The organism is Pseudomonas sp. fls2-241-TYG-175, from assembly GCF_030209155.1.
Taxonomy (GTDB): domain Bacteria; phylum Pseudomonadota; class Gammaproteobacteria; order Pseudomonadales; family Pseudomonadaceae; genus Aquipseudomonas; species Aquipseudomonas viridiflava.
Genome location: NZ_JARVSO010000007.1, coordinates 55200 through 112870 on the forward strand (window position 1 = coordinate 55200; position 57671 = coordinate 112870).

Sequence of the window (57671 nt, forward strand, 5' to 3'; positions counted from 1 at the left end):
CTCGGCTTGTTCCACACGGACATGCGCATGGCCTGAGCCTTGTAGAACTCAGGATTTTGAAAGGCAGCGAGCCGGACAAGCTGGTTTGCCAATGGCTGTGGCAATTCCGACTTTTCAAAATAAATTAGGTTAGCCAGCGTGATGTTGACAGCATCAGGCAACGGGCATGTCAATTTACGTGATCTCGATTCACGATCTTTCCAAGGTTCTTCATCACCTTCGTCATCGACATAGGCGACCCCTAGCGGGTCCTGATTACCCATCGCCTGAATAATAACGGGCTGGATATCTTCTGGACTCATGCGCTGAATCGATGCCAGGAAGGCCCATTGATCACGATGAGGCTCAAGCGAGTCGTCTACAAAAACGCTATTGTTTTGGGCTCTGGCCCGCTTTTGTAAAGGGAGCGCGATGAGATTTCCAAAGCCGCCTTTGGGCATATAGTCCTGGTTTGGAAACAGTCGATCATAGGAGCTGAGCGCCAACTGCCGGGTGCGTTCACAGGCATGACTGATGATTGCGGCACCGAGGCGACGCGCATCGCAGGCAGGAACATTACGCTCAAAGAAAATCCAGCCATGAGCTCCTCGGCCTGAGCGCGATACTTCCAGTGCCACCGGGATGTTTAGTTCATGGCATGACTGCACAAAGCTTTTGAATCATCACGCCATTCGGCCTCATCAAAGTCGACCGCCAAAAAATAACACGTGTCATCAGAGAGTAGGGGGTAGATACCAACGACCACTTCGCCCGCCAGATGGCGATAGACCACTTCATCGGTCAGGGGAAGCAGTTGACGGTTACCGCAGTCGCCACATTTAATTCGGGGCTTCTCACAAACGCCAGGCCTCCATTCGTTTGCGCAAGCGGGTGCGTATCCTGATTTGCCGGCCTTGCTTTCCCAACGTATGGGATAAACGTCCGTCCTGCCGCGAAACAAGCCTCGGAATAGGGCAAGCTTTCCATCAGTATCGAGTTGTTGCGAGCGCCCAGCTGGAGCCGCTGGTAGCTTGACCAGCTCATTATGCAGCCGCCATTCAATGCCATGAGCATCCAACAAGGCAATCAGCCGAGCATTTTCAGCCTGTAGCTTCGCTACCAGATTTGGGTCCGTCACCCGCGTTCAGCCTCTAAATCTCAGAGAAAGACTATAGCCTAACGCTACAATCCTCTGCCCATCAGAAAAATCCAGGCAATCAAACGCCTGAGCTCGCCGTTTATTCGCTATTTCAGAAGGGGGAAGTTTGGCAAGCTTTATCGAGGGATATTCAGCGCACACAATACATCTTGCTACGTCCATAACAATAACTTCAGCTAAAGCCTAATATGCAGACGCATCAGGACAATAATGTGTCCTCAGATTGCAAAAACCCCAGCCTTTAAGGCTGGGGTTTTTTCTGAACAGGCGACAATAATCTGCCACTTGCGACACTTAAAGCGCCCATCGATAACTGGATCAGAAATCCAGATTCGAAACCGCCAACGCATTGCTCTCGATGAAGTCACGGCGTGGCTCGACCGCATCACCCATCAGGGTGTTGAAGATCTGATCAGCGCCGATGGCGTCTTCGATGGTGACCTTGAGCATGCGGCGCACGCTTGGGTCCATGGTGGTTTCCCACAGCTGATCCGGGTTCATCTCGCCCAGACCTTTGTATCGCTGGATGGTGTGGCGCTTGGTGCTTTCGGCCATGAGCCAGGCGAGGGCGTCCTTGAACTCCGTAACCTGTTTCTTGCGCTCGCCGCGTTGCACGTAGGCGCCTTCTTCCAGTAAGGAGCTGATCTGCAGGCCCAGGGCAGTGACGGTCTTGTAGTCGTTGCTGCCGAAGAAGTCGCGGTTGAAGGTGACGTAGTTCGACAGACCGTGGGAGATCAGTTCGACCTCTGGCAGCCAGACGTTACGTTCACGGTCTTCGCGCAGGCTTGCCTTGTAGACCAGACCTGACTTCTCACCGGTGCGCAGACGCGCATCGAACAGGTCCAGCCAGGACTGCATGGCAGCGTGGTCGGAAAGCTGTTCCAGCGTGACAGGAGGCAGATAGACGAAGTGCTCGGTCAGTTCCTGAGGGTACAGGCGCGACAGACGCTTGAGCGTCTTCATGACCATGCGGAAGTCATTCACCAGACGCTGCAGCGCCTCACCGGAGATACCCGGAGCAGACTCGCTGAGGTGCAGGCTGGCGTCTTCCAGAGCCGACTGGGTCATGTACTCTTCCATGGCCTCGTCGTCTTTGATGTACTGCTCCTGCTTGCCTTTCTTGACCTTGTACAGCGGCGGCTGAGCGATGTAGATGTAGCCACGCTCGATCAACTCCGGCAACTGACGGAAGAAGAAGGTCAGCAGCAGGGTACGGATGTGAGAACCGTCGACGTCAGCATCGGTCATGATGATGATGTTGTGATAACGCAACTTGTCGATGTTGTACTCTTCGCGGCCGATGCCACAGCCCAGCGCAGTGATCAAGGTGCCCACTTCCTGCGAAGAGATCATCTTGTCGAAACGCGCTTTTTCAACGTTCAGGATCTTGCCCTTGAGCGGCAGGATGGCCTGGGTTTTACGGTTACGCCCCTGCTTGGCTGATCCGCCAGCAGAGTCCCCTTCCACCAGATACAGTTCGGAGAGGGCAGGGTCTTTTTCCTGGCAGTCAGCGAGCTTGCCTGGAAGACCGGCGATGTCCAATGCACCTTTACGGCGGGTCATCTCACGGGCCTTGCGAGCAGCTTCACGCGCGCGCGCAGCGTCGATCATCTTGCCGACGACAGCCTTGGCTTCGTTCGGGTTTTCCAACAGGAAGTCGGAGAAGTACTTGCCCATTTCCTGCTCGACAGCAGTTTTGACTTCGGACGAAACCAGCTTGTCCTTGGTCTGCGAGCTGAACTTGGGATCAGGCACTTTCACCGAGATGATCGCTGTCAGACCTTCACGCGCATCATCACCGGTGGTGGCGACTTTGTGCTTCTTGGCCAGGCCTTCCTGCTCGATGTAGTTGTTCAGGTTACGGGTCAGTGCAGAGCGGAAGCCCACGAGGTGAGTACCACCGTCGCGTTGCGGGATGTTGTTGGTGAAGCACAACAGATTTTCGTTAAAGCTGTCGTTCCACTGCAACGCGATCTCGACACCCACACCGTCATCACGCTGGACGTTGAAGTGGAACACTTCGTTAACCGGCGTCTTGTTGGTGTTCAGGTATTCGACGAACGCACGCAGACCACCCTCGTACTTGAACAGCTCTTCTTTGCCGCTGCGCTCGTCCTTCAGCATGATGCCGACACCGGAGTTCAGGAAGGACAGTTCACGAATCCGCTTGGCCAGGATGTCCCAGCTGAAGTGGATGTTCTTGAACGTGTCTGCAGAAGGCTTGAAGTGGATCTGAGTACCCGTGGTATCGCTCTCGCCTACGATCTTCATCGGTTCCTGTGGAACACCATGGACGTAAGTCTGCTCCCAGATCTTGCCGCTGCGACGCACAGTCAGCAGCAGAATTTCCGAGAGGGCGTTTACTACAGAGACACCCACGCCGTGCAGGCCGCCGGACACCTTGTACGAGTTGTCGTCGAACTTACCGCCAGCGTGGAGCACGGTCATGATGACCTCGGCTGCCGACACGCCTTCTTCTTTGTGCACGTCTACCGGAATACCGCGACCGTTGTCGCGGACGGTGATCGATTCATCAGGATGGATGATGATACTGATGTCGTCGCAATGGCCTGCCAATGCTTCGTCGATCGAGTTATCAACCACCTCGAATACCATGTGATGCAGACCGCTACCGTCGTCTGTATCGCCGATATACATTCCGGGACGCTTGCGTACGGCATCAAGTCCTTTCAGCACTTTAATGCTGGACGAGTCGTACGTTTGATTTTCGCTCATGCAATCACTCCCGATGGTCGTGGGTCTGGGTGATACGGCCTTGTTCCACGTGGAACAAAGCGACTGGCGTTTCCGTCTGCCAGCCTTCCCTCAAAAATTCTTGGTCTACACAGGTAATAAATACCTGGCAGCGTAATTCTTCCAGCAAACGGCAAAGCGCCCGGCGATGGTTGTCATCCAGTTCGGAAGGCAAGTCATCGACGAGATAGATACACTGACCGCGCCGGACCTGACTAACCAGGTGCCCTTGCGCGATGCGTAATGCACAAACCACCAACTTCTGCTGACCCCGGGACAAAATATCCGCGGCGTTGTGTGCGCCCAATCTAAGACGCAAGTCAGCGCGTTGTGGTCCGGCCTGTGTATGGCCCATCTGCTGATCGCGATTCAGGGAAGAAGCGAGCACTGTGCTCAGCTCTTTTTCCTTGTCCCATCCTCGGTAGTAGCTCAGGGTCAAACCTTCAAGCTCAACAAGTTCGCTCAAAGTTTGTTCAAAGACTGGCTTCAATGCCTTGATGTATGCCCGACGAAACTCGTCGATCTCATCACTCGCCAAGCACAGTTCACGGTCCCATGCCGCCTGTGAAGCGGCGTCAAGTGTACCATGCCGAAGCCATGAGTTTCGCTGCCTCAAGGCCTTCTGGAGCCTCTGCCAAGTGGCCATAAAACGAGGTTCCACGTGGAACACTCCCCAGTCCAGAAACTGTCTGCGAATCTTCGGTGCGCCTTCAAGCAATCTGAAACTGTCAGGATTGATAAGCTGCAAAGGCAGAATTTCAGCGAGCTGTGCAGCACTGCGCGCATTCTGCCCGTCGATGCGGATCTGGAATTCACCTTGTCTGTCACGCGCTACACCCAGACTGCTATGACCGCCTTGGGCAAGCTCGACTTGACCGAAGACCGTGCAAGACGGTTGCTCGTACTGGATGACTGGAAGCAGGCGGCTGCTGCGGAACGAACGAGCGATGCCCAGCAGATGGATGGCTTCCAGTACGCTGGTTTTGCCGCTGCCGTTGGCGCCGTAAAGGATATTGATACGCGGAGAGGGAGAGAGGGTCACCGGGTGCAGATTGCGCACCCCGGTGACCGAGATGCGGCTGAGAGACATCTAGGTTGCGCTGTACATGGTTACAGACGCATCGGCATGACGACATATGCCGAGTCATCATTGTCTGACTCTTGCACCAGCGCACTGCTGTTGGAGTCAGACAGAATCAGACGCACTTGCTCGGTGGTCATCACGCCGAGAACGTCGAGCAGGTAGCTGACGTTGAAACCGATTTCCAGCGAGTCACCGTTGTACTCGACGCCGATTTCTTCTTCCGCTTCTTCCTGCTCAGGGTTGTTCGCCTGAATCTTGAGCTGACCGCTGGCCAGCTGCAGACGAATACCACGGTACTTTTCGTTGGACAGAATCGCGGTACGGCTGAAGGCTTCGCGTAGCGCCTGACGATCGCCCAGCACTAACTTGTCACCACCTTTTGGCAGCACGCGTTCGTAGTCAGGGAATTTACCGTCGACCAGTTTCGAGGTGAAGGTGAACTCGCCTGTGGTCGCGCGGATGTGATGCTGACCCAGTACGATGCTGACCATGCCGTCCTGCTCGGTGAGCAGACGAGCCATTTCCAGAATACCTTTGCGCGGCACGATAACCTGATGGCGATCAGCATGTTCGATATCGGCAGTCATCGAACACATTGCCAGACGGTGGCCATCAGTCGCGACAGCACGCAGTACGCCTGCGCTGACTTCAAGCAACATGCCATTGAGGTAGTAACGCACGTCCTGCTGAGCCATGGCGAAGCTGGTGCGCTCAATCAAACGGCGCAGCTTGCTCTGACCCAACTGGAACGTCAGCGAACCCGGACCTTCTTCCACGGTAGGGAAGTCGTTGGCAGGCAGCGTGGACAAGGTGAAACGGCTACGGCCGGCCTTGACCACCAGCTTGGCGTCGTCGACCTTGATATCGATCAACGCGTCATTGGGCAGGCTTTTGCAGATGTCCATCAGCTTACGCGCAGGGACAGTGATTTCCCCAGGCTCGGCCGGCTCTTCCAGCTGCACGCGTCCAACCAGTTCGACTTCAAGATCGGTACCGGTCAGCGACAGCTGCTGGCCTTCGACGACCATCAATACGTTGGATAGCACCGGCAAGGTCTGACGGCGTTCAACCACGCCGGCCACCAATTGCAGGGGTTTCAACAGGGCTTCGCGTTGAATGGTGAAATGCATGGTCTAGTCCCTTGCCTTAATAAGCTGCACTGGCGTCATCACGTAGTCAGAGTGCGCAGCAGGTTCTTGTAGTCCTCGCGGATATCCGCGTCGGATTCCTTGAGCTCGTTGATCTTTCGGCACGCGTGCAGAACGGTTGTATGGTCGCGGCCGCCAAACACATCACCGATTTCCGGCAGACTGTGGTTGGTCAGCTCTTTGGACAACGCCATCGCAACCTGTCTTGGACGGGCTACAGAGCGGGAACGACGCTTGGACAACAGGTCGGAGATCTTGATCTTGTAGTACTCGGCAACGGTGCGCTGAATGTTATCCACACTCACCAGCTTGTCTTGCAGAGCCAACAGGTCTTTCAGCGACTCACGAATCAGTTCGATCGTGATGTCACGTCCCATGAAGTGCGAGTGCGCGATGACTCGCTTGAGCGCACCCTCGAGTTCACGGACGTTGGAGCGAATGCGTTGCGCGATGAAAAATGCAGCGTCATGGGGCAGATCGACCTTCGCCTGGTCTGCCTTCTTCATGAGAATCGCCACACGGGTTTCCAGTTCGGGTGGCTCGACCGCTACGGTCAGACCCCAGCCGAAACGCGATTTGAGACGCTCTTCGAGACCTTCGATCTCTTTCGGATAACGGTCGCTGGTGAGGATGACCTGCTGTCCGCCTTCAAGGAGCGCGTTGAACGTGTGGAAAAACTCTTCCTGCGAACGTTCCTTGCGGGCGAAGAATTGAATGTCATCGATCAGCAGCGCATCGACCGAGCGATAGAAACGCTTGAACTCGTTGATCGCGTTGAGCTGCAGCGCCTTGACCATGTCGGCCACGAAACGCTCCGAATGCAGGTAGACGACCTTGGCGTTCGGGTTTTTCTTGAGCAGATGGTTACCCACAGCATGCATCAAGTGCGTTTTACCCAGACCGACACCGCCATAAAGGAACAGCGGGTTGTAGCCGTGCTTCGGATTATCTGCGACCTGCCAGGCAGCAGCACGCGCCAGCTGGTTGGATTTACCCTCTACAAAATTCTCGAACGTGAACGTACGGTTCAGGTAGCTGGTGTGCTTGAGCGCACCTTCGACCTGCACGGTACGTTGTTCAGCGCGCGCTGGTGCCTGTTGAGAACTCGCACCGGCCATGGGATCGAAACTGTCACGCGATGGCTCGTTGTGAGCTGGCAGTTCCTGAGCAGGAGAGGGCGACGCTGCCTGGGCAACGGGCGCGGCAACCGGGGCGGGAGCCTGAACGCTGCTGGCCGAATTCGCAGACAAGGCTTGCGAAGCAGCTGCGGCGAGCGGTGCGTTAGGTGCGGCACGCGGCGCAGAGCTGCGTTTGCTTCCTATTAATAAGGAAAGCGCAGGCGCCATCCCTTGACCGTGTTCGCCAAGGAGCTCGAGCAATCGGCCCAGGTATTTTTCATTCACCCAATCAAGCACGAAGCGGTTCGGTGCATAGACACGCAACTCGTCGCCTTCGGCTTCGACCTGTAGCGGACGGATCCAAGTGTTGAATTGCTGGGCAGGCAGCTCATCGCGCAAAAGCTCCACGCACTGCTGCCAAAGTTCCACTGACACGGATATCCCCTAAGTCAAAAGCCGGTGTGGCAAAAACAACCGCCATTGTAACGGTCCGTTGAAGACTTATCCACATGTAGGTTGCTAACAGACGGCTATAAATCATTGATTTGAAGGAATGAAAGACGACGAACGGTATGTGCATAAGCTCTGTGGATAAGCTCACTTCAGCCCGTTGCATAAGTCGGGGTTGAAGTCTGTGGATAACATGCCTGTGGATAAAACAGCCTTTCATGCACAGCTTTTCCGAGGGTGCAGCACAGGCAGAGCACGGTTTTTCGACAACCTTTTGAAACGCTGTACACCTTGTATATCATAGCTCTCAGCGTTTTATCCACAGATATGCCCGACGTAAGAATTATAAGCTCTATAGAAAAGCTTTAAATACTCTCTCTCTTTTATTTCTATAACAGTGCAGCGTGCATGACGATTCGTTCCCTTCAAGACCGGCAAATTGGCCATATAGAACGTTATTGAAGAAAAGCTGGTTGGAAATTGACCTGCGGGCCTGCTTTCTCTAGAATCCCCGGTCTCTTAAAACGGGGGCCATTCCGGCCCGTAGTGGACGAACCAGGTAACACGCCATGAAACGTACTTTCCAACCCAGCACTATCAAGCGCGCCCGCACCCACGGTTTCCGTGCACGTATGGCCACCAAAAACGGCCGTGCCGTTCTGTCGCGTCGTCGCGCCAAAGGCCGTAAGCGTCTGGCAGTTTGATAAATCGGCACAGGAGGTGAGTCGAGACTTCAGTCGGGAAAAGCGTTTGCTGACTCCCCGGCATTTCAAGGCAGTCTTTGACTCCCCTACCGGCAAGGTTCCGGGGAAAAATCTCCTGCTCCTTGCGCGCAACAACGACCTTGATCATCCCCGCCTGGGGCTTGTGATAGGTAAAAAGAGCGTCAAGCTCTCCGTTCAGCGCAATCGTTTGAAACGCCTGATGCGCGAATCATTTCGCCAACACCAAGACAGTTTGGTCGGTTGGGATATCGTTATCGTCGCGCGTAAAGGTTTGGGTGATGTAGAAAACCCTGAACTGATTCAGCATTTCGGCAAGCTGTGGAAACGTCTGGCACGCAGCCAACCTGCTCCACAGACAAAAACCGAACCTGCAGGGGTGGACAGTCCCGATGCGTAAACTGGCACTCGTTCCGATCCAGTTTTATCGCTATGCCATTAGCCCGCTGATGGCCAGTCACTGTCGTTTCTACCCCAGTTGCTCCTGCTACGCGTATGAAGCCATCGATAATCATGGCCTTTTGCGCGGCGGCTGGCTGGCAATGCGCCGCCTGGGTCGCTGTCATCCGTGGAATCCCGGTGGTTATGACCCGGTTCCACCTGTCCCCACCTCCCGTTCTTCTTCGATGGCCGAGTAATCATGGATATTAAACGCACGATCCTGATCGTCGCCCTGGCAATCGTGACCTACGTCGGGGTTCTGAAATGGAACCAGGACTACGGTCAGGCAGCCATGCCGACCCAGAATGTTGCAGCCAGCAACACCGCACCGGGTATTCCGGATACGGCTGCTGGTAATAATGGTTCTGCCAGCGCTGATGTTCCAAGCGCGAATGCAACCACTGCCGCGGCTCCTCTTGAAACTCCGGCCGTAGCCAGCAAAGACCTGATTCAGGTCAAGACCGACGTGCTCGATCTGGCGATCGATCCAGTGGGTGGTGACGTGGTTCAGCTTCGTCTGCCTCTTTATCCACGTCGTCAGGACCGTCCTGAAGTGCCGTTTCAGTTGTTCGACAACGGTGGCGAGCGTACTTTTCTGGCACAAAGTGGCCTGACAGGTACCAATGGTCCCGATGCTCGTGCTGCCGGTCGTCCGGTTTACACGTCCACACAGAAGACTTATCAACTGGCTGATGGCCAGAACGATATGGTCGTGGACCTGAAATTCTCGGAAAACGGCATCAATTACATCAAGCGCTTCACATTCAAACGTGGCCTTTACGACCTGGTCGTGACCTACGTTGTGGATAACCAGAGCGCTCAGCCGTGGGCCGGTAACCTGTTCGCGCAATTGAAGCGCGATTCCAGCTCCGATCCATCGTCGACCACAGCTACCGGTACCGCCACTTATCTTGGTGCGGCGCTGTGGACAGCTGCCGAGCCCTACAAGAAAGTGTCGATGAAAGATATCGACAAGGGTCAGGTCAAGGAAACGGTTCAAGGTGGCTGGGTTGCCTGGCTGCAACACTACTTCGTGACTGCGTGGATTCCTGATCACAACGTAACCAACGTTGTTCAGACCCGTAAAGACAGCCAGGGCAATTACATCATCGGCTTCACCAGCCCGACATTGACCGTTGCTCCGGGTGCCAAAGGCGAGACCACTGCGACCTTGTACGCAGGTCCGAAAAGCCAGGCGGTACTCAAAGAGTTATCCCCAGGTCTGGAACTGACAGTCGATTACGGCTTCCTGTGGTTCATTGCCCAGCCTATCTTCTGGCTGCTGCAACATATCCACGCGATTCTTGGCAACTGGGGCTGGTCGATCATCGTCCTGACCATGCTGATCAAGGGGCTGTTCTTCCCGCTCTCCGCAGCCAGCTACAAATCCATGGCCCGCATGCGCGCCGTGGCTCCGAAACTGGCCTTGCTGAAGGAACAACATGGCGACGATCGCCAGAAAATGTCCCAGGCAATGATGGAGTTGTACAAGAAAGAGAAGATCAACCCGCTGGGTGGTTGCTTGCCGATTCTTGTGCAGATGCCGGTTTTCCTGTCGCTGTACTGGGTACTGCTGGAAAGCGTGGAAATGCGTCAGGCTCCATGGATCCTGTGGATAACCGACCTGTCGATCAAGGACCCATTCTTCATTCTGCCGATCATCATGGGCGCGACCATGTTCATTCAGCAGCGTCTGAACCCGACTCCTCCGGATCCGATGCAGGCCAAGGTCATGAAAATGATGCCAATCATCTTCACGTTCTTCTTCCTGTGGTTCCCTGCCGGTCTGGTTCTGTACTGGGTTGTGAACAACACCCTGTCGATCGCACAGCAGGCGTACATCACTCGCAAGATCGAAACGGCTACCAAGAAAGCAGCTGCCTGATCTAACCTGTGAATAAGTTCTACAAGGCGCCCCCTCTGTGGGGCGTTTTGCTATCTGTCAGTTGTACAGGAGGCGGACCATGAACGTCCCTCGTGAAACAATCGCCGCCATCGCGACTGCTCAAGGTCGTGGTGGCGTCGGCATCGTCCGTATTTCAGGTCCGCTGGCCAGCAAGGCAGCGCAGGCGATAATCGGGCGTGCGCCCAAACCCCGTTATGCCCATTACGGACCTTTCGCCGATGCGTCGGGCCAGACACTGGACGAGGGCATCGCACTGTACTTTCCCGGCCCAAACTCCTTTACCGGCGAAGATGTTCTGGAGCTGCAGGGACACGGTGGTCCGATCGTGCTCGACATGTTGCTGCAACGTTGCCTGGAATTGGGTTGCCGTCTGGCCCGTCCCGGTGAATTCAGCGAGCGCGCGTTTCTCAACGACAAGCTGGACCTGGCACAGGCCGAAGCGATTGCCGACCTGATCGAGGCAAGTTCTGCACAGGCTGCCCGCAATGCGTTGCGCTCGTTGCAGGGTGCGTTTTCCCAACGTGTGGATAAGTTGACCGAGAAATTGATCGGTCTTCGGATCTACGTCGAGGCGGCAATCGACTTCCCGGAAGAGGAAATCGACTTCCTTGCCGATGGCCACGTGTTAAGCATGCTTGATAACGTGCGCGATGAGTTATCCACAGTCCTGCGCGAAGCAGGGCAGGGTGCGTTGTTGCGTGATGGTATGACTGTGGTGATTGCTGGACGGCCCAACGCCGGCAAGTCGAGCCTGCTCAATGCGCTGGCCGGGCGTGAAGCTGCCATTGTGACCGAGATCGCTGGTACCACGCGCGATGTACTGCGTGAACATATCCACATCGACGGCATGCCGCTGCACGTGGTGGACACTGCAGGTCTGCGTGACACTCAGGACCAGGTTGAAATGATCGGCGTGCAGCGTGCACTCAAGGCGATTGGCGAAGCGGACAGGATCCTGCTGGTGGTAGACGCAACGGCACCGGAAGCGAGTGATCCCTTCGCGCTGTGGCCCGAGTTTCTGGAACAGAGGCCTGATCCGGCCAAGGTCACGCTGATTCGAAACAAGTCTGACCTGAGCGGCGACACTACAGGCCTGGAAACCAGTCCCGACGGTCATGTCACCATCAGCCTGAGCGCCAAGGCTGGCGGCGAAGGGCTTGAACTGCTGCGTGAACATCTCAAGGCGTGCATGGGCTATGAACAGACCTCCGAGAGCAGCTTCAGCGCTCGTCGTCGCCACCTTGAAGCGCTGCGCCACGCCAGTGACTCTCTGGAGCACGGCAGGGCACAGTTGACGCTTGCCGGCGCTGGAGAGCTGTTGGCCGAGGATTTGCGCCAGGCCCAACAGTCACTGGGGGAAATCACCGGTGCTTTCAGCTCCGATGACCTGCTTGGCAGGATCTTTTCCAGCTTCTGCATCGGTAAATAGTCACGAAACAGATGCTGTCACGCCTCTGACAGCATCAGGCATCAGATTCGAATCAGTCTGAAAGGGACGGCAATCGTCCCGCTGTCTGTTGATACCCCTTCCGCAAAGCCAAAACCTTCCCTCGCATACGGTCTGATCGCGGTTTCAGCTGTGGACGATTGATCGCTTTCAATCCTTCAGATGCCTCGAGACGCTCTCCCCACGTCGATCCAACAGTCCTTTTTTCACTGACCAGCAGTCGAGCAACCGCCGATTTCATCATTTTCTGTGAAATAAGCCCTGTGCATAACCGCGCCTCAGCTCGGTTGATAACCGGGCCTGAAACCTGAAGATAAACCGGCCTGTGGACAAAGTGCACTTTAATCCACAGGCTCAGGACGGTTATCCCAAACCCTCACAGGCACATGACCACAGGCTTTTGAATCTCTGTACACATTGAAAATAAAGGCCTGTAGGAATCTATCCACAGAAACATGGCTCAGTAAGAATAAACATAAAAACAAGGCTTTATAAACTTTCTTTCCTTTTTATTTTCTTTATCCGCGAGTTTTCCACAGCTGGTTAAATTTTGTGCAACGGGTTTCATTCAGGAGGGGTAAGTCCCTATACTTGTCAGCTATCCCAATTTCCCATCGACAACAGGCACGAGGTGCGTGGTGGATTTCCCTTCCCGTTTTGAAGTGATCGTCATCGGTGGCGGTCATGCCGGTACCGAGGCCGCACTTGCGTCGGCACGCATGGGTGTCAAAACCCTGCTGTTGACGCATAACGTGGAAACACTCGGCCAGATGAGCTGCAACCCTGCGATCGGTGGCATCGGCAAAAGTCATCTGGTCAAGGAAATCGACGCCCTTGGCGGCGCGATGGCCATGGCCACTGACAAAGGCGGCATACAGTTCCGCGTGTTGAACAGCCGCAAAGGCCCGGCCGTACGTGCGACCCGTGCCCAGGCAGACCGCGTTCTGTACAAGGCCGCGATTCGCGAAACGCTTGAAAACCAGCCGAACCTGTGGATATTTCAGCAATCCTGCGATGACCTGATTGTCGAGCAGGACCAGGTCCGTGGTGTTGTCACGCAAATGGGCCTACGTTTCCTGGCTGATTCCGTTGTATTGACCACCGGTACATTCCTGGGCGGTCTTATCCACATCGGTATGCAGAATTATTCGGGTGGCCGAGCGGGTGATCCGCCGTCGATCGCGCTTGCACGCCGTCTTCGGGAGCTGCCATTACGGGTGGGGCGCTTGAAGACCGGTACGCCGCCACGCATCGATGGCCGCTCTGTCGATTTCTCGGTGATGACCGAGCAACCGGGCGATACGCCGATTCCCGTTATGTCGTTCATGGGTTCGAAGGAACAACATCCGTCGCAAGTGAGTTGCTGGATTACCCACACCAATGCGCGGACACACGAAATCATTGCGTCCAATCTTGATCGTTCGCCTATGTATTCCGGTGTGATCGAGGGCATCGGTCCGCGTTACTGTCCATCGATCGAAGACAAGATTCATCGCTTTGCCGACAAGGAAAGCCACCAGGTCTTCATCGAGCCGGAAGGTCTGACCACCCACGAGCTGTATCCGAACGGTATCTCCACGTCTCTGCCCTTCGATGTGCAGCTGCAGATCGTTCGTTCGATTCGCGGCATGGAAAATGCGCACATCGTTCGCCCGGGCTATGCCATCGAGTACGACTACTTCGATCCACGCGATCTGAAGTACAGCCTCGAAACCAAGGTGATCGGCGGTCTGTTCTTCGCAGGCCAGATCAACGGCACAACCGGCTACGAAGAAGCGGGTGCTCAAGGTTTGCTGGCCGGAACCAACGCGGCATTGCGTGCGCAAGGTCGCGACAGCTGGTGCCCGCGTCGTGACGAGGCGTACATCGGGGTGTTGGTTGATGACCTGATCACGCTGGGTACGCAAGAGCCTTACCGGATGTTCACATCCCGCGCCGAATATCGTTTGATCCTGCGCGAAGACAACGCTGACCTGCGTCTGACCGAAAAAGGCCGTGAGCTGGGTCTGGTCGATGACGCGCGTTGGGCCGCGTTCTGTACCAAGCGTGAAAACATCGCGCTGGAAGAACAGCGTCTGAAAAGCACCTGGGTTCGTCCGGGTACCGAACAGGGCGATGCCATTGCCGCGCATTTCGGCACGCCGCTGACCCACGAATACAACCTGCTCAATCTGCTGACGCGTCCAGAAATCGATTATGCCAGCCTGATTTCCCTCACCGGTGAGGGCTGCATTGATCCACAGGTCGCCGAGCAGGTGGAGATCAAGACCAAGTACGCCGGTTACATTGATCGGCAGCAGGACGAAATCGCCCGTTTGCGTGCCAGCGAAGACACGAAGCTGCCTGAAGACATCGATTACGCGGGGATTTCCGGTCTGTCGAAAGAAATTCAAAGCAAGCTGGGGATAACTCGCCCCGAAACTCTCGGACAGGCCTCGCGCATTCCGGGTGTCACGCCTGCAGCGATTTCCCTGTTGATGATTCACTTGAAAAAACGCGGCGCGGGCCGTCAGTTGGAGCAAAGCGCTTGAGTTCTATGGTTACCCCGCAACACGCCGAAGAGTTATCCACAGGCGCCCGCGCTCTGGGTATCGAGCTCACTCTGGTCCAGCACGAACAACTGCTTGCCTATCTGGCGCTGTTGATCAAGTGGAACAAGGCGTACAACCTCACGGCTGTGCGCAACCCGGACGAGATGGTGTCCCGGCATTTGCTCGACAGCCTGAGTGTGATTTCTTTCATCGAAGGTGGCGCCGAAGGCGAACGCTGGCTCGATGTCGGCAGCGGGGGCGGCATGCCCGGTATTCCCATGGCGATCATGTTTCCGCAGATGAAGGTTTCGCTGCTGGACAGCAATGGCAAGAAGACCCGCTTTCAGACCCAGGTCAAACTGGAGCTGAAGCTGGATAACCTCGAAGTTATCCACAGCCGCGCCGAAACCTACCAGCCGGACGTACCGTTCAACGGAATCATTTCCCGTGCGTTCAGCAGTCTGGAAGACTTTGCCGGATGGACTCGCCACATGGGCGACACACAGACACGCTGGCTGGCGATGAAAGGGCTGCATCCTGCCGATGAACTGGTAGCATTGCCCACGGATTTTCACCTTGATAGCGCACAAGCCTTGACCGTTCCGGGTTGCCAAGGCCAACGCCATCTGCTGATACTGCGCCGCACGGCATGATTGGGAACACAAGCGATAATGGCTAAGGTATTCGCGATAGCGAACCAGAAAGGTGGGGTAGGCAAGACCACCACATGCATCAACCTCGCCGCGTCACTGGTTGCTACCAAACGACGCGTGCTGCTGATCGATCTCGATCCCCAGGGCAATGCGACCATGGGGAGTGGTGTGGATAAACACAACCTCGAAAACTCCGTTTACGACCTGCTGATTGGCGAATGCGATCTGGCTGAGGCCATGCAGTTCTCCGAGCACGGCGGTTATCAACTGCTTCCGGCCAACCGCGACCTGACGGCAGGCGAGGTGGTGCTGCTGGAAATGCAGATGAAGGAGAGCCGTCTGCGCAACGCGCTGGCGCCAATCCGCGAAAACTACGATTACATTCTCATCGACTGCCCTCCGTCGCTGTCGATGCTCACGCTCAACGCCCTGGTGGCGTCTGATGGCGTGATTATCCCCATGCAGTGTGAGTATTTCGCACTGGAAGGTCTGAGCGACCTTGTGGATAACATCAAGCGGATCGGCCAACTGCTAAACCCGCAGCTCAAGATCGAAGGCCTGCTGCGCACGATGTACGACCCGCGTCTGAGCCTGATCAACGATGTTTCGGCGCAGCTCAAGGAACACTTTGGCGAGCAGCTGTACGATACCGTTATCCCGAGAAACATCAGACTGGCCGAGGCGCCGAGCTTCGGTATGCCGGTGCTGGCCTACGACAAGTCTTCCCGCGGGGCGCTGGCTTATCTGGCGCTCGCCAGTGAACTGGTTCGTCGTCAACGTCGCGGCGCGAAAACCGCTCAGCCTACCTAAGGAATTTCCATGGCCGTCAAGAAACGAGGTCTCGGACGTGGGTTGGACGCACTTCTGAGCAGTCCAACCGTCAGTTCGCTGGAAGAACAGGCCATCAAGGCCCCCGAACGTGAGCTGCAGCATGTGCCGCTGGACATGATCCAGCGCGGCAAGTACCAGCCGCGCCGTGACATGGATCCCCAGGCGCTTGAAGAACTTGCGCAGTCGATCAAGTCTCAGGGCGTGATGCAGCCGATCGTGATTCGCCCGATCGGCAACAACCGTTTTGAAATCATTGCCGGTGAACGTCGCTGGCGTGCCAGTCAGCAGGCAGGTGTCGAGACGATCCCGGCCATGGTTCGCGATGTGCCGGATGAAACCGCCATCGCCATGGCGCTGATCGAAAACATCCAGCGTGAAGATCTCAACCCCATCGAAGAAGCGATGGCGTTGCAGCGTCTGCAGCAGGAATTCCAGCTGACCCAGCAGCAGGTGGCCGATGCCGTCGGCAAGTCCCGTGTCAGCGTGGCCAACCTGCTGCGACTGATTGCGCTGCCGGAAGTGATCAAGACCATGCTGTCCCACGGCGACCTGGAGATGGGCCATGCACGTGCCCTGCTCGGTCTGCCGGAGGAAAGGCAGGTCGAAGGAGCGCGACACGTTGTCGCACGCGGGCTGACCGTACGCCAGACGGAAGCACTGGTCAGGCAGTGGCTCAGCGGTAAGGAAACCCCTGCGGAACCTGCCAAGGCCGACCCCGACATCAGCCGGCTCGAGCAGCGTCTGGCCGAGCGTTTGGGGTCTGCGGTCCAGATCCGCCACGGGCAGAAGGGAAAAGGGCAATTGGTGATCCGCTACAACTCGCTGGATGAGTTGCAAGGTGTGCTTGCTCACATCCGCTGAAACAATTGGTCTGTAGCGTATAGTCGGAAATCACTACCTGACTGTTGAATAGGGACTTAACCGCCCCTATACTCTGCGCGCATTTTGTCGGCACAAATTATGCCAAGTTACAGATGATGGCGACCGACAGCGAAGGAGCAAATGCGATGGAATCACGCATGCCAGACCGCTTGCCGTTTCATCGCCTGGCGGTTTTTCCGGTTTTGCTGGCTCAATTGATCGTCCTGCTGATAGCCGCGTTGGCGCTGTGGCAGTGGCGTGGAGTCGTAGCGGGATATTCGGGGCTCTGCGGAGGCCTGATAGCCTGGCTGCCCAATTTATACTTCGCTCACAAGGCTTTCCGGTTTTCCGGAGCCCGAGCCGCTCAAGCCATCGTCCGGTCGTTCTACGCCGGCGAGGCGGGCAAACTTATTTTGACGGCAGTGCTTTTTGCACTGACGTTTGCAGGCGTAAAGCCGCTGGCACCGCTGGCGGTTTTCGGAGTGTTCATGTTGATCCAGGTGGTCAACTGGTTCGCTCCACTGCTTACGAGAACAAGACTTTCGAGACCTTAGGGCGTTTGAGGCAACCATGGCAGAGCAAACAGCTTCGGGCTATATCCAGCACCACTTGCAGAACCTGACATTCGGGCACCTGCCCAATGGCGAATGGGGCTTTGCCCACACCGCAGCAGAAGCCAAGGAAATGGGTTTCTGGGCTTTCCACGTCGATACCCTCGGCTGGTCGGTTGCGCTGGGTCTGATTTTCGTTCTGATTTTCCGCATGGCGGCCAAGAAGGCGACTTCCGGCCAGCCGGGCGCCCTGCAGAACTTCGTTGAAGTACTGGTCGAGTTCGTCGATGGCAGCGTGAAAGACAGCTTCCACGGCCGCAGCGCGGTCATCGCGCCACTGGCCCTGACCATTTTCGTCTGGGTATTCCTGATGAACGCCGTCGACCTGGTACCGGTCGACTGGATTCCTCAGCTGGCGATGCTGATCTCCGGTGACGAGCACATTCCATTCCGTGCCGTTCCGACGACTGACCCTAACGCGACACTGGGCATGGCCCTGTCGGTTTTCGCGCTGATCATTTTCTACAGCATCAAGGTCAAGGGCATCGGCGGCTTCATCGGCGAACTGACCCTGCACCCGTTCGGCAGCAAGAACATCTTCGTTCAGGCACTGTTGATCCCGGTCAACTTCCTGCTGGAATTCGTGACGCTGGTAGCCAAGCCGATTTCTCTGGCACTGCGTCTGTTCGGCAACATGTATGCTGGTGAGCTGGTATTCATCCTGATCGCCGTCATGTTCGGCAGCGGTCTGCTCTGGTTGAGCGGGCTGGGTATCGTTCTGCAATGGGCATGGGCTGTGTTCCACATCCTGATCATCACCCTGCAAGCGTTCATCTTCATGATGCTGACCATCGTCTACCTGTCGATGGCTCACGAAGATAACCATTGAGATTCGCCTCCGGGCGTATCTGATGACCGTCCCGCAAACTGCGGGACGGTGCCCGCAAGGGCTGATGTAACAAACGATTTTGCTTTACCGCTTTAATTAAAAAAACCTAACCAATACGACGTAAAAGTCGGGAGGAAAGATGGAAACTGTAGTTGGTCTAACCGCTATCGCTGTTGCACTGTTGATCGGCCTGGGCGCACTGGGTACTGCAATCGGTTTCGGCCTGTTGGGCGGCAAGTTCCTGGAAGGCGCAGCGCGTCAGCCGGAAATGGTTCCAATGCTGCAAGTTAAAATGTTCATCGTAGCGGGCCTGCTCGACGCCGTGACCATGATCGGTGTTGGTATCGCTCTGTTCTTCACCTTTGCGAACCCCTTCGTTGGTCAACTCGCTGGCTGATCACTCGAATTTTCGAGTTGATTGGTGTGATGGACAACGAACGAGCGAGGTGTTGGCGTGAACATTAATGCAACCCTGATTGGCCAGTCCGTTGCGTTCTTCATTTTTGTGCTGTTCTGCATGAAGTTCGTGTGGCCTCCGGTCATCGCGGCTTTGCACGAACGTCAGAAGAAGATCGCGGATGGACTGGACGCTGCTTCCCGAGCAGCTCGCGACCTGGAGCTGGCCCAAGACAAAGTGGGTCAACAACTGCGCGAAGCTAAGGCTCAAGCAGCTGAAATCATTGAGCAAGCCAAGAAACGCGGTACTCAGATTGTCGACGAAGCCCGTGAACAGGCTCGCGTTGAAGCTGACCGTGTGAAGGCTCAGGCTCAGGCCGAGATCGAGCAGGAACTGAACGGTGTCAAAGACGCCTTGCGCGCCCAGTTGGGTAGCTTGGCAGTCAATGGTGCAGAGAAGATCCTGGGTGCCACAATCGATCAAAACGCGCACGCGGAGCTGGTTAACAAACTGGCTGCTGAAATTTAAGCGAGGGCGATCATGGCAGAACTGACCACGTTGGCCCGACCTTACGCTAAGGCGGCCTTCGAGCACGCGCAGGCCCACCAGCAACTGGCCAATTGGTCAGCCATGCTCGGCCTGGCTGCTGCGGTGTCGCAAGACGACACCATGCAGCGCATGCTCAAGGCCCCGCGACTGACGAGCGCACAAAAGGCCACCACTTTTATTGAAGTGTGTGGCGACAAGTTCGATGCCAAGGCACAGAATTTCATCCACGTCGTTGCTGAAAACGACCGTCTCCCGCTTCTGCCGGAGATCGCCGAACTGTTCGACCTGTACAAGGCCGAGCAGGAAAAATCGGTCGATGTGGATGTCACCAGTGCTTTTGCATTGAACCAAGAACAGCAAGACAAACTCGCCAAGGTTCTCAGTGCACGGCTCGGCCGGGAAGTGCGCCTGCATGCTGCGGAGGATGCCACCCTTATCGGTGGTGTCGTAATCCGCGCCGGCGACCTGGTTATCGATGGCTCAGTTCGCGGCAAAATCGCGCAACTAGCCGAAGCATTGAAATCTTGAGTTTGAAGGGGCAGCAGAGCAATGCAGCAACTCAATCCTTCCGAAATAAGTGAAATCATCAAGGGTCGCATCGAGAAGCTCGATGTAACCTCCCAAGCCCGTAACGAAGGCACAGTCGTCAGCGTGTCTGACGGTATCGTGCGGATTCACGGTCTGGCCGACGTAATGTACGGCGAGATGATCGAGTTTCCGGGCGGCGTCTACGGTATGGCGCTGAACCTTGAGCAGGATTCCGTGGGTGCCGTTGTACTGGGCGCTTACACGACTCTGGCTGAAGGCATGAGCGCCAAGTGCACTGGCCGCATCCTGGAGGTTCCGGTTGGTAAGGAACTGCTGGGTCGCGTAGTCGATGCACTGGGTAACCCAGTTGACGGCAAAGGTCCGCTGAACAACACCGAGACCGATGCGGTCGAGAAAGTTGCTCCAGGCGTGATCTGGCGTAAGTCGGTAGACCAGCCTGTACAGACTGGCTACAAGGCTGTCGATGCAATGATTCCAGTCGGCCGTGGCCAGCGTGAGCTGATCATCGGTGACCGTCAGATCGGTAAGACCGCTCTGGCCATCGACGCAATCATCAACCAGAAAGACAGCGGCATCTTCTGCGTCTACGTGGCAATCGGTCAGAAACAATCGACCATCGCCAACGTGGTTCGCAAGCTCGAAGAAAACGGCGCACTGGCTAACACCATCGTCGTGGCTGCAAGTGCTTCCGAATCCGCTGCGCTGCAGTTCCTTGCACCGTACTCGGGTTGCACCATGGGTGAGTTCTTCCGCGACCGCGGTGAAGACGCGCTGATCGTTTATGACGATCTGTCCAAGCAAGCAGTGGCTTACCGCCAGATTTCCCTGCTGCTGCGCCGTCCACCAGGCCGTGAAGCCTACCCGGGTGACGTGTTCTATCTCCACTCCCGTCTGCTGGAGCGCGCATCGCGTGTTTCCGAAGAGTACGTAGAGAAGTTCACCAACGGCGCAGTGACCGGCAAAACCGGTTCCCTGACTGCACTGCCGATCATCGAAACCCAGGCTGGCGACGTTTCCGCGTTCGTTCCGACCAACGTGATTTCCATCACCGACGGTCAGATATTCCTGGAATCGGCCATGTTCAACTCTGGCATCCGTCCAGCTGTGAACGCCGGTGTTTCGGTATCGCGTGTAGGTGGTGCCGCTCAGACCAAGATCATCAAGAAGCTCTCCGGTGGTATCCGTACCGCTCTGGCTCAGTACCGTGAACTGGCGGCATTCGCCCAGTTCGCTTCTGACCTGGACGAAGCGACCCGTAAGCAACTTGAGCATGGTCAGCGCGTTACCGAGCTGATGAAGCAGAAGCAATACGCACCAATGTCGATCGCTGACATGGCGCTGTCGCTGTATGCCGCTGAGCGTGGGTTCCTGACCGACATCGAAATCGCCAAGATTGGCAGCTTTGAACAAGCGCTGATTGCTTACTTCAACCGCGATCACGCCGATTTGATGGCGAAGATCAACGTGAAGGGTGACTTCAATGACGAAATCGATTCTGGCATGAAAGCCGGCATCGAGAAGTTCAAGGCCACCCAAACCTGGTAAGCCGCAGCGGGGGCCGGAAGGCTCCCGCTTGCTAACCTGATAGGTGTTACATGGCAGGCGCAAAAGAGATTCGCAGCAAGATTGCGAGCATCAAAAGCACGCAAAAGATCACCAGCGCCATGGAAAAAGTGGCGGTCAGCAAAATGCGCAAGGCTCAAATGCGCATGGCTGCTAGCCGTCCTTACGCGGATCGTATCCGCCAGGTGATTGGTCATCTTGCCAACGCTAACCCGGAATATCGCCACCCTTTCATGATCGAGCGCGAAGTAAAGCGTGTCGGTTATGTCGTGGTGAGCAGTGACCGTGGTCTGTGCGGCGGCTTGAATACCAACCTGTTCAAGGCTTTGGTCAAGGACATGGCGGTAAACCGTGAAAACGGCGTAGAGATCGATCTGTGCGTGGTTGGCAGCAAAGGTGCGGCATTTTTCCGCAACTTCGGCGGTAACGTCGTCGCTGCAATCAGCCACCTGGGCGAAGAGCCGTCGATCAATGATTTGATCGGCAGCGTCAAGGTGATGCTGGATGCCTACCTGGATGGCCGTATTGATCGCCTGTCCGTGGTATCCAACAAGTTCATCAACACCATGACGCAACAGCCAACGGTGGAGCAGTTGATTCCGCTGGTGGCAACCCCGGATCAGGAACTCAAGCACCACTGGGACTATCTCTACGAACCCGATGCCAAAGAGCTGCTCGATGGCTTGATGGTTCGCTACGTTGAGTCGCAGGTGTACCAGGCGGTGGTCGAGAACAACGCAGCTGAACAAGCGGCGCGGATGATTGCAATGAAGAACGCCACCGACAACGCCGGTGATCTGATCAGCGATTTGCAGCTGATCTACAACAAGGCGCGTCAGGCAGCGATCACCCAAGAGATCTCGGAAATCGTCGGCGGCGCTGCCGCGGTTTAACGGTTCAAATATTAGAGGAACCAGCTAATGAGTAGCGGACGTATCGTTCAAATCATCGGCGCCGTGATCGACGTGGAATTTCCACGCGATAGCGTACCGAGTATCTACAACGCGCTGAAAGTACAAAGCGCGGCAGAAACCACCCTGGAAGTTCAGCAGCAGCTGGGCGACGGCGTGGTTCGTACCATTGCGATGGGCTCCACCGAGGGCTTGAAGCGTGGTCTGGAAGTAACAGACTCTGGCGCAGCCATCTCCGTACCGGTCGGTAAAGCGACTCTGGGCCGGATCATGGACGTACTGGGCAACCCGATTGACGAAGCTGGTCCGATCGCCACCGAAGAGCGCTGGGGCATTCACCGTCCTGCGCCAACCTTCGCTGAGCAAGCGGGTGGCAACGATCTGCTGGAAACAGGCATCAAGGTTATCGACCTGGTCTGCCCGTTCGCCAAAGGCGGTAAAGTCGGTCTGTTCGGTGGTGCCGGTGTCGGCAAGACCGTAAACATGATGGAACTGATCCGTAACATCGCCATCGAGCACAGCGGTTATTCCGTGTTCGCCGGTGTGGGTGAGCGTACTCGTGAGGGTAACGACTTCTACCACGAGATGAAGGATTCCAACGTTCTGGACAAGGTTGCTCTGGTCTACGGCCAGATGAACGAGCCGCCGGGTAACCGTCTGCGCGTAGCCCTGACCGGCCTGACCATGGCCGAGAAGTTCCGTGACGAAGGTAACGACGTTCTGCTGTTCGTCGACAACATCTACCGTTACACACTGGCCGGTACTGAAGTATCCGCACTGCTGGGCCGTATGCCTTCCGCAGTAGGTTACCAGCCGACCCTGGCCGAAGAGATGGGTACTCTGCAAGAGCGCATCACTTCGACCAAGAACGGTTCGATCACCTCGATCCAGGCGGTATACGTACCAGCGGACGACTTGACCGACCCGTCGCCAGCGACCACGTTTGCCCACTTGGACGCAACCGTCGTACTGTCCCGTGACATCGCCTCCCTGGGTATCTACCCGGCGGTCGATCCACTCGACTCGACTTCGCGCCAGCTGGACCCGAACGTTATCGGCCAGGAACACTACGACACCGCTCGCGGCGTTCAGTACGTGTTGCAGCGTTACAAAGAGCTGAAAGACATCATCGCGATCCTGGGTATGGACGAGCTGTCGGAGACCGACAAGCAGTTGGTTAACCGTGCTCGTAAGATCCAGCGCTTCCTGTCCCAGCCTTTCTTCGTGGCAGAAGTCTTCACCGGTGCTTCGGGTAAATACGTTTCCCTGAAAGACACCATTGCTGGCTTCAAAGGCATCCTCAACGGTGACTACGACCACCTGCCAGAACAAGCGTTCTACATGGTCGGCGGCATCGAAGAAGCGATCGAGAAAGCCAAGAAACTGTAATCCCGGCGCCCGGAAACGGGCGCTAATCAGGTTGAGGCAAGCAAATGGCTATGACAGTCCATTGCGACATCGTCAGCGCGGAAGGGGAAATCTTCTCCGGTCTGGTCGAGATGGTGATTGCGCACGGTAACCTGGGTGATATCGGTATCGCTCCAGGCCACGCGCCGCTGATCACTGATCTGAAGCCGGGCCCGATCCGCTTGATCAAGCAGGGTGGGGAAGCCGAGGTGTTCTACATCTCCGGTGGTTTCCTTGAGGTTCAGCCGAACATGGTCAAGGTGCTTGCCGATACTGTGCAACGTGCTGGCGACCTGGACGAAGCCTCCGCTCAAGCAGCTGTAAAGGCTGCAGAGAAGGCCCTGAACGAGAAAGGCGCAGACTTCGACTACGGATCTGCAACTGCTCGTCTGGCCGAGGCCGCAGCTCAGCTGCGTACCGTTCAGCAAATTCGCAAGAAGTTCGGCGGCTAACCCCGCTGCTTCATGCGCGATTGAGAAAAAGGGTAGCCTCGGCTACCCTTTTTCTTTTTCCGAATAAGCCCGTCCCCGGCCGCTGGCTATGATTGCCGCGCCGCTCAGTTGGTAGTCCTCATGTCTCTCGATATCGTCATTCTTGCTGCTGGCCAAGGTACCCGGATGCGTTCGGCCTTGCCGAAGGTACTCCACCCCGTTGCGGGCAACTCCATGCTGGGTCATGTTATCCACAGTGCCCGCCAGTTATCCCCAAGCGGCATCCATGTGGTGATCGGCCACGGCGCGGATGTGGTGCGCGAGCGTCTGGCGGCTGACGATCTGAATTTCGTGATGCAGGACAAGCAACTCGGCACAGGCCATGCCGTGGCTCAGGCCGTGCCTGCACTGACGGCTGAAACCGTCCTGATCCTCTACGGCGACGTGCCCCTGATTGAAGTCGACACGCTGCAGCGTCTGCTCAAACTGGTTAGCTCTGAGCAGTTGGGTCTGTTGACTGTCACCCTGAATGATCCGACGGGCTATGGCCGTATCGTGCGCGACGAGCAAGGCCGGGTGGCTGCTATCGTCGAGCATAAGGATGCAACCGACGCCCAGAAGGCGATCACCGAAGGCAACACCGGCATCCTGGCAGTACCCGGCAAGCGTCTGGCCGAGTGGCTGGGGCGTCTCTCCAACAACAACGCGCAGGGCGAGTATTACCTGACCGATGTGATCGCCATGGCTGTGAACGATGGCCTGGTGGTTGCGACGGAACAGCCGTACGACGCCATGGAAGTGCAGGGCGCCAACGACCGCAAGCAGCTTTCCGAGCTTGAGCGTCACTACCAGTTGCGCGAAGCCCGCCGTCTGATGGCCGCTGGCGTCACCCTGCGCGACCCTGCGCGCTTCGACGTGCGCGGTGAAGTCAGCGTCGGTCGTGATGTGCTGATCGACATCAACGTGGTGCTCGAAGGCAAGGTCGTGATCGAGGATGACGTAGTCATCGGTCCGAACTGCGTTATCAAGGACAGCACATTGCGCAAAGGTGTTGTCGTTAAAGCCAACAGCCACATCGAAGGCGCGATTCTGGGAGAGGGCAGCGATGCTGGACCTTTCGCGCGTCTGCGTCCTGGCAGCGTATTGGGCGCCAAGGCGCATGTGGGTAACTTTGTTGAGCTGAAGAATGCCGTGCTGGGTGAAGGCGTGAAAGCCGGGCACCTGACCTATCTGGGTGACACGGTCATCGGAGCTCGCACAAACATCGGAGCGGGCACCATCACCGTCAATTACGACGGTGCGAACAAACACCAGACCATTATTGGCGAGGACGTCTTTATTGGCTCAAACAACTCTCTGATTGCGCCTGTGGATATCGGGAGCGGCTCTAATACGGCGGCTGGATCAACAATCACTCAGAATGTGGATAAGTCCCAGTTGGCCGTCGGCCGAGCCCGCCAGCGCAACATCGACGGCTGGAAGCGGCCGGTCAAGATCAGGAAGGACTAGTTATCCACAGACCGTGGGAGGCGGCTTGCCGGCGATAGCGTCAGTTCAGTCACTGACAAGGTCGCCTGAAAGAATGCATCGCCCGCAAGCCGCCTCTTATCAAACAACCTGTAACTTACTGAAGAAACGCGATTTTTGTAGGAGCGGACCGGGCGGCGTTCCGTTTGTCCGCGAATGCTGTAGTTCAGCCGATGAATATTCGTCGGATGTACAGGCCTTTTCGCGGACAAGTCCGCTCCCACCTAGTTTGCCGCGCGACAGCGCTACGTCGAAGACGTAGTGGCGCCTCCCACGATCCTCTGTTTATCGGTAATTGCTCCACATGCCGAATGCCACAGTAAACTGCTACGACCCTTGACCAATCCCTTCAAATAGGTTTTGATTGCCTTCGTTATCTTTCGAATCGAAACTTAAGGTTCTCATGTCGAAGCGCAATACACCTCAACGTCGCCACAACATTCTTGCCCTGCTGAGCCAGCAGGGTGAGGTCAGTGTGGACGATCTGGCCAAGCGTTTTGAAACCTCAGAAGTTACGATCCGAAAGGATCTGGCCGCGCTCGAAACCAACGGTCTGCTGTTGCGTCGCTACGGTGGTGCAGTCACCTTGCCGCACGAACTGATAAGCGAAGGCGCTCAACCTGTCTCCAAATACAAACAGGCCATTGCTCGCGCTGCCGTTACCCGCATCCGCGAGCACGCGCGCATCATTGTCGACAGCGGCAGCACCACCGCAGCGATGATCCCTGAACTGGGCGCGCAGCCTGGCCTTGTGGTCATGACCAACTCGCTGCACGTCGCACGCGCACTGACCGAACTGGAACAGGAACCCGTCCTGCTGATGACTGGCGGGACGTGGGATCCGCATTCCGAATCCTTTCAAGGGCAGGTCGCCGAACAGGTGCTGCGCTCCTACGATTTTGATCAATTGTTCATCGGTGCCGATGGTATCGATCTGATCCGTGGCACCACGACCTTCAACGAATTGCTGGGTCTGAGCCGCGTCATGGCTGAGGTCGCCCGGGAAGTCGTTGTGATGGTCGAAGCCGACAAGGTCGGCCGCAAGATCCCCAACCTGGAGCTGCCCTGGAGCAGTATCCACACCCTTATTACCGATGATCGTCTGCCCACCGAGGCGCGCGACCAGATACAGGCCCGCGGCATCAATCTGATTTGTGCCGCTGTCAGCTAGGAGAGAACCATGTGTGGAATCGTTGGCGCAGTCGCCGAACGTAATATCACGGCCATTTTGCTCGAAGGCCTGAAGCGTCTTGAATACCGCGGCTATGACAGCGCAGGCGTGGCCGTTTTCACTAACGAAGGCACGCTCGAGCGTCGCCGCCGTTCCGGCAAGGTCAGCGAACTCGAGCAGGCTCTGGCCGGCGAACCTCTGGTGGGTCGTCTGGGCATCGCCCACACCCGCTGGGCCACCCACGGCGCGCCCTGCGAGCGTAACGCTCATCCACATTTCTCGGCCAACGAGCTGGCAGTTGTCCACAACGGCATCATCGAAAACCATGAAGCCCTGCGTGAACAGCTCAAGGCTCTGGGCTACGTGTTCTCGTCCGATACCGACACCGAAGTCATTGTTCACCTGCTGCACCACGAGCTCAAGGACACGCCCGATCTGGCGGCGGCCCTGAAAGCTGCGGTCAAGGAACTGCACGGTGCCTACGGACTGGCAGTGATCAGCGCTGCACAACCGGACCGTCTGCTGGCGGCACGCAGCGGCAGTCCGCTGGTGATCGGCATGGGTCTGGGCGAGAACTTCCTCGCCTCCGATCAGCTCGCACTGCGTCAGGTCACTGACCGTTTCATGTACCTGGAAGAGGGCGATATCGCCGAGATCCGTCGCGACAGCGTGCAGATCTGGAGCGTCGACGGTCTGCCGGTCGAGCGTGAAGTCGTGCAATACCACGAAGGTGCCGAAGCCGCTGACAAAGGCGAATACCGCCACTTCATGCTCAAGGAAATCCACGAGCAGCCCAAGGTCGTGCAGCGTACGCTTGAAGGTCGCCTCGGCCAGCAGCAGGTGCTGGTCCATGCCTTTGGTCCACAGGCTGCCGAGCTGTTCGCCAAGGTGCGCAACGTGCAGATCGTAGCGTGCGGCACCAGCTATCACGCCGGTATGGTTGCGCGTTACTGGCTTGAAGGACTGGCCGGGATTCCGTGTCAGGTCGAAGTCGCCAGCGAATTCCGCTACCGCAAGGTCGTGGTCCAGCCGGACACCCTGTTCGTTTCGATCTCCCAGTCCGGTGAAACCGCCGACACCCTGGCTGCCCTGCGCAACGCCAAGGAGCTGGGCTTTCTGGCCAGCCTCGCGATCTGCAACGTCGGCATCAGCTCGCTGGTGCGCGAATCCGACCTCACTCTGCTCACCCAGGCCGGACCGGAAATCGGCGTAGCGTCCACCAAGGCATTCACCACCCAGTTGGTCGCCCTGCTGCTGCTGACCCTGTCGCTGGGCCAGGTCAAAGGCACGCTGGAAGAGGGCGTCGAAGCGCAACTGGTCGATGAACTGCGCCGCCTGCCAACCCGCCTGGGCGAAGCACTGGCGATGGACACCACCGTCGAGAAAGTCGCCGAACTGTTCGCCGAGAAGCACCACACCCTGTTCCTCGGTCGCGGCGCGCAATTTCCGGTCGCCATGGAAGGTGCGCTCAAACTCAAGGAAATCTCCTACATCCACGCCGAAGCCTACCCGGCCGGCGAACTCAAACACGGCCCGCTGGCGCTGGTCGACGCCGACATGCCCGTGGTCACCGTCGCGCCGAACAACGAACTGCTGGAAAAACTCAAATCCAACCTGCAGGAAGTCCGTGCACGCGGTGGAGAGCTGGTGGTATTCGCTGACGAACAGGCCGGCATGAAAAACGGCGAAGGCACCCACGTTGTCGCCATGCCACACATCATCGACGCCCTGGCACCGATTCTGTACACCATTCCGCTGCAACTGCTTTCGTACTACGTGGCCGTGTTGAAGGGGACGGATGTGGATCAGCCGAGGAATCTGGCGAAGTCGGTGACGGTGGAGTAGTTATCCACAGAAGCCGGACATCAGGTGGCTGTTCAGAATAAAGATTGACACAACCTATTAAAGTTTGAAACAGCTCGAAAACCCCCGAAAATACGGGGGTTTTCTGTTTCTGGACCAAGCCGTTGGTTCGGATTAGCGGCTTCGCTTTGTAGTGGTCAACTGGTCGCTGGACTATTCGTCGTCAGACTCTGCGTAAGCTTCTGCCAGTAGGGCCTGGGCGTGACCTTCAAGAAAGTCGAAAACTTCCTCTTGGATATACCCGTTGTATTGCTTCCGCCGACCCTTTGATACGACCCCATTCTGGTCTAAGCACTGCATAATCAGCTTACTCAAGAGGCTACCGCGCACGTCGTAGTTGTCATTAACCACCTTGAGCAACGTGTCGTATCGTTGCAGATACTCGGTTTCTTCCCTCAGTTCGACTTCCAATGCCCGCTTGGCCATTTCCAGCGTGAAGGCCACACACTCAGTCGCATCCCAGTAGCGATATAGGCTTGGGTCGCCGGTGAAGTTAAGCGACATGTTGTCGGCATCGATCCAACGAACGTCCCAGAATTGCCGTGCAGGTTTCGAGAAGCTCTGCAGAGCTTCTAAATAGCGTTGCTCCTCTCGTTTCATGGCGACGGAGACAGGAAGTAACAAACCGTTCTCCAGCGCACCGCTGCAGCACAATGCCTGGTGTATCAAGAAGCGCGACAGTCGCCCATTCCCATCCATGAAGGGGTGCAAGAAGACAAATCCGAATGAGGCAATGCCGGCGGCCACCAGCGGGTCAAGCTCCAAGGGAGCACGGTTTGCGAAGGCCATGAGTTCGACCATCAGCTCCCGGCAAAGATCTGGAGGAGGGGGTATATAGGTGACCCCCGCCGCTCCTCGAAAGGAGTTGGTCAGATGGTTTTGTTCATGCCGGAAGGCCACCGCCCATTCGAGTTGTTGGGAAATTGCATTGTTTTGCAGAGAGACCAAGTAGTCTTCGGTGAGCGGCTGGCGGTCATGTGCCTGGCGCAGTAATTGAACAAAACGTTCTGACTTCTGCTGGCTTGGTGCTTCCTTTTCAATCGCAAATGAGGAATCTGTTTCGCTCAGGTAAGCCCAGTTGATGGCGCGATCCATCATTTCCTTAGGCAAGGAAGCAATGAACTCTTTCGAACGCCCTAGAATGTCGTATTCAAGCAAGGCCTGGACCTCAGGCGTGCGTTCTACCGTCGCGCAATATTGGAGCGTCCCTAGCCCATTGAAGTCCACGCGCCAGCGGTTGTTTCGCACAGATGGGCCCGTGATGTACCGCTCAGGATCAAACAGCAGAACGCCGGGACCCCGAGGCTTGTCCGTGTAGTCGAGTAAAAGATCTGAATAGGCTTCCCAGAGGAAGCAGACTTTGCGGAGATAGCCGCTGCTGGGAGATTGAGTTATGGCCTCGACAAGTAGTCGACCATCAATACGAGGCAGAGCCTGCGCCAAAATAGAGAGGTTGACGCCCTCATGTTTGAGCGCAAAGATGATGTGGGCGAGAAAATCCCCAGCCTCCGGTGCAACCGCCTGCGGCACTGCAAGCGCGCCGCTGATCCGCTCAATGCGTGTGACTGGTTGAACGAGTGCAGGTTTCTTGACCCCGATAGCTTTCAGGCCCATCACATTGATCAAATGGGCGTAACCCACCAGATTCCCCATTGTTTTCCCCTGTCTCTGACCAGATTTTCTTAACCGAGCCAAGATTTTCTTAAAATATGCGTCGAACGCTCAGAAAATATTAACCGAAAATGGCCGTGCCTCCACTATTTTTGGGCTTTCCGCTTATCGGCGCGCCGGGAATCTGTGTAGTTGTCATCGGGTGTTGTTCTACTGGATGTATTACGGCACCGGTCTCTCAGCGTGGCAGCCTGAAGGTAGGCCCAGCAGCAAAAAAAGGGCTGAGGACGTGTTCTGTTTCGCGTCCTCCCATGCCCAATTCTCGACTGCTCGGCTGAGCAACTTACACAGGGTTGCAGCTAGAGTCGCAATCCCAACGAAAATGAAAATGGACGTTCCCCAGTGGTAAGCATTTTCCTCAAAGCTTTTCTAGCGACTGTCTGTATGTTCTCAGCGATCACAAACGCTGCCGAACTCAATCTGTCCGCCGAAGGCGAATCGCTCTACTTCAAAGCGTTACCTTCTCTGGAAAAGATTGATGAGCTGAACAATGGAATATTCAGTGTCCGGGACGAGTTGTCTGCCAACGAAAAATTCCCAGATCAAAAAAGAGAGGAAGTGAAAACCGAGCTCCAGGGACTTCTAAAAGAAGCATTGCCTTTGCTCACGCGTTCTGCCGAGGAACTCAACCCGGCTGCACAGTATCGACTGGCCGTGATGGTCTCGAATTTCGAATCTGGCCAGCAGGCTGCCGAGAAAGTCTGCACCCTCCTCAGGTCTAGCTTTAGCCAGAGTTTTACCCCGGCAGGCTTGCAGATGCTTTCGTACTGCTTCGATGAAGTTAAAACACCTGAATTCCGGGCGCTCGTCGATGCTTTACCTGACGATGAAACGCTGTACGGCAAGTATTACCCACAACCCGCGATGAGGCCAAGTTGCGATAAGGGCAGTCGCTCTCGCAGCAACCCGATTGTCTGGATCGACGAGAGAAGCTTTCGCGCTAATTTCTATATGAGCTATGCAACTCAAATGTCGAGGAAAAACGATGGACAGGAAAGACTCCGCTATCTCAAGAAAGCCGCTGAGCATGGGTGCAACAAATAGGTACCGGGAGGCTCGGCCGCCAGCTCGCGTTGCCGGACGATAAACTGCGGGCTTTTCTGGCGTCGCAACAGCAGCCAGCCAAAGGAAGGCGCCAACTTCCCCCCGCTCCAAAAAATCACACCCTACTCAATTCACCCGCAGCTCCCTCACCCACCGATCTGCCCCTCTGCGACAACACCGTATAAATCGCAGGCAGTACAAACAGCGTGAACAAGGTCCCTGTCATCATGCCGATGACGATCACCAGACCCAGGCCGAAGCGGCTGTTGGCGCCAGCGCCTGATGCGAACAGCAATGGGATAAGGCCCACGACCATTGCGGCTGTGGTCATCAGGATGGGACGCAGGCGGATGCGTGAGGCCCTTACGATGGCTTGGGCGGATGTGCTACCGCTGAGGGCGATCAGCACATAGGGATGGCGCTTCACTGCACCGACGTAAATCATCAACGTTCATCCTTGACTCAATGGTTCAGTAGATTGGCCAGCAGCCAGGGGTCAGAAGCTCGATCAGGTTCTCGTCCGGATCGCGGAAGTAGATGCTCGATCCGCCCTTTGGCCATTCCGTACGGCCCTCTATGGGCACGTCAGCCTGATCGAGACGTTCCACCCAGGCGTCCATCTCCCGGGCGTCTATAGCAAAGCACACGTGTATGCGTCCGCTCGCATCGTGTGGCGGAATTTCCCCACCGCTCAAGTGTTTGGTTTCCAGCGAGGTACCGCGCTTAAACAGCAGCAGCGTGTTCAGACCTCCGACGTTCAGGGCGACCAGTACGCTGCTTTCAACCATGACTTCAAGGTCGAGCGTGTTGTAGTAAAAATTCTTGGCTTCTGTAAGATCTTTCACATAGAGCGCCGTCTCAATGATCCTGTTGAGTCGTGGCATGTGTCGCTCTCCTTTTTGAGACAAAGAAACCCCTCGGGTTTGGAAGGCCATGGATGGTGAATGTCTTGTTGCGCAACATCGATTTGAATCTGTTGGTGGTGCTTGATGCCCTGCTGACAGAAAAGCACGTCACCCGCACGGGCGAGCGTCTGCACCTGAGTCAGCCTGCAATCAGCCACTCCCTGAGCAAACTGCGCAGCCTGCTCGACGACCCGATCCTGATCAGGAAGGGCAACGAGGTGTACCTGAGCGCGCTGGCGCTCAACATCCAGATGCCCGTCAAGGAAGTGCTGAGCCAGATCGAGACCCTGTTCGGCAACTCCATTGCCTTCGAACCTGCCAGCTCGCAACGTACCTTCAATCTGGCAATGTCCGACTACGGTGCAGCCATCGTGTTGCCCAGGCTGCTGGTGCGCATTCGCAAACAGGCTCCCAACACCACCGTCGTCGTGACGCAGGGCAGCCGCCCCGGTATGCTTGAGCAGGTCACTCAGGGCAAGATCGATCTGGCGCTTGGCGTGTTTCCCGGTCTGCCCGCCGACATCGCCCAGTCCACGCTGTTCGAAGAGACATTCTCGTGCCTGCTCGACCGCAAGACGCTGCCATCCAATGGCGTGCTCGACCTGGACAGTTACCTGATGCGTCCACACATTTCCGTGTCCATGGATGGAAGCATCGGCGAGATCGATAACCTGCTGCGTGCTCAAGGTCTGCATCGCCGCATCGCTGTCAGCGTGCCGCACTGGCGTACGGCGCCCCGGATGATCAGCCAGACCGATTTGATCCTCACCGTCGCCACCCGCACGCTGGATGAGGCGGAGGTGGACGACACGCTGATCAAGCTCAGCCCGCCGCTGGCCATACCGCCGTTTCCGTTCGTGCAGATCTGGCACCACCGCTTCAACGAAGACCCTGCCCATAAGTGGCTACGCGAACAGGTCGAACAGGTGGCGTCTCATCGAGACCCCGCCGGCTGAGTCGGGCGCAGACGCAGGTCCGGTTTAGTACGGACTTTGGCGCCATCAACAGGGCAGTTGTTATGTAGAAAACGCCGGCTATTCCGCCGAGCCAGGCCCACCAGGGCGTGCCTTGCAGCGCCATGAGGCCCGGACGCTGGACCTTGAAAATCAACATCACGCCAATCACGGCGATCAGACTGACGATCAATGAAACCGTGGTCGCCAATAAAGGATGTCCCAGGGCGACGCCCAATCTTGCATTGGTCCCCGCCTGTAACGGAACTGCAAAACCGGCAGCCAGACTTAGAGCAAAAGCAGTCACTACATTCATCAGACAGCTACCTCTTTTTTTCAGTGTTACCCAGCCGGGCGCGCACTGACCAATTCTCAGTTCTGATGGGCGGTATGAGTGAGGCTTATTAAGTAGTGGCCTTTGGCTAGGAACTAGCCGAGCACCTGATGAGCCCTGAACGGGCTCTGGCGTGAGCGTCATTGAGTCGTGGTGTTGCCGCATAGTCATACTTTTCTGTTATTGGTTCATCGACTCATCTTTAAACAATGGAGCACGCTTGCGGTAATGAGGTGGAATCGTCGCAGGCCCTCTTGATGAGCCGCTGCCTCAACCCCGCCTCATCATAAAAATAAAAAACAGCCCGCCCAATAACGCCGTCGAGATCCCGATGGGCAGATCTTCAGGCGCAATCAACGTGCGCGATACCACGTCCACCCAGACCATCAGCAGCGCGCCCAGCAGCGTTGCAACCGGCAGCAACCGTCTGTGTTCCGAGCCCACGAGGCGTCTGGCGATGTGCGGCACCATCAGGCCGACGAAGCCGATGGAGCCGCACAGGGCGACGAGTACGCCGGTCATCAGCGAGGCGATCAGGAACACCAGCAACCGGACATTGCGCACGTGCAGGCCCAGGCTCACGGCGGTCTGATCGCCTGCCATCAGGGCGTTCAACGCGCGGCCGAGTCCCTGAAGCAATATCCAGCCTGCCAGCACGGTCACCGATGGCACTGGCAGCAGTTCCCAGCGAGCAAGGCCAAGGCCGCCCAGCATCCAGAACAGCACGGAAGAGCTGGCGCGGTGATCGCCCAGAAACAGCAGCAGGTTGGCGATGGCCATCATGACGAACGACACGGCGACGCCGCTCAACAGCAGGCGCTGGCTGTCGAGGCGGCCGTTTCGACTGGACAGCGACAGCACCAGGATCAGGCTGGCGAGCGAGCCTGCAAATGCGGCGAGGGGCAAGGTCAGCATGCCGAGGATTTCGCCGACGTGCATGACCACAATCACGGCACCGAGTGTGGCGCCCGAAGTGGCTCCCAACAGATGCGGATCGGCCAGCGGATTGCGGGTCACGGCTTGCAGCACGCAGCCTATGAGCGCCAGACCTGCGCCTGCCAGAGCGCCCAGCAACACACGGGGCATACGGATCAGCCAGACGATGGTCTCTTGTCCTGCCGTCCAGAGGTGTGGCTCATGACCGACGCCTGACAGTTTGAGCGTCAGGATGCCGATGACCTGCTCCAACGGCACACGCGCTGCGCCGAAGGTGACGGACACCAGGCACGAGATCAGCAGCACAACTGTGAGAGCGATCAGCAAACCGGTGTAGCGGCTCCGCCGTTCCGTGAGCCACTGCGACAGGGTCATCGCGCCACGTCGTGAAAGGCCGCCGCCAGAGTCTCGATGGCTGCGACGTTATCGATTCCCGGTGTGACGGCAACGTAGGGCAACACGACGTAGCGTTTGTTGCGAACCGCATCGACGGATTGCAGGGCCGGGTTGTTTTCCAGAAATTGCCGCTTCTGTGCGGCGCTGACTTCGCCATAGTCGACGATCACGATGATTTCGGGATTGCTCTGCACCACCGACTCCCAGTTCACGTGAGTCCAGCTGGCCGCGACATCGCCCATGACATTGCTTCCGCCCGCTGCGCGGATCAGCGCTTGCGGAATGGCCAGACGCCCGGCAGTCATGGGCCGGTCTTCGCCGCTGTCGTACAGAAAGACTCGCGGAGGCGCTTTGTCTGCCAGTTGCTCGTGGACCCGACTCACCCGGCTCTGCATGTCGGCCACCAGCGCTTGTGCCCGGTCCTTAACATTGAATATGCGACCCAGATTGAGCAGGTCGTTGTACACATCGTCCAGCGTCGCTTCGGCGCGAGGCATGATCTGCGCGCAGGATTCAGTCAGCTCGTAGGTCTGAATGCCCAGCGTAGCGAGGCTCTGCGGCGTGACGTCGCCGCCGACCCGCATGCCGTAGTTCCAGCCGGCGAAATAGAAATCGGCGTTGGCGTTGAGCAGGTTTTCCACGGACGGGTATTTACTGGACAACTCGGGCAGCGTGCCCAGATCGTGCAGCAGCGCGGGATCGGGTTTGTTCCATCCGGTGATGCCGCTGTAGCCCGCCATGTGGGATTGCAGGCCCAGCGCGACCATTATTTTGGTGAGGTTGACGTCGTTGCTGACCGCGCGTTGCGGCGCAGCGTTGAATGTCACCGAGCGGTCGCAGCTTTGCACGGTGACCGGATAGTTCGTGGCTTGCGCGTGCACCATCGGGCTGATCGCTAGTGCGGCCAGGGTCAGCCAGTTCAACAAAGGCTTCATTTCAGGGAATCCAGGTGATGCGTGGGTAATCACGCAGAGGATGGCAATCGACCAGCGCCTTGGCGCCGAACACGCTGAGCAGCAGATCCGGGGTCAGTACGTCCCAGGGCGTGCCCTGGGCAACCAGCCGACCGTGATGCACCACATACAACCGGTCGCAGAATGCCGCCGCCAGGTTCAGGTCATGAATGCTGGCCAGCGTCGCCACGCCGAGCTGTCTGACCAGCCCCAATAGTTCGAGTTGATGACGCGGATCGAGGTGGTTGGTCGGCTCGTCCAGCACCATCAATTGCGGTTGCTGGACCAATGCACGGGCCAGCAGACAGCGCTGCTTTTCGCCGCCGGACAGCGTGTCGAAACGATGCTGTTCATAACCTTCCAGCCCGACGGCTTTAAGCGCTTGCTGAACGATGGCGCGGTCTTCGGCACTGTCCGCTGCGAAAAACCCCTGATGAGGTGCGCGCCCCATCGTGGTGACATCCAGCAGCGTCAGGCCGAAGGCGTCGGGAAACTCTTGGGCAACCACCGCGACACGCTGTGCGCACCAGCGCGGGCTGCGGCGCCAGATGTCATGGTCGGTCAGCGTGACGCTGCCGCTGTGCGGGCGGCTGTAGCGGAACGCGCAGCGCAGCAGACTGGTCTTACCGCCCCCATTGGGACCGATCAGCCCTACGAACTCGCCTGCGGCAATCTGCAGGTCGATGTCCTTGAGGGCGAAATGTTCGTGGTCGCAGACAGACGCCTGTTCCGGCGCCCAGGCCAGGTTCTTCAGGGTAAGCATCAGAAACTCATGTCCGCAGTGACGTACAGGGAGCGCGGCTCCCCGAGGATCCATTGCTGGCCCTCGTTGTACTGACTGGCCGCGTATTGACGGTCGAACAGATTGCGCACCTGCAGACCCAGCGTGGTAGTGCGCAGCGCTTTCCACGAAAGACTGGCGTCGGTCACGGTGTAGGCGGACAGCTCACGGGTGTTGGCGATATCGGCGTATCGGCTGTCGACATAGCGCAGCCCGCCGCCGATCTGCAGCGCGCTGCTGAGCTGTTTGTCGAGCCAGAGGTTGGCCGTGCGTTTCGGCACATCGACCGGTGCGTTGCCGTCACGCGACACGGCCACACCCGCGACGCTCTGATCGAACTGATCGTAGCGAGCCCGCACGAAGGCTGCGTTGGCGGTCAGCGCCCAGTCCTGCGGTAATTGCAGCTTCAGGCTCGCCTCCAGTCCGTTGGAAGACTGCTGGCCTACCTGTTGGGTAAGATCAGGATTGCCGGCATCAGTGGTGAGCAGCTTCTTCTTGACGATGTGGTAGGCGGCCAGCGTCCATTCCAGACGCTCATCCCACAGCGCCTGTTTGAAGCCGATTTCCGATTGCCGGGCGGTGGCCAGATCGAATTGCTGCTGGCCCGGATTGAGTGAAACCAGGCTGCCGACGCCGTCGGTGCTGGTCGAGTATTGCGCGTAGGTCGAACTGGTCGGGGTCAGTGCGTAGACCAGGCCGACTTTCCAGTTGTTGCCGATCAAGTCCTTTTCGGTGTGGCTGTCGTCACGCAACGCGTTGCGCTCGATATTCACGTAGTCGCGCCGTACGCCTGTGATGATTGATAACTGATCGGTCAGCAGGGTGCGGTTTTCACCGAAGACCGACAGCTGCCGAGTTGTACTTTTGAACAGCTCGGAGTAGGGCGACGCGCTCTGGAAACGGCCGGATGCGGGGTTTTCGATGTCGATCGGATCGCCGGCCGGGTTTACGTCGTCATACGGCGAATTGTTGGTCAGCTTGAAGCGGATGCGGTTGACGTCCATGCCCAGTACGCTCTGACTTTCAAGGCCTGCCAGGCTGTGCTTGAACGTGAAGGTCTGGCGATCGCCTACCTGTTCCTGATTGTGTTTGATGCTGAAATAGCCGCTGCGCGACAGTTGCTGTGTGGCGGCATCCCAGTTGTAGTTTTCAGCGTTCTGCCAGCGTCGGTGCGATGTCAGGTAATACAGCTCGTTGGATGATGTCACCTGATCGGAAATCTGCCAGTCAGTGGTCAGCCGCGTCCACTGATCGTCGTAGCGTTGCACGTCATTCTGGATGTTGTAGTTCTTGTCCCGCAGACCTTCGTGGTAACGGCCGTTGATCATCGGCACGCCAAAATAATTCATCGGGCGCTGTCTGCCGCCGTCGTGGGCGAGGGTGTAGGACAGGGTGTCACTGGCCTGCCAGCGCAATGCTCCGCTGAAGAAAGTGCTGGCCGAATCTCCGCGATCCACCCAGCCGTTGCTGTTCAGCTGGTTGATGTTCAAGCGGTAGCTCACCTGATCGGACAACGAGCCGCCGCTGTCGAGTGCCGCCTGGCGGCTGTCGTAAGAACCGTAGCCCAGGCGAAGGTGGTTCTGGATCTCGCCTTCGAAGGGTTTCTTGGGAATGACGTTGATCACCGCACCCGTCGCGCCTTCGCCGTAGAGCACCGAAGCCGGGCCGCGCAGTACTTCGATGCGATCGATTGCCCACGTATCAACCGGCATCGTGACAGTGCCCATGGCGCTGTACATGCGGCTGCCGTCATACAGCTGCATTACCGATCCCTGTCCCGTAAAACCTCGAGCTGACAACGCTGTGCCGCCATCACCCGGTGTACCGATAGCGGTAATGCCCGGGCTGCGCGCCACGGCTTGCTGCACGTTGGCGTCGCCCCGGCTGCGCACCTCATCGCCATCAAGCGAACTGGTGCTTGCCGGAGTCTGCAAGGCTGTCAGTTGCAGGCGTGATCCGGCACCGGTCACGGCGTCCAGAGCGTTACTTTCTTGCTCGTTGGCGGTGGATCTGATCGTGGACGGAGCAAGCTCTATCTGTTCTGAAGCGTTGCTGTAAGCGGCGCTGCTGCCTGCCAGCAGACACAGGCTGGCGGCTGCGGTTCTGGACCGTGAAAAGGAGCGGATCATGGAGGGCGGGTCGCTCAGGGAAACTGCGTTTGAGGAAGGTGCAAGTGTTATAACATAACATTTAGCGACCGTTCGTCCACGTTTTTCGATGCCCTGAAAGCACGATGCCCGAACAGGGTTCGGGCATCGTGTGGGTATATCAGGCTCCAAAGACCGCTTCAGGCTGTGGATAAGTTTGCTTCAGCCTCGGCGTGTCACGATCAATTCGACCGCCGCAATACGCTCGGCCTCTTCGTAACCTTCCTCAAGCAATTCTTCGCCGAACACATCCGGGTCCAGCTCGCGGTACGTCCAGGTCAGTTCGGCGTGATCGATAGCGTCTTTTACGGCTTCGAAAAACGGATCCCGCTCGCCGGTCATGGCGACACCGGTATACAGCAGCAGCGAACCCCCGGGGGCGAGGCGGTCGATGGATTCGTGCACGATACGCACTGAAAGGTCCGCACCCAGCGAATCTCCACCATGACGATAAGCACGTTTCTGGGTGTCTTTCATGTAGGGCGGGTTGGCCACGATCAGGTCGAAGCTGTCAGTCAGGCCGGTGAGGATATCGCTATGGCTGCACGTCAGATTTTCAATGCCCGCGATGGCGGCGTTGACCTGCGCAAAATGCAAGGCTCTGGGGTTGATATCCACCGCTTGAACCTGCGCATCAGGACGCGCCTGTGCAATGAGCAGCGCGCCTGCACCCGTGCCACAACCGATGTCCACCGCGCGTTTTATAGAGTGCGATGTGCGTTGCAGATGGCCCTTGATTGACTGTGCAAAACGGTACGTGTCTGGCCCGAAAAATACCGAATCTTCATCGTGAGTCGGGTAAGCGGAATGCACCAAAAGCAGATCATCCAGGCTCGAAAACCTGACCCGACTTTTCAGGCCGTCCTCGCTGCGCTGCAGAATCCCGGCTTCCAGAAGACCCTGGGCTTCAGAGGCTGGCAGCATGGACTCGGGAATGATCCGGCTCCAGCCGAAGACATCACGCAGCGAAAGGGCCGTGCGATTTTCCGGGCGTTCGTTGACGCGCTGGTGAGTGAGTGGCGTCGGGGTGATGAAGCGATAACCGCCCGCCGCCAGTTTTTGGGCGAGGGTGGCCAGTGCCGTGCGGTCCGGCAAGGTCAGGCTCATGCTTGAACTCCCGTCATGCGCTCGGCCATGTGCGAGACGAACAGGCGTGTGGCGTACAGACCTGCGGCGCTCGAATGGCGGGCGGGCGACAGGCTTTCGATCAGCAAGGGCATCTTCTCCGTTGCAGCCACGGACTCCAGTTTCAGGTGCAGTTCGCGCACGTCCGGATCGGCGTCCGCTGCGGCATCACTTGCCTGTGCAGGAACAGGCTGGCCGCTGCCCGGCAAGTTGCGGAACCTTGAACGAAACGCTTCGGGCAGACGCTTGCCTGTGCTGGGCTGGGCGCTGCCGTCTGGAAGCCAGTCACCGGCGATCCAATCGTGCACCAGTTGTTTTTCGTAGCCGTTGAACACGCCGAACATCGGTGCACCGACACCTTCAAACAGTTGCCAGAAACGGCTATGGATCGGGTCTTCGTGGCGCTTGATCCAGCCACGGTTTTCCAGAACGCCGAGGAACTCGGGAATCTGATCGGGGCTGGCGAGCCACTCGTTGACGGTCTTGCCATCCAGACGGCAGTAGTCGGAATGCATGTGCTGGCCGAAGGTGCGTTTGCGCTCGAGCATGGCAATCACTTCCTGCTCCAGATCGAACGACTGGATGACGGCCGATGAACCGATGCCCAGCTCATTGAGCTTGTAGCCGCTGGCGACCCGACGGTAGAACGCGTCACGCTCCTGGCCCATCGGCAACAGCGCCATGACGCTCTGCGCAGCTTTGCGGGCATGGCCGGTGCTGGCGTTGTCGATCGTCACGTGCAGGGTGAAGTAGTAAGGATCGATGCCCAACTCGTTCAATTCGAACGAGGTAATGAGCAAGTGCAACGGCAGCTGTTCATAACCTAGGTTGTAGCCAATCACTTCGGGAAGAAACTCATCGCCCGAGTGCCCCAATGCCAGCTGGATGGCGCCTTGCAGGTAGGCTTCGTCTTGCAGCGGTACGTTGGTGTCGCAGTCCAGATCGGCCAGCAGCTTGCGGTACAGCGACACATGATTCTGCGCCTGCTCGCCATCGCCCAGCTCTTCGAGGTAGGTGCGAATCAGCCCGTGAAAACGGTAGTCCGCCCAGTGCGGCAGCAGACCATACAGCCAGGCGCCATCGACCAGCTTGGTGGGCGCGACCTGCTGGATGAAATACATCGCATGGGCTTTGTTCTTGAAGAAACGGCGCGGCTGACCTGAGCGGCGCTGCTCCAGATAAGTCGCGTATTGCTCGGCGACCTGGCCGACGTTCTGCTCGATCCAGTGTTCGAGCGCTTCCGGCTGCGGTGGCAACTCGCAATTTTCCCGGTCTGCCATCGCAAGGCAGTGTTCAAGAAAAGCGACTGCCTCGTGCCGCGACTCGTCAGTGCTCTCACTCAACAAGGACTGATAGACAGCCTTTGATTCTTCTTCCACTACAGTCGGTTTGACGACAGTGTTACCTGTCATCAGCTGAAGAGACGTCATAAAAATCGTACCTCGGCAGTTGAGAGTCACGAGAGAAGCGGTCGCACGAGACTTTCTGTTGTTCTATTGAAAAAAGAGTGCCGGGCCGTTTGGAAAATTCAGCGTTTTTTGTCTGTGGCCGATGGGTGGCGTTTTGCTGGTCGAATCAATTGCATTGCCGATGAAACGCCGGAATGTGCTCAAGCGCGTATAACGCCGCCTGATGCTGGACCGATTCCCTGTCTCCCTGAAAGCGATGCTGGAGACTGACGATGTGCTGCTGCCCGTCCTTCACAAAACCCCAGGCGAAGCAGACGGTTCCGGCGGGTATGCCGTCCACATCGTCAGGACCGCAGATGCCCGTGGTCGCGACAGCCACATTTGCAGGGCTTTCATGCAGCGCGCCTTTCACCATCTCCCGAGCGACCTTGCAACTGGTCAGATTGAACTGCTCGATGGTCTCGGGTTTGACGCCGAGCACACGTTGTTTGGCCTCGGGGGAATACACCACATAGCCGCACTCGATCCGCGAGCCGCTGCCGGGAATCTGTGCCAGCAGCGTGACGATCTCGCCTGCTGTGCAGGATTCGGCAGTGACGAGTAACAACTTTTCATTGTGTAGATAAGACACCACGTCTTCGACGATCTTCATGCTTGAACCTGCCGTCCTTATTGTTCTCTCGGGACGCGCTGTTTGCCGCCCGGTGACTTGCCTGTGGACAGAGCAGGCGTAGTCCCGTTCCGAAAAACCGACATGTCACCCGACCAGTTGCAACTTGATTGACGGCGCGCAGGCCGACGGTCAAAAAGGCTGAACGCAGATTTTCGAGAGGGGTCGTAAAAGTCGTGTCGTCATCGACGACGTATCTGGCCCATAAAAAAGGATGACCGAAAATGACCAACTATTTTCGTATGAGCGCTCTTGCTGTGATGCTGTCGCTGGGTTCGCAGGTGGCCTTGGCCGCTGATGACTCCGCAGACTTTGTAGATAACGCTGCTGCCAAAGGCATTGCAGAGGTTGAAGCGGGCAAAATGGCCCAACAGAAAAGCGCCTCAGCGGATGTGAAAACATTCGCCGAGCACATGATAAAAGAACACACAGAAGCCAATGAGCAGCTGAAGAAAATCGCTCAAACCAAAAAGCTTGAAGTGGCGGACGACGCCATGCTGATGGACAAGGCGAAGGCGATGATTCTCGATTTGCGCGACGAGTCGTTTGATAGGTCCTACGCAAACAATCAGGTCATGGCGCACGAGCAAACCATCAAACTGTTCAAGGAACAGGCGGCTGAAGGGACCGACCCTGATGTGAAAGCGTTTGCAGAAAAGACACTGCCGACGTTGGAAAAGCATCTGACAGAAGCCAAAAAACTGGCCGCCGCTCACGGCGGTGACGCTGCCAAACAGTAACGTTTGCAGTGATGCCGCATGACCGGGACCTCTGTTGAGGAACTGCGTCATGCGGTTATTTGATACGGTTCCTGATCAGCCATTAATAACTTTTCTTTTGATCCATAAAAAACCGGCGCAAGGCCGGTTATTTTATTGACTTGAACATGCCTCGCCGTTAAACGAGGCCGTTCATGGTTATGGCAGCGTTATCGACTCGGTAAGTTATTATCCAGCAGCGACGCAACACCGAATACTTTGGTGGCCATCACTACTTGAAAACCTCGACGGGCCAGACGTGCCTCTGCATCAAAAGATTGAAGTTCTTTATCAAAGACGGCGTTGCCCATCTCTATCTTCGTCGTGACACGTGTACGGTTTGTTTTCATGATGCTCATCCTCAATAACGGTTGAACGCGCTGTTATCAACTTTCCTTACCTTGTACAAACCCCGATCCCAGGTCCGCGCCGGTAATGGGGTTGGCGTCAGGGTCGGACATGGTCCGGATTTTCATGGCTTCCAGAACCTCGGCGTCATTGGCGCTTAACGTCACCGATGCGGAACCGTCGCCTCCATCCACTGCCGGTTGTGGCGACTCGACGTATTCCCACTCGCCGCCCTGGTTCCAGGCACCGCGTACATTGGGCTCGCCCGACATGTTGAAGTACTTGTTGGTGAATTCGGGCATGCCGGGCAACTTGCCTTGCGGGAAGTTGGGTTGAATGGCATGCAGGGCTTTCTCAAAGGAAAGTTGATGAGCGATCTCGCGCGTCATCAAAAAGCCCAGCGCATCTTTTACGCCCGGATCATCCGTAACGTTCATCAGACGCTCATACACGATCTTGGCCCGTGCCTCGGCAGCGATGTTGGAGCGGAAGTCTGCGGTCGGCTCGCCAATCGTGTCGATGTAGGCGGCAGTCCATGGCACACCTGCGGAATTGACCAGCGGCGCCCCGGCGCCATAGAGCAGACTGGTGATATGGGAGTCATTGCCAGCGCCGTTCAGGGACCGGTACAACTCGCCTTCTTCCTCGATACCTTCCGCCAACTGGCCCTTGGCGCCCTTGTTAAGCATCACGATAATGGAGCCGACGATCTCCAGATGGCTCAGTTCCTCTGTCGCGATATCCATCAACAGATCCTTGCGACCTGGATCGTCTTCACTCAGGCCCTGGGTGAAGTAGCGGCCTGCTGCGGCAAGCTCGCCTTGCGCGCCGCCGAATTGTTCCAATAGAAGGTTGGCAAGCCCCGGGTTCGGACGGGCTACTCGTACGGTGTACTGAAGGCGCTTGTTATGTATGAACATATCATTTCCTCAGGCTGACTCTTTCGGTAAGCATGTGTCCACGGGTTGAACACGATGCGGTGCAGTCATGGGTTATGAAAGAGCGAGGCGAAGAACGTTGCTCAAAACTATGCAGTGACGGGATGAATGGTTGAAAAAACCGAGTTCAATAGAATTTCGTTATTTCCCACCTGTCGGTGAGAAAGTTTGAAAAAACGGCGGATAGCCCCGGATGACGGAGAGTGCATCCTGTTGACCGGAACCCTCCCGGGACACCGACTTTTTTGCACTTATTAACAATAACTATGAATCAACTTGATTCGTTTTAATCCAGATGAGCGCACTCGAGTCATGGCTATATGATATCGCTTAAAACAGGTTCTAAAATACTGGGAATTTTTTGAAATGAGCACGATCTGTTTTGCGAGTGGACAAAGCAGGAGTAACAAAATGGCTGATGAAAAACACTACCGGATCGATTATTTATTGCACGGTAGCTATAAGACCTTCTACATCAGGGCCGTCGACATGGACAATCAGGAAGCCTGGCATTGGGCGACGGTTGATGCAGGGTTTGGCTCGATTCCCAAGTACCGTTCCGACAGGGTGCCAAAGCTGAGCAAACCTCAGGCCGAGAAACTGGGGCTTTCGAATGTGGAGTGGAAACGGGCGTAAGGTTAGATGGCTGAGTAGGTGATAGACGTTCACTAGCGTGCAGGTTCGATGTCGCACGATGGTGGATGGAGGTGATGTGATCGATCTGATTCAGTGGCCCGCAATGGCCGTGACGTTATTGGCAGCCTGGTTCATCGGGTCGCAACGACCTGCCAGGCGCATGCTCGCCTTCTGGTGCTTCATCTTCAGCAACTTCCTCTGGATCATTTGGGGTCTCCACGCTCATGCCTATGCGCTGATCGTGCTCCAGGCAGGTCTCTGCGTCATCAATCTCCGGGGTTTCAAAAAGAATCGGGACGGCGCCAGAGGCGATTCCGAATAATCCCTCACGACTGCTTTCCCGCCGGTAACTACTGGAAACAGTGAGTTACACAAGGTGGTGGTTCGGTACGTTGACAAATGCTCGGTTTTTGTCGGGTTCCCCTCCTCACGTTTATCGCCAGCACGCCGATAGGCCGGTATCAGATTGCATGACCCCCATTGAACTAACCAATCGGGGCAAGCTCTCAAGTGATGTCACAATGCCTTCACTTGGTCGGTACACCCTCCCATTTGTAAACGTGACTTACTGCCATCTGTCGCGACGTAAAGAAGGGAGTTCTTTCAGCCGGATCAGGCCCCCTTACTATAAAGAGAACGATATGAATATTCTGTCGCCCGGTATCTACCTGACCAACCGCCTGCGTTTTCCTGCCAAGTTCACTGTCCTTGCCATCATCATCGTCATTCCGCTGCTTGTGCTTGGAATGCGTGTGTTCAACAGCCTAAACGCAAGTATCGACACCGTCGCGCAAGAGCGTGTGGGTCGTGAATACCTGCATATTGTGACACCGGTATTGCGCCTTTCCATGCTGCAGCGCGCACTGACCAACCGCGTGCTGACGGGTGATACCTCGGCCACTCAAGACTTTGTTGCCAATCGCGCTCAACTGGAAACGGCGTTCGCCAATCTGGCTGACATGGACGCTCGCCAGGGCCGCACTCTGGAGACTGAAAACCGCGTGCAACGCCTGCGTGACAGCGCTCGTACCATCATGGATGGCGTAAAGCCTGGTGCATCGCCGGATGAAGCGTTCGCTCAGTGGAATGAGCAACTGACCCAGACGCTCAACTTCATTTATTACCTGTCGGCCACGTCCGGGCTGGTGCTGGATGAAGACTATGCGTCGCTGTTTCTGATCGACCTGAGCACCATCCGCATGCCGCGCCAGATCAATATGGCCGGGCAGATCCGCGGAATATCTGCCGCCCTGAGCACCGGCCAGAATCTGAGCCCCGCCATGCGAGGCTCGCTCGACAGCCTGTTCAAACAGGAAGCGCAAACCCGTCTTGAACTGGAACAGAGTATTCGTTTGCTCAAGCGTCGTGCGCCTGAACTGACTGAACGCGTCAACGCGCCGGTCGTAGCCGCCATTGCCGCGATGGACAGCTATCGCGATGACCTCAAGGCTTATGTATCGGGCACCTCCCTGTCGGCTCAACAAGGGCTATCGTTCAGTGCTCGTGGCAACGCAGTGGTTGCTGGGTTCTACAAGGCACAGGACGAAATCCAGACATCGCTGCAAGGCGAACTGGACACACGTTACGACGCACTGCTGCTGCAACGCGAAATCGTCATCGGCATGTGCGTGATCATGGGCCTTTTGCTGCTCTATGCGTTCTGCAGCATCTACAAGGCCTTGCGTCTGGCCATCGACGGTTTGCTTGACGTCACACGCCGTCTGGCTGACGGTGACCTGAGCGCACGTGTCAATGTGACCAGCCAGGACGAGGTGGCCGATATCGGCACAGGGTTGAATCTCATGGCCGAAGCCTTCTCCGGCTCCATCTCGCACATGGATCGCACCTCTTACGAGCTGTCCGAAGTGGCTGCGCGTCTGGGCAACTCCATCAGTCTGGCCAAGGAGTCGATGAACGCGCAGCAGGCCGAAACCGAACAGGTGGCGACCGCCATCAATGAAATGACTGCCAGTGTCGCCGACGTCGCGCAAAACACAGAAGGTGCTGCGCTGGCCGCTGACGAAGCCAACGCGGCGTCGCGCACTGGGCTGCGTGTCATGCATCAGGCGCATTCGACCATTCAGGCGCTGGCCGAGGAAGTGGAACTCAGCGCTCAGAAAGTCCAGGCGCTGGCGCTGCACAGCCAGTCGATTGGTGGCGTGATCCAGGTGATCAGCACCATCGCCGACCAGACCAACCTGTTGGCATTGAACGCGGCCATCGAAGCGGCGCGTGCCGGTGAGCAGGGCCGTGGCTTTGCGGTGGTGGCCGATGAGGTGCGCACGCTGGCGTCGCGTACCCAGTCGTCGACCGAAGAAATCCGCAACATCATCCAGCAGTTGCAGGGTGCGACCGAGGCTGCCGTGCAGCAGATGCAGGCCGGTCAGCAAAAAGCACAGGCGTGCATCAGTGCCGCTGGCGAAGCCTCGGGCAGTCTGTCGAGCATCAGTCAGGGCGTGGAGCGGATCGTGGAAATGAACACCCAGATCGCCAGCGCCGCCGTGCAACAGCATGCCGTGTCCGAAGACATCAACCGCAACGTGATGGGCATCCGCACCAGTTCCGGAACGCTGATGCAGGGCATCGAGAACAACGCCACCACGGCCAGCGAACTGGGCCGTGTCGCCAGCGAAATGCGCTCGGTGGTGTCGCGCTTCAAGCTGGGGGCGTGATTTAGGCTGAATAAACGTTCTCTGCTGAACGAACACGCCTTTGTGGGAGGCGCCACCACGTCTTCGACGTAGCGCTGTCGCGCAGCAAACACCGGACCGTAGGAGCGGACTTGTCCGCGAATGCAGTATTTCAGCCACTGCATCTGCGTCGGATGTACCGGCCTTTTCGCGGACAAACGGAACGCCGCCCGGTCCGCTCCCACGAAATCGCGTTTCTTCAGTGGGTTACAGGTTGTTTGATAAGAGGCGGCTTCTCGCGCTTCCCCATTTGCCACGTCAAATCGCTGTGTCGACGCACAGCGAATCTCCCTGAATCAGCGCTCTTGCCGCTGATTCTGTCTTTTTGGTCAAGTTATGCCTGATACCGGCCGATAGCTCTGGCGCGCAGGTTTGCTGTTCATAAAAACAAATCTTCAGCTCTTTCGTTGCGCATAAAAAGCATATTCAGGAGATTGCATGAACAGCAGCTTTGCGAACATCAGCGTCAACATGAAGTTGGCCCTGGGCTTTGGGGCGGTCCTTTTTTTTACTGCCATACTCGCGCTCGTCGGCTGGACCAGCCTCGACAAACTCATCTACCGCACCGACAGAATCGGTGACATCACCCAACTCGGTAACAAACTGACCGACCTGCGCATTGCCCGTCTGCAATACATGCTGACCGATGGTGACGAAACCGCAGCGCAGAACATGCAGGGCAAGCTGGATACCTTCAAGAAGCACCAGCAATCGCTGCTTGGCACGTTCACCAACCCGGTCAACGTCAAGCCTCTCAGCCAGCTCACCGACGTCATTCGCGCTTATGAAGCGTCGTTGAACCAGATGCGAGCGGTCTACCAGACCAGCGCCAGAGTGCGTGCCGAGATGATCGCCAATGCCACGACGGCCACACAGTCGATCGATGCGCTTAACAGTGCCGTTTTGCAGATGGACCCATCGGACCCGGCGCGCTTCGATCAGGTCCAGTGGGTGAACACCGCTCGGCAGGACCTGACGCTGGTGCGTTATGAGGTACGTGGTTACACCGGCAAGCCCGACGACAAATCAGAAAGGGCCGCCTTCCAGCAACTGGACACCGCCATCCAGCATCTGGACAGCCTCAAATCCACGTTTGGCGCGGCCAGAGTCGCGCAACTGGAGAACGGACTGCGCAGCTATCGCAGTTCGGTCGAAGCCTTCAAGGCCACAACCGTCGAAGCTGCAACCGTGCGCAAGGACCTGACCACGCAGGGCGCAACCATCGTCAAGCTGGGCGATGAGCTGTACGACCTGCAAATGAAGCTTGGCGATGACGATACCGCTCAGGCGCGTAGCCTGCAGATCGGTTGCATCCTGCTGGTGCTGGTCCTTGGCATTCTGGCTGCGGTGATCATCACGCGTCAGATTACGCGTCCGTTGCAGGAAACCCTGGCGATTGTCGACCGCATTGCCTCTGGCGACCTGACGCACAACGAAGTCGTTACTCGTCGCGATGAACTGGGCGTGTTGCAACAAGGCATTCAGCGCATGGGTGCAACCCTGCGGGATCTGATCTCCGGGATTCGCGACGGCGTAACGCAGATTGCCAGCGCGGCTGAAGAACTCTCGGCGGTCACTGAACAGACCAGCGCTGGCGTTAACAGCCAGAAGGTCGAGACCGATCAGGTTGCCACCGCGATGCATGAAATGTCGGCCACGGTGCACGAGGTTGCGCGCAACGCCGAACAGGCGTCCGTTGCTGCCGCCGATGCCGACAAGGAAGCTCGCGCCGGTGACAAGGTCGTGGGTGAGGCCATCGGCCAGATCGAACGACTGGCGGCCGAGGTCGTACGCTCATCCGACGCGATGACCGTACTCGAGCAGGAAAGCGACAAGATCGGCAAGGTCATGGACGTGATCAAGGCTGTGGCCGAACAGACCAACCTGCTGGCGCTCAACGCCGCCATCGAGGCAGCACGCGCTGGCGAGGCGGGTCGTGGGTTTGCTGTCGTGGCTGACGAAGTGCGAGGCCTTGCGCAGCGCACTCAGCAATCGACCGAGGAAATCGAAAGCCTGGTCGCCGGTCTGCAGAATGGCACCCGTCAGGTCTCGGAGATCATGCTCGGCAGCCGCACGCTGACCGACAGCAGCGTCGAGCTGACCCGCAAGGCCGGTGTGTCGCTGGAAAGCATCACCCGGACCGTGTCGAACATTCAGGCCATGAACCAGCAGATCGCTGCCGCCGCCGAGCAGCAAAGCTCAGTGGCCGACGAGATCAGCCGCAGCATCGTCAATGTGCGTGACGTGTCCGAGCAGACCGCAGAAGCCAGCGAAGAAACCGCCGCCTCCAGCGTCGAGCTGGCGCGCCTGGGTGGGCAGTTGCAAATGCTGGTCAGCCACTTCCGGGTGTGATGGCTGAACGTACGGGGAACCTGTGAGACGCGCTGCCTCCCACAAAATCGCGTTCAGCAGGACTGGCCGCCGCCGGCGCATGCCTTAGTCGATGCGCTGGGCAGGTAAGCGTCGCGGATGCGTTGCAGTTCGCCTCGGCGCTGCATGTCGAGGATCGCGGCATTGATCTTCGGCAGCAGCGAGGCGTGCCTGTTCAACAGCATGATCGACAGACTCGACTCATTCAGCAGAGCGCCTCGCCGGAATCGGTCGGGATCTATTTGATGGGTAGTGGCGAGGTAGTCGTACAGGTCATCGACCATGGCGACGGCATTCACGCGTTTGTTGGCGAGCAACTCCAGGAGGGCCGAGTCCTCCGAGGTTTCCAGCTTGGTCACGCGCCCGTCCTCAAGGGCCGCGTCCAGTGCGCGGTAGGTATAACCCCGGATCATGCCGACCGTGACATCCCGCAGTTCACTCAATGGCACGTTTGAAAGTGGATCATCTGCGGCAAAGTACAAGTGTTCGCGTACCGCCAGATAAGGCACCGAGAATACATACTTGCTCGCGTCCTCTTCACGGGTCCAGCCCGGTGATTCGGCATAACTGATATCGATCTGTTCTTTGTCCAGCATCACTTGCATGCGATTGGCGGGATAGGAAACAAACTGCACATCGACATTGGCCTGCCTGAAGACCTGACGAGCAATATCGGTCGAGACGCCTCGCAGCGTGTTGTATTCGTCGGTATAGATGAAGGGACGCCACTCGGTGCTGGCCGCCACGTACGGCTGAGCCAGTGCTGTGGGTTGAAAACAGGCCCATGCGCACGTCAGGACGAGAAAACGAAATACCTTCATTCAATATCCTTTCGTGGTTTATCCATACGCAGTGGGCCGTTAAGCCTTTATATACCTTCGTATATGACACTCATACTTTCGGGTCTGCAGCGTCTACGTTTGCAGGTTTTAAACACCCGTCAAAAGTCTATAAGCTTTTATACAACGAGTGGTTAAACACTCACTGCCCTTTTTTATGTATCCGCTGACAGTCCGTTTTCTGAAACGCTGCCGGCGCGTACCCGTGCAGCCGTATCGAGGTGAGCCCATGCAGTCTATTTTCGAGTCCGGCAAGCGTCTGCGAGTCTCCCGATATGGCGACGCCAGAACGCGCACACCTTATGGGGTCGATATCGTCTGCCTGGGCCTGCTGGCAACGGTCGTTGCCTTGCTGCTGCACGGTATCGGACAGATGTTCCAGCCGCTGTCGCTGCTGACCTCAAGCCCGATGACCCTCGATCCCGCGAACCTGCCGGAATACGCACTGCGCACCACGCTGCGCATGTTCATCGCCCTCGCGGCCTCGCTGGTCTTCACCCTGGTCGTGGCCACACTGGCCGCCAAAAGCCGCAAGGCCGAACAGGTGATCATTCCGGCGCTGGATATTCTGCAATCGGTCCCGGTGCTCGGCTTTCTGACCTTTACCGTGACCTTCTTCATCGGCCTGTTTCCGGGGCGGCAGCTGGGCGTCGAATGCGCAGCGATCTTTGCCATTTTTACCAGCCAGGCCTGGAACATGGCGTTCAGCTTTTATCAGTCGCTGCGCACGGTGCCCAATGACCTGAGTGAAGTCAGTCGTCAGTTCGGCCTGTCGCCGGTACTCAGGTTCACCCGTCTGGAACTGCCGTTCGCCATTCCGGGCCTGGTCTGGAACATGATGATGTCGATGTCCGGCGGCTGGTTCTTCGTGGTGGCCTGCGAGGCGATTTCGGTGGGCGACACCACCGTCAATCTGCCCGGCATCGGCTCGTGGCTGGCGCTGGCGATCGAGCAGAAAGACCTGACGGCGATTGCCTGGGCCGTCGCGGCCATGGCTCTGGTGATTCTGGCCTACGACCAGTTGCTGTTCCGGCCGGTCGTGGCCTGGGCGGACAAATTTCGTTTCGAGCAGACCGCTTCACAAAAGCGCCCACGCTCGTGGATGTACAGCCTGCTGGGCCGCTCCCGACTCGCGCCGCTGCTGGGCACTGTGCTGGTCGCGCCCTGGAAAGGCCTGATGCTGATCAATTGGCGCGGTTTGACGCGCTTTTGGAAAGCCACGCCTGCGCCGGGTGTCAGCCGGTTCCTCGATACTGCCTGGCTTGGGCTGGTGATTGCCGGTTGCCTGGCAGCCAGCGTCTGCTTGTTCCGGTTCATCGAAGCATCGCTCGGGTTCGGCGATCTGGCCACCGCGCTCGGACTGGGACTGACCACCATGCTGCGGGTGATCGTGCTGATCATCGTAGCCAGTGTGATCTGGGTGCCGATTGGCGTGTGGATCGGTCTGCGCCCGGTGTGGGCCGAGCGGCTGCAACCCGTCGCGCAGTTTCTGGCGGCCTTTCCGGCGAACGTGCTGTTTCCGTTTGCCGTGATAGCCATTGTCGCTCTGCACCTTAACCCCGATATCTGGCTGTCGCCGCTGATGGTGCTCGGCACCCAGTGGTACATCCTGTTCAACGTCATCGCCGGGGCCAGCGCCTTGCCGACCGACCTGCGCGAAGCGGCCACCCTGTTCAACATGCGCGGTTGGCAGTGGTGGCGTCGGGTGGCGTTGCCGGGCGTATTTCCCTACTACGTTACCGGCGCGCTGACAGCGTCGGGCGGTTCCTGGAACGCCAGCATCGTGGCCGAGGCCGTGTCCTGGGGCGACAAGCATCTGGAAGCCGCCGGTCTGGGTTCGTACATCGCCAACGCCACTCAGGCAGGTGATTACGCACGGGTCGCGCTGGGTATTGCCGTCATGTCGGTCTTCGTGATCGCGTTCAACCGCTTGCTGTGGCGCCCGCTGTACGGGTTCGCCGAGCGACGTCTGAGTCTTGTGTGATGTTTGTTGTGTGGAGGATGCCACGATGATGGCTGTCGAAAAGCGTTGCCTGGTGGATGTGCAGAAGGTTCGTCATGTGTACGGCAAGGCCAGCAAAGAGCGGCTGGTGCTGGACGATGTGACGCTGCAACTCAACGAAAACGAAATCATCGGCCTGCTGGGTCGCTCCGGCTCGGGCAAATCCACGCTGCTGCGTTCCATCGCAGGGCTGGTAGTGCCGACCGAAGGGAAAGTGATTTTCCCTGATCGTACGCCGGGCAAGGCCATGTCGGTGGGCATGGTGTTCCAGAGCTTCGCACTGTTCCCTTGGCTGACGGTGCTGGAAAATGTCGAGGTCGGGCTTGAGGCTCAGGGCGTTCCGGCTCAACAGCGCCGCAAGCGGGCGCTGGCGGCCATTGACCTGATCGGTCTGGACGGTTTCGAGAGTGCCTATCCCAAGGAGCTGTCGGGCGGCATGCGCCAGCGGGTCGGCATGGCGCGTGCGCTGGTGATCGACCCGGACGTGCTGTTGATGGACGAGCCCTTCTCGGCGCTCGACGTGCTGACCGCCGAAACCCTGCGCACCGATCTGCTGGACATGTGGAGCGAGGGCCGCATGCCGATCAAGTCGATCCTGATGGTGACGCACAACATCGCCGAAGCGGTGCTGATGTGTGATCGCATCCTGCTGTTCTCGTCCAATCCGGGGCGGGTGATCAGTGAAATCAAGGTGGATCTGCCTCAGCCGCGCAACCGTCAGGACCCGATCTTTCAGGCGCTGGTCGAAGACATCTACGTGCTGATGACTCAGGACAGCGACGCCGGCGAAACCCGTCAGGGCGTGTTCCCGGGAACCGGGTTGGGCATGGTGCTGCCGCACGTGTCCACCAACGCGCTTGCCGGTCTGATCGAGGCCATTCATGCGCCGCCCTACGGCATGAAGGCCGACCTGCCGGAGCTGGCCGGTGCGCTGCATTACAACGCGGACGAGCTGTTCCCGATTGCCGAAGTCCTGCAACTGCTGCGTTTCGCCGAACTCAAGGGTGGTGATATCCGCTTGCTGCCTGCGGCCAACCGTTATGCGCTGGCGGACGTGGATGAGCGCAAGCACCTATTCGCCCAGCACTTGCTGAGCTTCGTGCCGCTGGTGGCACATATTCGCCGGGTGCTGGATGATCGCTCGACGCACACCGCCCCGGCACGTCGTTTCCGGGACCAGCTGGAAGATTTCATGTCCGAAAGCGATGCCCGCCAGACGCTCGACTCGGTAACGCAGTGGGGACGTTACGCGGAGCTGTTCGCCTACGATGAACTGGCGGATCAGTTCAGTCTGGATAACCCATCCTGAGGCGTGTCGGCGCATACTGCGCTGGCCCTTTGAACGAGCGAGAGGTTGCAGATGCGCGAGCCTGAATCCTTTGGCAAGGCTGCGATGGCGATCCGGCTGGCCGCCTTGCTGGGGCTGGCCGTGGTGATCGCCATTGCCGACACCCTGACCGATCTGGAAATTGCTGTCGGCGTGTTCCAGATCGCCGTGGTGCTCATGGCGGTCCGGTTTCTGCCGGTTGCCGGTGTGATCGCCATCGCGCTGACCTGCATGGCGCTGACGGTGCTCAGCTACGAGTTGACGATTTCCCGAGGCAGCGAGGCGGCGCTGATCAACTGCATTATCAGTCTGGCGGCGATTGCGATGGCGACCTATCTGGCGCTGCGCATGGCGGTGGCGATCCGCTCCGTTCACGAGGCGCGCTCACAGCTGGCGCAGATCGCCAGGGTCAACATGCTGGGTGAGCTGACCGCGTCCATCGCCCATGAAATCAATCAGCCGCTGTCGGCTATCGTCACCAGTGGCAACGCCTGCACGCGCTGGCTGGCCGCTGAGCCGGTCAATCTGGAGCGGGCGCGGCAGGCGCTGGCGCGCATGATCGGCGATGCCAACCGGGCGGGCGATATCATCGTGCGGGTGCGGGCGCTGGCCAAGCGTTCGGCGGCGCACAAGGAGTGGATCAACGTGGCCGACACCGTGGCCGAAATCGTATCGCTGGCCCACAGCGAAATCGACGAGCAGCAGGTCGTGCTCACGGTCGAGGTGTCGGAGGGGTTGCCGCCGCTGCTGGCGGACAGGGTGCAGATCCAGCAAGTGCTGCTGAACCTGATGCTCAACGCGGTGGACGCGATGCGCAGGGTCGAGCCCGGTCAGGCCCGGCTGGCGGTGACGGTGGACGTGAACGCAGGCGGGGAGGTGAAGTTTTCGGTGCGTGACAATGGTATGGGCGTAGCGCCGGAAAACATTGATCGTATCTTCGATGCGTTCTACACGACCAAGGAGGAGGGCATGGGGATTGGTCTGGCGATCAGCCGGTCGATTATCGAAGCACACGGCGGGCGCATCTGGGTGATGCCCGAGCCGTCAGTCGGTGCTACGTTTCACTTCACTCTGCCCACCGGAAAGATGGACACCTGATGAACACGACCGATCCCGCTGCGCAGGCTGAAGAGCCGATCATCTACGTGATCGACGACGACCTGTCGGTGCGCACTTCGCTGGAAGACTTGCTGGCCTCGGTCGGGCTGCGCAGCCTGCTGTTCGGCTCCACCCAGCAGTTCATGGACACGCCCCGGCCCGATGCGCCGGGTTGCCTGATTCTGGACATCCGCATGCCGGGCATGAGCGGTCTGGATTTTCAGGAGCAAATGGCGCGCTCGGGGATTTTTCTGCCGGTCATTTTCATCACCGGGCACGGCGACATTCCGATGTCGGTGCGCGCCATGAAGGCAGGTGCAGTGGAGTTTCTCACCAAGCCGTTTCGCGAGCAGGACCTGCTGGACGCCATTCAGCAAGGCCTGGCGCTGGACCGCGTGCGGCGCCAGAACGCGGCGGTGCAAGCCGAGCTGCAGCGCAGGCATGCGAGCCTCAATGCGGGCGAGCAGCAGGTCATGGCGCTGGTGGTCGCCGGTCTGCTGAACAAACAGATAGCCGCCCGACTGAACGTCAGCGAAATCACCGTCAAAGTCCGCCGCGGCTCGGTCATGCGCAAGATGGAAGCCGATTCACTGGCCGAGCTGGTGAGGTTTGCCGAGCGTTTGCAGACAGGTGATTGAGTGCGTGGAGCGGACGCAGAGCGTCCTGAACTGCATTCCCACGCTGGAGCGTAGGAACGATCAGGGATCTCGGTGTAGAGCGGACGCAGCACACGGTGCTAATTCACCAACTCCGGCAGCACAAAGTTCTTCACCACAAACAGCGAGCCTTCGGTACTCAGGTGCCCCGAATCGATCTGCAGCAGCGAGTCGGTATCTTCGAGCCGCACGAGGCAGGCATCGGCCACGCAGAGTCTGTCGATCAGGGAGACGAACTGGATATCCGCCGACGCCGCCAGTTGCCGGGTCGCCTGATCCACGGCCATGACGCTCTGGTCGAGGGCCGGGTCGCTGATGTGTGATTCATTCAGCCCCCAATGGCGGCTGGCGATGACGCTGGGCAGCGAAGGATTCCACTGCGGCAGCGGACCGATCAGCACCACGTGTTTCACGCCATAACCCTTGAGTCGGATCGCAATGCCGTTCCAGTCGGTCTTGTCGTGTCCGTCCTTTTGCGCGATGACCACGATATCGGGGTGCAGCGTTTCGATGCTGTGCAGGGCCAGTCTGTTGGAATAGTCACAGGCCCGGCTGGTCGGCGATGTGCGGCCTTGATGGACGCTCAGGCTGGGACGGCAACTGGCGGACGCGACCTGATAGAACGGTGTGTCCCTGGCCAACAGAGTGCGCAGACCGAGCGACAACGCCTGTGCATGCGAGTCGCCCCACAGGAAAACGCCGCCTTCGCCCTGTTTGCGCGTGCATGACTCATCGATGCTCGACTGCCCGCGCTGAGTGAACGCAGAAAACGCGTCGCACTTGAGCCAGTAAGGCTCGTACAGGTTCTGCTGCCGATTGACGTAGTCTTGAATGAACGACGCCTTTTCGGACAGACTGATCTCGCGCATCGGCGAGACCATGCCCTGTGTCGCACTGACCGCCGCGCCACCAACGAACACCAGACCGACCAGCGTACCGAGTGCGGCGAACCTCCAGCGAGCACCTTCGCGCCAACGACCTGTGGGCCTTTCGATCAGACCGTACGAAGCCATACTCAGCAGAAAGGCCGCGCCCATGCCCAGCAGCACATTATCGGTATCGCCCAGCCAGCCGGCGTAGTTCATCAGCACCACCACCGGCCAGTGCCAGAGGTACAGCGAGTACGACAGCTTGCCGGTCCATTGCGACAGCGCATTAGCGGTCAGAAACGAGTCCTGCCGTGCTGCGATGATCACTGCGAATGTCCCCAGCACAGGTAACAGCACCAGATAGCCCGGCCACAGGTCCTGCACCGACACCAGAAAGAAACTCGCCAGCATGAGCGCCAGCCCGACGCCTTCCAGAATGCGCTTCTGAGCGCTGCGCAGCTTGAAAGGAAACAGGCAGGCCACGCCGCCCAACAGCAACTCCCAGGCCCGGGTCGGCAGCAAATAGAACGACGCCTCGGGCCAGCGTGCTGAAGCAAACACGCACAGCGCGAAGCCAATCACGCTGCCGCCCAGAATCCACCAGCGCAGATTCCTCAGCGCCACGAAGCGACTGAGCACCAGCAAGGCCATCGGGTACAGCAGATAGAACTGCCATTCGACCGACAGCGACCAGGTGTGCAGCAGCCATTTCTCGTGGGCATTGGCAGTGAAGTAGCCTGCTTCGCGCCAGTAGACGAAGTTGGAGACGAAGCCCAGGCTGCTCGCGACATGCGTGCCCAGAGCGCTGTAATCCATCGGCAGCAGGTAGAACCAGCCCAGCGACAGCAAGGCGATGCACACCACCGCCAGCGCCGGAATGATGCGCCGTGCCCGTGATCGATAGAACGCACTCAGGCTGAAGGT

48 protein-coding genes and 6 pseudogenes (2 of these 54 cut by a window edge) are annotated in these 57671 nt (G+C 57.7%); 34 read left to right on the forward strand and 20 right to left on the reverse strand.

All coding sequences use genetic code 11. The features are described from left to right. The 5 genes and pseudogenes from QRN20_RS07180 to dnaA all read right to left on the reverse strand — a co-directional run. Positions 1 to 1117, reverse strand: a pseudogene (locus QRN20_RS07180) (TOTE conflict system archaeo-eukaryotic primase domain-containing protein); it reaches 1255 nt to the left of the window's first position. Between the two features lie 339 nt (positions 1118 to 1456). Continuing rightward, positions 1457 to 3874, reverse strand: coding sequence for a DNA topoisomerase (ATP-hydrolyzing) subunit B (gene gyrB / locus QRN20_RS07185; RefSeq protein ID WP_004882454.1), 2418 nt, complete (start codon positions 3872 to 3874; stop codon positions 1457 to 1459). A 4-nt stretch (positions 3875 to 3878) separates the two neighbouring features. Next, positions 3879 to 4982 (reverse strand): DNA replication/repair protein RecF, encoded by a 1104-nt coding sequence (gene recF / locus QRN20_RS07190; protein WP_004882453.1) that lies wholly within the window; start codon positions 4980 to 4982, stop codon positions 3879 to 3881. Positions 4983 to 5002: 20 nt separating this feature from the next. Further along, positions 5003 to 6106, reverse strand: coding sequence for a DNA polymerase III subunit beta (gene dnaN, locus QRN20_RS07195; protein ID WP_004882452.1), 1104 nt, complete (start codon positions 6104 to 6106; stop codon positions 5003 to 5005). Between the two features lie 38 nt (positions 6107 to 6144). After that, positions 6145 to 7677: a chromosomal replication initiator protein DnaA gene (gene dnaA / locus QRN20_RS07200; protein ID WP_004882451.1), complete on the reverse strand. Its 1533-nt coding sequence runs from the start codon at positions 7675 to 7677 to the stop codon at positions 6145 to 6147. A 584-nt stretch (positions 7678 to 8261) separates the two neighbouring features. Between dnaA and rpmH the strand changes: the two genes are divergently transcribed. The 21 genes from rpmH (at position 8262) to glmS (ending at position 28874) form a co-directional block, all read left to right on the forward strand. After that, a complete protein-coding gene (gene rpmH, locus QRN20_RS07205; protein ID WP_002551315.1) occupies positions 8262 to 8396 on the forward strand; it encodes a 50S ribosomal protein L34 in 135 nt (44 codons plus the stop codon). Between the two features lie 16 nt (positions 8397 to 8412). Further along, a complete protein-coding gene (rnpA, locus tag QRN20_RS07210) occupies positions 8413 to 8814 on the forward strand; it encodes a ribonuclease P protein component (protein ID WP_004882450.1) in 402 nt (133 codons plus the stop codon). Continuing rightward, entirely contained in the window at positions 8807 to 9052 is a 246-nt protein-coding gene (gene yidD, locus QRN20_RS07215; protein ID WP_004882449.1) for a membrane protein insertion efficiency factor YidD, read from the forward strand. Before rnpA ends, yidD begins: the two co-directional genes overlap by 8 nt. Before the next feature lie 2 nt (positions 9053 to 9054). Next, a complete protein-coding gene (gene yidC, locus QRN20_RS07220; protein ID WP_029241178.1) occupies positions 9055 to 10740 on the forward strand; it encodes a membrane protein insertase YidC in 1686 nt (561 codons plus the stop codon). Positions 10741 to 10819: 79 nt separating this feature from the next. Continuing rightward, positions 10820 to 12190, forward strand: a complete 1371-nt coding sequence (gene mnmE / locus QRN20_RS07225; protein WP_088236333.1) for a tRNA uridine-5-carboxymethylaminomethyl(34) synthesis GTPase MnmE — start codon at positions 10820 to 10822, stop codon at positions 12188 to 12190. Positions 12191 to 12846: 656 nt separating this feature from the next. Continuing rightward, entirely contained in the window at positions 12847 to 14739 is a 1893-nt protein-coding gene (gene mnmG / locus QRN20_RS07230; RefSeq protein WP_004882446.1) for a tRNA uridine-5-carboxymethylaminomethyl(34) synthesis enzyme MnmG, read from the forward strand. Continuing rightward, positions 14736 to 15392, forward strand: a complete 657-nt coding sequence (rsmG, locus tag QRN20_RS07235; RefSeq protein ID WP_029241176.1) for a 16S rRNA (guanine(527)-N(7))-methyltransferase RsmG — start codon at positions 14736 to 14738, stop codon at positions 15390 to 15392. Before mnmG ends, rsmG begins: the two co-directional genes overlap by 4 nt. Before the next feature lie 18 nt (positions 15393 to 15410). Continuing rightward, complete coding sequence (locus QRN20_RS07240; protein WP_004882444.1) at positions 15411 to 16202, forward strand: ParA family protein; 792 nt, start codon at positions 15411 to 15413, stop codon at positions 16200 to 16202. A gap of 9 nt (positions 16203 to 16211) precedes the next feature. Next, complete coding sequence (locus QRN20_RS07245; RefSeq protein ID WP_004882443.1) at positions 16212 to 17084, forward strand: ParB/RepB/Spo0J family partition protein; 873 nt, start codon at positions 16212 to 16214, stop codon at positions 17082 to 17084. Positions 17085 to 17230: 146 nt separating this feature from the next. Continuing rightward, the gene (locus QRN20_RS07250) at positions 17231 to 17638 is read left to right on the forward strand and encodes a F0F1 ATP synthase subunit I (RefSeq protein WP_004882442.1); all 408 of its coding nucleotides are present in this window, start codon (positions 17231 to 17233) and stop codon (positions 17636 to 17638) included. Between the two features lie 16 nt (positions 17639 to 17654). Beyond that, positions 17655 to 18524, forward strand: coding sequence for a F0F1 ATP synthase subunit A (gene atpB / locus QRN20_RS07255; protein ID WP_004882441.1), 870 nt, complete (start codon positions 17655 to 17657; stop codon positions 18522 to 18524). 139 nt (positions 18525 to 18663) lie between these two features. Further along, positions 18664 to 18921, forward strand: coding sequence for a F0F1 ATP synthase subunit C (atpE, locus tag QRN20_RS07260; protein WP_002555987.1), 258 nt, complete (start codon positions 18664 to 18666; stop codon positions 18919 to 18921). 57 nt (positions 18922 to 18978) lie between these two features. Further along, entirely contained in the window at positions 18979 to 19449 is a 471-nt protein-coding gene (locus QRN20_RS07265; RefSeq protein ID WP_004882440.1) for a F0F1 ATP synthase subunit B, read from the forward strand. Between the two features lie 12 nt (positions 19450 to 19461). Beyond that, positions 19462 to 19998 (forward strand): F0F1 ATP synthase subunit delta, encoded by a 537-nt coding sequence (locus QRN20_RS07270; RefSeq protein WP_004882439.1) that lies wholly within the window; start codon positions 19462 to 19464, stop codon positions 19996 to 19998. A 21-nt stretch (positions 19999 to 20019) separates the two neighbouring features. Then, the gene (gene atpA / locus QRN20_RS07275) at positions 20020 to 21564 is read left to right on the forward strand and encodes a F0F1 ATP synthase subunit alpha (protein WP_004882438.1); all 1545 of its coding nucleotides are present in this window, start codon (positions 20020 to 20022) and stop codon (positions 21562 to 21564) included. Between the two features lie 50 nt (positions 21565 to 21614). After that, a complete protein-coding gene (gene atpG, locus QRN20_RS07280) occupies positions 21615 to 22475 on the forward strand; it encodes a F0F1 ATP synthase subunit gamma (protein ID WP_004882437.1) in 861 nt (286 codons plus the stop codon). A 27-nt stretch (positions 22476 to 22502) separates the two neighbouring features. Beyond that, on the forward strand, positions 22503 to 23882 hold the full coding sequence (atpD, locus tag QRN20_RS07285) for a F0F1 ATP synthase subunit beta (protein WP_025996049.1): 1380 nt from the start codon (positions 22503 to 22505) through the stop codon (positions 23880 to 23882). Between the two features lie 44 nt (positions 23883 to 23926). Then, entirely contained in the window at positions 23927 to 24352 is a 426-nt protein-coding gene (locus QRN20_RS07290) for a F0F1 ATP synthase subunit epsilon (RefSeq protein ID WP_029241174.1), read from the forward strand. Positions 24353 to 24472: 120 nt separating this feature from the next. After that, the gene (gene glmU / locus QRN20_RS07295) at positions 24473 to 25840 is read left to right on the forward strand and encodes a bifunctional UDP-N-acetylglucosamine diphosphorylase/glucosamine-1-phosphate N-acetyltransferase GlmU (protein ID WP_122427822.1); all 1368 of its coding nucleotides are present in this window, start codon (positions 24473 to 24475) and stop codon (positions 25838 to 25840) included. Positions 25841 to 26261: 421 nt separating this feature from the next. Continuing rightward, positions 26262 to 27029: a DeoR/GlpR family DNA-binding transcription regulator gene (locus tag QRN20_RS07300; protein WP_004882433.1), complete on the forward strand. Its 768-nt coding sequence runs from the start codon at positions 26262 to 26264 to the stop codon at positions 27027 to 27029. A 9-nt stretch (positions 27030 to 27038) separates the two neighbouring features. Then, positions 27039 to 28874, forward strand: coding sequence for a glutamine--fructose-6-phosphate transaminase (isomerizing) (gene glmS / locus QRN20_RS07305; protein WP_285360048.1), 1836 nt, complete (start codon positions 27039 to 27041; stop codon positions 28872 to 28874). Positions 28875 to 29045: 171 nt separating this feature from the next. Here glmS and QRN20_RS07310 read toward each other — a convergent pair whose 3' ends face one another. After that, positions 29046 to 30545, reverse strand: coding sequence for a Fic family protein (locus QRN20_RS07310; protein ID WP_029244206.1), 1500 nt, complete (start codon positions 30543 to 30545; stop codon positions 29046 to 29048). Positions 30546 to 30947: 402 nt separating this feature from the next. Between QRN20_RS07310 and QRN20_RS07315 the strand changes: the two genes are divergently transcribed. Further along, the gene (locus QRN20_RS07315; protein ID WP_285360049.1) at positions 30948 to 31607 is read left to right on the forward strand and encodes a hypothetical protein; all 660 of its coding nucleotides are present in this window, start codon (positions 30948 to 30950) and stop codon (positions 31605 to 31607) included. A 115-nt stretch (positions 31608 to 31722) separates the two neighbouring features. On the opposite strand, the pseudogene QRN20_RS07320 reads toward QRN20_RS07315, so the two are convergent. Next, positions 31723 to 31989: pseudogene (locus tag QRN20_RS07320) on the reverse strand (efflux RND transporter permease subunit); the annotation flags it as partial. A gap of 88 nt (positions 31990 to 32077) precedes the next feature. Beyond that, the gene (locus QRN20_RS07325; RefSeq protein WP_029244204.1) at positions 32078 to 32491 is read right to left on the reverse strand and encodes a VOC family protein; all 414 of its coding nucleotides are present in this window, start codon (positions 32489 to 32491) and stop codon (positions 32078 to 32080) included. A gap of 53 nt (positions 32492 to 32544) precedes the next feature. On the opposite strand from QRN20_RS07325, the gene QRN20_RS07330 reads away from it, so the two are divergent. Beyond that, positions 32545 to 33468, forward strand: a complete 924-nt coding sequence (locus tag QRN20_RS07330; protein ID WP_004882405.1) for a LysR family transcriptional regulator — start codon at positions 32545 to 32547, stop codon at positions 33466 to 33468. 34 nt (positions 33469 to 33502) lie between these two features. Here the strand turns inward: QRN20_RS07330 and QRN20_RS07335 are convergent. The 8 genes and pseudogenes from QRN20_RS07335 to QRN20_RS07370 all read right to left on the reverse strand — a co-directional run. Beyond that, a pseudogene (locus QRN20_RS07335) lies at positions 33503 to 33781 on the reverse strand (DMT family transporter); the annotation flags it as partial. Positions 33782 to 34069: 288 nt separating this feature from the next. Beyond that, positions 34070 to 35110 carry a FecCD family ABC transporter permease gene (locus QRN20_RS07340; RefSeq protein WP_122418693.1) on the reverse strand — a complete coding sequence of 347 codons (1041 nt, stop codon included), beginning with the start codon at positions 35108 to 35110 and terminating at the stop codon, positions 34070 to 34072. Beyond that, positions 35107 to 36066 (reverse strand): ABC transporter substrate-binding protein, encoded by a 960-nt coding sequence (locus tag QRN20_RS07345; RefSeq protein ID WP_285360050.1) that lies wholly within the window; start codon positions 36064 to 36066, stop codon positions 35107 to 35109. The genes QRN20_RS07340 and QRN20_RS07345 overlap by 4 nt, the downstream gene beginning before the upstream one ends. Position 36067: 1 nt before the next feature. After that, entirely contained in the window at positions 36068 to 36847 is a 780-nt protein-coding gene (locus QRN20_RS07350; protein WP_285360051.1) for an ABC transporter ATP-binding protein, read from the reverse strand. Then, complete coding sequence (locus tag QRN20_RS07355; RefSeq protein ID WP_285360052.1) at positions 36847 to 38994, reverse strand: TonB-dependent receptor; 2148 nt, start codon at positions 38992 to 38994, stop codon at positions 36847 to 36849. Before QRN20_RS07355 ends, QRN20_RS07350 begins: the two co-directional genes overlap by 1 nt. Positions 38995 to 39174: 180 nt before the next feature. Beyond that, a complete protein-coding gene (locus QRN20_RS07360; protein ID WP_285360053.1) occupies positions 39175 to 40119 on the reverse strand; it encodes a methyltransferase in 945 nt (314 codons plus the stop codon). Further along, entirely contained in the window at positions 40116 to 41567 is a 1452-nt protein-coding gene (locus QRN20_RS07365) for an iron-containing redox enzyme family protein (RefSeq protein WP_029244197.1), read from the reverse strand. Before QRN20_RS07365 ends, QRN20_RS07360 begins: the two co-directional genes overlap by 4 nt. Positions 41568 to 41712: 145 nt before the next feature. Beyond that, positions 41713 to 42198, reverse strand: coding sequence for a CinA family protein (locus QRN20_RS07370; RefSeq protein ID WP_029244196.1), 486 nt, complete (start codon positions 42196 to 42198; stop codon positions 41713 to 41715). Between the two features lie 242 nt (positions 42199 to 42440). Here QRN20_RS07370 and QRN20_RS07375 point away from each other — a divergent pair, with 242 nt between their 5' ends. Next, on the forward strand, positions 42441 to 42956 hold the full coding sequence (locus QRN20_RS07375) for a DUF4142 domain-containing protein (RefSeq protein WP_004882392.1): 516 nt from the start codon (positions 42441 to 42443) through the stop codon (positions 42954 to 42956). Between the two features lie 188 nt (positions 42957 to 43144). On the opposite strand, the gene QRN20_RS07380 is transcribed toward QRN20_RS07375, so the two are convergent. After that, the gene (locus QRN20_RS07380; protein ID WP_122418748.1) at positions 43145 to 43324 is read right to left on the reverse strand and encodes a hypothetical protein; all 180 of its coding nucleotides are present in this window, start codon (positions 43322 to 43324) and stop codon (positions 43145 to 43147) included. Positions 43325 to 43360: 36 nt separating this feature from the next. Next, entirely contained in the window at positions 43361 to 44242 is an 882-nt protein-coding gene (locus QRN20_RS07385; RefSeq protein WP_122418689.1) for a manganese catalase family protein, read from the reverse strand. Between the two features lie 429 nt (positions 44243 to 44671). Here QRN20_RS07385 and QRN20_RS07390 point away from each other — a divergent pair, with 429 nt between their 5' ends. From QRN20_RS07390 to QRN20_RS26800, 6 genes and pseudogenes are all read left to right on the forward strand, one after another. Next, positions 44672 to 44896, forward strand: coding sequence for a DUF6555 family protein (locus QRN20_RS07390; protein WP_029244193.1), 225 nt, complete (start codon positions 44672 to 44674; stop codon positions 44894 to 44896). Between the two features lie 58 nt (positions 44897 to 44954). After that, positions 44955 to 45218 carry a hypothetical protein gene (locus QRN20_RS07395; RefSeq protein WP_029244192.1) on the forward strand — a complete coding sequence of 88 codons (264 nt, stop codon included), beginning with the start codon at positions 44955 to 44957 and terminating at the stop codon, positions 45216 to 45218. Between the two features lie 1312 nt (positions 45219 to 46530). Beyond that, positions 46531 to 46698 (forward strand): annotated as a pseudogene (locus QRN20_RS26785) (HAMP domain-containing protein); the annotation flags it as partial. A 159-nt stretch (positions 46699 to 46857) separates the two neighbouring features. Further along, entirely contained in the window at positions 46858 to 47568 is a 711-nt protein-coding gene (locus QRN20_RS26790; RefSeq protein ID WP_407072021.1) for a methyl-accepting chemotaxis protein, read from the forward strand. Between the two features lie 489 nt (positions 47569 to 48057). After that, positions 48058 to 49035: pseudogene (locus tag QRN20_RS26795) on the forward strand (methyl-accepting chemotaxis protein); the annotation flags it as partial. Between the two features lie 309 nt (positions 49036 to 49344). Beyond that, positions 49345 to 49938: pseudogene (locus QRN20_RS26800) on the forward strand (methyl-accepting chemotaxis protein); the annotation flags it as partial. A gap of 53 nt (positions 49939 to 49991) precedes the next feature. Here QRN20_RS26800 and QRN20_RS07410 read toward each other — a convergent pair. Next, positions 49992 to 50777 (reverse strand): substrate-binding periplasmic protein, encoded by a 786-nt coding sequence (locus QRN20_RS07410; RefSeq protein ID WP_058430814.1) that lies wholly within the window; start codon positions 50775 to 50777, stop codon positions 49992 to 49994. A gap of 247 nt (positions 50778 to 51024) precedes the next feature. On the opposite strand from QRN20_RS07410, the gene QRN20_RS07415 reads away from it, so the two are divergent. From QRN20_RS07415 to QRN20_RS07430, 4 genes are read left to right on the forward strand one after another with little or no spacing between them, the layout of a single operon-like run. Continuing rightward, complete coding sequence (locus QRN20_RS07415; protein WP_122418684.1) at positions 51025 to 52779, forward strand: ABC transporter permease; 1755 nt, start codon at positions 51025 to 51027, stop codon at positions 52777 to 52779. A 25-nt stretch (positions 52780 to 52804) separates the two neighbouring features. After that, positions 52805 to 54106, forward strand: a complete 1302-nt coding sequence (locus QRN20_RS07420) for an ABC transporter ATP-binding protein (RefSeq protein WP_122499457.1) — start codon at positions 52805 to 52807, stop codon at positions 54104 to 54106. Between the two features lie 51 nt (positions 54107 to 54157). Beyond that, positions 54158 to 55222 (forward strand): sensor histidine kinase, encoded by a 1065-nt coding sequence (locus QRN20_RS07425; protein ID WP_096767377.1) that lies wholly within the window; start codon positions 54158 to 54160, stop codon positions 55220 to 55222. Beyond that, positions 55222 to 55860 (forward strand): response regulator transcription factor, encoded by a 639-nt coding sequence (locus QRN20_RS07430; RefSeq protein ID WP_025996078.1) that lies wholly within the window; start codon positions 55222 to 55224, stop codon positions 55858 to 55860. The genes QRN20_RS07425 and QRN20_RS07430 overlap by 1 nt, the downstream gene beginning before the upstream one ends. Positions 55861 to 55958: 98 nt before the next feature. On the opposite strand, the gene QRN20_RS07435 is transcribed toward QRN20_RS07430, so the two are convergent. Then, positions 55959 to 57671: the 3' portion of an acyltransferase family protein gene (locus tag QRN20_RS07435; RefSeq protein WP_122425851.1), read on the reverse strand. 171 nt of this gene lie beyond the right edge of the window; only the last 1713 of its 1884 coding nucleotides appear in the window; its start codon lies off the right edge, out of view — the gene reads right to left on this strand; the stop codon is at positions 55959 to 55961.

What these genes read in the sequence shown, in the direction of transcription:
- QRN20_RS07290 (WP_029241174.1), top strand. Translation starts at nt 23,927, where the DNA reads ATGGCTATGACAGTCCATTGCGACATCGTCAGCGCGGAAGGGGAAATC.
- atpA (WP_004882438.1), top strand. Translation starts at nt 20,020, where the DNA reads ATGCAGCAACTCAATCCTTCCGAAATAAGTGAAATCATCAAGGGTCGC.
- QRN20_RS07350 (WP_285360051.1), bottom strand. Translation starts at nt 36,847, where the DNA reads ATGCTTACCCTGAAGAACCTGGCCTGGGCGCCGGAACAGGCGTCTGTC.
- QRN20_RS07360 (WP_285360053.1), bottom strand. Translation starts at nt 40,119, where the DNA reads ATGAGCCTGACCTTGCCGGACCGCACGGCACTGGCCACCCTCGCCCAA.
- glmS (WP_285360048.1), top strand. Translation starts at nt 27,039, where the DNA reads ATGTGTGGAATCGTTGGCGCAGTCGCCGAACGTAATATCACGGCCATT.
- QRN20_RS07425 (WP_096767377.1), top strand. Translation starts at nt 54,158, where the DNA reads ATGCGCGAGCCTGAATCCTTTGGCAAGGCTGCGATGGCGATCCGGCTG.
- QRN20_RS07315 (WP_285360049.1), top strand. Translation starts at nt 30,948, where the DNA reads ATGTTCTCAGCGATCACAAACGCTGCCGAACTCAATCTGTCCGCCGAA.
- QRN20_RS07310 (WP_029244206.1), bottom strand. Translation starts at nt 30,545, where the DNA reads ATGGGGAATCTGGTGGGTTACGCCCATTTGATCAATGTGATGGGCCTG.
- QRN20_RS26790 (WP_407072021.1), top strand. Translation starts at nt 46,858, where the DNA reads ATGACTGCCAGTGTCGCCGACGTCGCGCAAAACACAGAAGGTGCTGCG.
- QRN20_RS07340 (WP_122418693.1), bottom strand. Translation starts at nt 35,110, where the DNA reads ATGACCCTGTCGCAGTGGCTCACGGAACGGCGGAGCCGCTACACCGGT.
- yidD (WP_004882449.1), top strand. Translation starts at nt 8,807, where the DNA reads ATGCGTAAACTGGCACTCGTTCCGATCCAGTTTTATCGCTATGCCATT.
- atpE (WP_002555987.1), top strand. Translation starts at nt 18,664, where the DNA reads ATGGAAACTGTAGTTGGTCTAACCGCTATCGCTGTTGCACTGTTGATC.
- QRN20_RS07240 (WP_004882444.1), top strand. Translation starts at nt 15,411, where the DNA reads ATGGCTAAGGTATTCGCGATAGCGAACCAGAAAGGTGGGGTAGGCAAG.
- mnmE (WP_088236333.1), top strand. Translation starts at nt 10,820, where the DNA reads ATGAACGTCCCTCGTGAAACAATCGCCGCCATCGCGACTGCTCAAGGT.
- QRN20_RS07395 (WP_029244192.1), top strand. Translation starts at nt 44,955, where the DNA reads ATGGTGGATGGAGGTGATGTGATCGATCTGATTCAGTGGCCCGCAATG.
- dnaN (WP_004882452.1), bottom strand. Translation starts at nt 6,106, where the DNA reads ATGCATTTCACCATTCAACGCGAAGCCCTGTTGAAACCCCTGCAATTG.
- QRN20_RS07270 (WP_004882439.1), top strand. Translation starts at nt 19,462, where the DNA reads ATGGCAGAACTGACCACGTTGGCCCGACCTTACGCTAAGGCGGCCTTC.
- atpD (WP_025996049.1), top strand. Translation starts at nt 22,503, where the DNA reads ATGAGTAGCGGACGTATCGTTCAAATCATCGGCGCCGTGATCGACGTG.
- QRN20_RS07390 (WP_029244193.1), top strand. Translation starts at nt 44,672, where the DNA reads ATGGCTGATGAAAAACACTACCGGATCGATTATTTATTGCACGGTAGC.
- glmU (WP_122427822.1), top strand. Translation starts at nt 24,473, where the DNA reads ATGTCTCTCGATATCGTCATTCTTGCTGCTGGCCAAGGTACCCGGATG.
- QRN20_RS07250 (WP_004882442.1), top strand. Translation starts at nt 17,231, where the DNA reads ATGGAATCACGCATGCCAGACCGCTTGCCGTTTCATCGCCTGGCGGTT.
- QRN20_RS07365 (WP_029244197.1), bottom strand. Translation starts at nt 41,567, where the DNA reads ATGACGTCTCTTCAGCTGATGACAGGTAACACTGTCGTCAAACCGACT.
- QRN20_RS07245 (WP_004882443.1), top strand. Translation starts at nt 16,212, where the DNA reads ATGGCCGTCAAGAAACGAGGTCTCGGACGTGGGTTGGACGCACTTCTG.
- QRN20_RS07380 (WP_122418748.1), bottom strand. Translation starts at nt 43,324, where the DNA reads ATGAAAACAAACCGTACACGTGTCACGACGAAGATAGAGATGGGCAAC.
- QRN20_RS07375 (WP_004882392.1), top strand. Translation starts at nt 42,441, where the DNA reads ATGACCAACTATTTTCGTATGAGCGCTCTTGCTGTGATGCTGTCGCTG.
- atpB (WP_004882441.1), top strand. Translation starts at nt 17,655, where the DNA reads ATGGCAGAGCAAACAGCTTCGGGCTATATCCAGCACCACTTGCAGAAC.
- QRN20_RS07300 (WP_004882433.1), top strand. Translation starts at nt 26,262, where the DNA reads ATGTCGAAGCGCAATACACCTCAACGTCGCCACAACATTCTTGCCCTG.
- QRN20_RS07385 (WP_122418689.1), bottom strand. Translation starts at nt 44,242, where the DNA reads ATGTTCATACATAACAAGCGCCTTCAGTACACCGTACGAGTAGCCCGT.
- atpG (WP_004882437.1), top strand. Translation starts at nt 21,615, where the DNA reads ATGGCAGGCGCAAAAGAGATTCGCAGCAAGATTGCGAGCATCAAAAGC.
- rpmH (WP_002551315.1), top strand. Translation starts at nt 8,262, where the DNA reads ATGAAACGTACTTTCCAACCCAGCACTATCAAGCGCGCCCGCACCCAC.
- QRN20_RS07430 (WP_025996078.1), top strand. Translation starts at nt 55,222, where the DNA reads ATGAACACGACCGATCCCGCTGCGCAGGCTGAAGAGCCGATCATCTAC.
- QRN20_RS07420 (WP_122499457.1), top strand. Translation starts at nt 52,805, where the DNA reads ATGATGGCTGTCGAAAAGCGTTGCCTGGTGGATGTGCAGAAGGTTCGT.
- yidC (WP_029241178.1), top strand. Translation starts at nt 9,055, where the DNA reads ATGGATATTAAACGCACGATCCTGATCGTCGCCCTGGCAATCGTGACC.
- QRN20_RS07345 (WP_285360050.1), bottom strand. Translation starts at nt 36,066, where the DNA reads ATGAAGCCTTTGTTGAACTGGCTGACCCTGGCCGCACTAGCGATCAGC.
- QRN20_RS07410 (WP_058430814.1), bottom strand. Translation starts at nt 50,777, where the DNA reads ATGAAGGTATTTCGTTTTCTCGTCCTGACGTGCGCATGGGCCTGTTTT.
- QRN20_RS07355 (WP_285360052.1), bottom strand. Translation starts at nt 38,994, where the DNA reads ATGATCCGCTCCTTTTCACGGTCCAGAACCGCAGCCGCCAGCCTGTGT.
- recF (WP_004882453.1), bottom strand. Translation starts at nt 4,982, where the DNA reads ATGTCTCTCAGCCGCATCTCGGTCACCGGGGTGCGCAATCTGCACCCG.
- QRN20_RS07325 (WP_029244204.1), bottom strand. Translation starts at nt 32,491, where the DNA reads ATGCCACGACTCAACAGGATCATTGAGACGGCGCTCTATGTGAAAGAT.
- QRN20_RS07330 (WP_004882405.1), top strand. Translation starts at nt 32,545, where the DNA reads ATGGTGAATGTCTTGTTGCGCAACATCGATTTGAATCTGTTGGTGGTG.
- QRN20_RS07415 (WP_122418684.1), top strand. Translation starts at nt 51,025, where the DNA reads ATGCAGTCTATTTTCGAGTCCGGCAAGCGTCTGCGAGTCTCCCGATAT.
- QRN20_RS07370 (WP_029244196.1), bottom strand. Translation starts at nt 42,198, where the DNA reads ATGAAGATCGTCGAAGACGTGGTGTCTTATCTACACAATGAAAAGTTG.
- gyrB (WP_004882454.1), bottom strand. Translation starts at nt 3,874, where the DNA reads ATGAGCGAAAATCAAACGTACGACTCGTCCAGCATTAAAGTGCTGAAA.